This is a genomic window from Myroides sp. TSA_177.3, from assembly GCF_052691955.1.
The window spans coordinates 1-45,562 of record NZ_JBQZGD010000026.1 but is presented as its reverse complement, the minus strand read 5'-3'; the positions used below and the strand labels follow the sequence as shown (position 1 = coordinate 45,562).

The following is a 45,562-nucleotide window of genomic DNA, read 5'->3' as shown; positions in this document are numbered from 1 at the left end:
GTCGTAGGTGGTAAAAGGAAGGCCAAAGCCAACACCAAAACCTTCATTCTCCTGATTTAATGAACTACTGGTTAACAATAAGGAGACCTCAGGACCCATACCGTAATTTGCATTAATACTAGCTAAAGGTAAATTTAGCGTAAAAGCACCCGTTCTTGGATCGATTCCCGTTTGTTGAGAACCAATGAAATTCTGACTTTGTGTAAAAAAATCCTTCATAAGCATTTGGTTTTTAGCATGCTATTAATCAAACAATAAGAGGCAAACTATTAATTTTCTTTTTCCCTCGATAAGACTGTTGGATTAGGTCATTTTATACTTGATAAATTCCTATTATTTACTGTTAGTATTACTTGTATCGTGACATTGGCAAGCTACTATTCGAACACATTTTCACTATTAGCAACTACCGTATTCCCGCCAACGACTGCATGTCCGTATACTCTTGCATTATCTTTTACAAGTGCCTGATCACGTACTATAGCCTCTTCAAAAACTTGTCCATAATTTTGAATAATAGCCTGACCATATACCTGTCCATTACCATATACACTTGCAAAATCATAGATTTTAGCTTGACCATACAGACGCCCATTATTTCTGATAGCAGCAAATACTCCATCTACCTGAGCTTCTTCAAAAACCTTAGCATTATCTACCACAAAAACAACTCCTTCAAGTACTGCATGATCATATACCTCAGCATTATTCAGTAGAGTTATATTTCCCTTTAATTGTGCATTACCGTATACTTGAGCGAAGTCTCCTAGAATAACCCTTCCTTCAAGTAGAGCATGTCCATGTATTTTACAGTTCAAACTCATAATCCCGTAACCGGCAACAAAAGCGTAATCATATATTTCTGTATTTCCAGTTACAAGAACATTTTCACAAACATGAGCCTCATCATATACTTTGGCATTTCCCTGAATAACTGCAGCTCCATATATTTGAGCCTTACCATATACTTCACTAGCGTCCCTAATCATAGCCGTATCAAAAACCCTTGCTTCTCCATATACTTTGCTCACACCACTTATTGTCACATCCCCCTGAATAACAGCATGTTCTTTAATTTCAGCTTCATCACATATTATAATAGCTCCAGCTACCTGAGCAAAACCAGCTACTTGTGCATGGTCAAATATTTTAGTTCTAAGGCCAACCTCAGCATTACCTGAAACCTTAGCATTACCGAATACTTTTGCAGAGTCATATACTTCAGCATAATCTGTAACGATTGCATTACCGGAAACCATGGCATTGCCATATACTTTTGCTTCTCCCCAGATCATACAACCTTCATAGTGACTTAAATTGAGTTCCTTTTCAATCCATCCTCCTTTTAATCCTGTACTATTCTCAACAATACGCCAAAGGGTATATCCATTGTGAATCATTGATTCATCCGTAAGCTTGTATTTACTTGTCATACTTTATTTTCTACTTATTATACTTGTCCTTTATACCACTTCAAATTTCAAAACCGCATCATTCAATGCTATTACTTCTATTTTAACATCATTACCGTATTGATCATATAATTTAAAGAACAAAGGCTCATTCCATTCATAGAAGCTCCATAGTGCTCCATGCCACACACGATAAGTCCAAAGACAAAGTCCTGCTCTATCGTGATTTGTTGAAGTCACCGTAATAGTCCAATTATTAGTGATGCCAAATACTGCAGTAAATAGAGCTCTTGGATCTGCTTCTACCGCACTATCTGTTGTTGTTGCAAAGGCCTTGTAATTTCCTTTTTGTTTATAATGAAACCAGTTATCATCCGAATTTTCTACTTGACTTATTGTAGCACCACTAGCGTCTGAAAAATCGATGTAATATTTCATCAAGAGTGAATTATATGTATCTGGTTTTACCAATTCAATGGTATTGATACGTATGTCTTGTAAAGTAAAAACACGTTTATTCAATACTTTTAACACAACATAATCGGGATCTACATTTCCATTGTTGTTTAACACAGCCGTTGTATATTCCATTTTGGTTGGAACACCTTGAAGAATAGGGTATATCTCACAACTAACACATAGTTTTATTTCCCCCATTTCTTCTTCTGTCGAAAGATAAAAAAGACTACTTGAACTCGTTCCGTCAGCTATAAAGTCAACCTTGTCTTGTCTAGCTGAAATAGCATATTTTCCTGCTTCATCACTGTATTCAAATTGACTGCCAAAGGGAATATTTTCGCTATCAACAAACTGAATATGCTTATAAATTTCTTGTCCATCCAGTTGAAAACTATCTCCATCTTCGTCCATTGCTTCCAATACAACTTCAATTTCAGCTTGTTGTTTTCCGTTGGCATAAATACTCGCTTGTTTAACATGAGTTTGACTATTGGCGTAGATTTTAAGAGATGCGATTGATACGATATCTTGCCAAGTATAATCGTAGTGATCAATATCTGTATCACCGCCAATTATTTCACTTCCCTTAATCACTGCATTACCGTGAATCTGTGCATTCCCCATGATAAAAGCACTTCCTCCTACTTTAGCATCCCCATATACTTGCGCATCTTCAAATACAAATGCTCGTTCTCTAACCCTTGCATTTTCATACACTTTTGCATTCCCTCTTATTGATGCCATATCATTTACTTTGGCATTTCCATATACTTGAGCATTATCCGTAACTAGTGCGGTATTTTCAACTCTTGCATCGTCATATACTTCTGCGTTCCGATCTATTTTTGCGAAATTTTTAACTAGTGCATGACCATACACTTTGGCAGATCCTTGTACTGTACTATCCCCTTCTAACATAGCATAATCAGTTATCATGGCATCCTCATATACCCTTGCATAACCTAAAACAGAAGCATTACCCCCTACTGTTGCATTTCCATATACCTTTGCATTTCCATATACCCTTGCATGACCAGATATCTCTGCATTTCCACTAATTGTAGCTTCGTTATCAATATAAGCATTGCCATATACTTTAGCTTCCTCCCAAACCATACAACCTTCTTCTTGGCTCAAGTTGTTGTAACCTTCAACCCATCCTCCCATTTCACCTGTTATCATATTTTGTATGCGCCAAAGGGTATGCCCTTTGTAATCCATAGATTCCTCTGTAAGTTGATATTTACTTGCCATAATTATATTTTTTTTAATTTGTTATTACTTTACACTATTTTACTATAGTAAACTTTAAAACTGCGTCATCTAATGTTTCTACCCTGATTTTAACGTCATTACCATAGAGATCAAAAAGAGAAAATTGCATCAGTTCATTCCATGCAGTATTTTTCCAAAGCGCACCATGCCATACGCGATAGGTCCACAAACAAAGACCAGGCATATCGTGATTTGTTGAAGTTACTTCTATAGTCCATTTATCTGTAATAACAAAAACTGCAGTATATATAGCGCTAGGATCTGCTTTTATTTTACTATCTGTAGTTGTCGAAAAGGCCTTATAATTACCTTTTTGTTTATAATGAAACCACAAACTTTCTTCACACTCCGCATGATGCATCGTAGCCATCGCTGTATCTTTAAATTTTACATAATGCTTTGTGAGAATTGAGTCATAACCATCTACTTTTTTCAATACAAATGTCTGAATATCAATTTCATGTAAATCAAAAGCACGTGGAAGTAACACCGTTAAAATAATATTATTGGGTGTGACGTTTCCATTGTTATTTTCGTTTGCCGTCGTATATTCAACCTTTTTCTCTACAGGATTTCCGAAAGGGTCTATTTTTTGATTTACTACACATCTCACGCAGACCTTTTCAGACCCTAAATCTTTATCTGTTGAAAAATAAAAAACACCGAGACTAGCAGTAGGTGCTTTCTCTTGTATTTTTTCAATAGGAAGGACATATTCGCCTGGATTAGCACTTACTTTGAGATCATTTCCATACGGTCTATTCAGCATATTGACAAATTCCATATGTTTAAAAACCTCATCTTCAGGAAGTATAATAATATTATTAGCTTTATCTTTTGCTACTAGATTAACATGCACCCCTACTTGGTGTCTTCCATTCGCATAGAGCCTATTTTCTCGTTGTCCTCCACTAAACACAATCTTTAAAGATTGAATAGAATTGACATCTTCCCAGGTATATTCTCTTTCAACTACACGTTGATTCCCAGTTATAATTCGTTCTCCTTTAATACAAGCATCTCCATAAATTGCTGCAGTCTCTTGAATAATTGCTTTACCACAAACTTCTGCTCGATCATATACAAGCGCTACGCCCTCTACAATAGCTTCATCATAAACCTTAGCCTCTCCATAGACTTGGCCTGTTTCTCTAATTTGTGCGCTTCCAAATACTTCTGCATTTCCACTAACACAAGCATCATCTGATACACAAGCTTCCCCATATACTTTTGCCTCTTCAGTAATCCAAGCTCCTCCTTCTTGACTCAAATTTTGTTCACCTTGAATCCATCCTCCTTTTTCTTGTGTTGCTATATATTGTATACGCCACAAAACGCAGCCTTTATGCGTCATTGACTCTTCTGTTATGATGTACTTTTTCATTTTTCTTTATTCTTCTATTATGTAACAATTATTAAATGTGATACTACTTATATCACGTAAGCCTCTAATGTTGTTCTGTCTTCCCGTGAAATTTTAATACCTAATTTTGCTTGATTTCCATAGATATCAAAAAGAGAACAAGACATTGGATAATCATAAAAAACAGTGGGGTCAGATTTTACCTTCGATTGAAAAACCCAAAAACATAATCCTACATATTCATGATTTTTACTAGTAACAGTAAACTTTTCCTCAACACCCATATTAAATGTAGTAGTAAACAGATCATCATTCACTTCAACCAAGCTGTCTGTAGAGCTAGCAGTATAATATGATGCGCTATCAAACTTTTGGACTTTACTATAATAAAAACTTGTATTATCTGTGCATTCTCCATGACGCAGTCGATGTATACCCCATGCTTGGAATCGCACATAGTTAGCTCTCAAGGTATAAGTAGACTCTTCCTTCTTACTTTCAACGACTTCGATATCCCCATCTGCAAAGATGTATTGTGGAACAATTTCTAAAGTCACGAAATCGGGCATAGGTCTTCTACTATTATTTTCTAATGCCGTAGAATATTCTTCTACTGTAACTACCCCATTTTTAACTCTAGTAATCAAACAACTAACACAAACTACAGTTTCTCCCATTGGCTCTACTGTGGATAAATAAACGAATGTAGAAGAGCTTTCTACAATACGTGAACTCGATTCGTCCTGTAGTACTCGACTAGCACAATAATCACCAGGTGAATCACTATATTCAAATCGATTATCAAAAGGATCATTCCTATAATTAACGAACACTATATTTTGGAAAATTTCAGTGGTAGGAATAGAAATATACTGTCCATGTTTATCTTTCGCTTCGAGCAGTACCTCTACTTCTACTTGATGTCTACCATTAGCATAAAGTTTAGCGAATTCCCCCCCTATTCCTCCTAGAATATAAAGTCTTAACTTAGAGAATGAATCTATATCATCCCACGTATATTGCCCATCGAAGAGCTCTTCATTACCTTCAACAATAGTACGTTTATCTACAATGACATGACCGTGAACTAATCCTTTATCTTTTACAACCGCATTATCTAGAATTTGACTATATCCATAAATACAGGCATAATTTTGAATTTCTGCATTTCCACTAATTTTAGCATGCCCATAGACAACTGCATGTCCCATTATTTCAGCGAATCGTTCAACTTTAGCATAACCAAATACTTGAGCCTCATTTTTCACAACAGCATCATTTGTGACTTCCGCATTTCCATAGATTTTAGCCTCATCAAAAACACTTACGTACGCTGAAACAACAGCATTACCAAACACTTCAGCCCCATCATATACATTTGAAAAACCGCTTATTATCGCATTATCATATACTCTGGCATTTCCATATACCTTGGCTTCATCTAAAACCATACATCTTCCTGCGTGACTTAAATTGGATTCACTTTCAACCCACCCCCCTTTTTTACCACTTGCTATATCTTCTATACGCCAGAGGGTACGCCCCCTATAATTCATCGACTCATCCGTAAGCTTGTATTTTTTCATATTCTTATTTTTTTTAAATTTCTTGGATTCTACTTTTTTGAATTTCTTTTTTATTTATTTCCGAATTCATATAATGGAATTTTTTCCTTCTTTTTAAAATTTATATTCTACTCTTTCATTCATTTGATTATTAATCACTTTTTTAAAAAAAACGACTTAGATAAAACTAGCATGATTATCAATCAGAATCTCAACAAAGAAGTTAAATCGCCGATCAAAAACCACATTATGTTAACAAAATCACACTTTTTTAAAAAACAGGATTTATTCCATCAAAATGAAACAAGCTTTTTGTTTCCCTTGATCTCTAAGTATCAGCAGTTAGAAATGGTAAAAAATAAAGAGGATCAGTTGTTGTCTCCCTATTGAGGTTATTAGGAGTTTTTTTTAGACAAGTAGTCTATATTTTCATTTTGGAATTTCTCTTCTACTTGAAGTGTAAGTAGATTCATGCGTATCAAATCAATCGCATTCTATTTTATTGCCTTCTTTAAGATATGGGATAGTTTTTATATCCATTCAGTCCTATTTTGGCTTATTGATTTAAAACGACTTAGGCAATAGCAATACCTTTGGGGAGAATTTCGAATAGCAGATTCCCATGTGAGTCGAATTCAAAGTGAAAAACTTCTTGCTTTACTTCCTTTTGATTATCCTTCCAGGTGATAGTTTTTCGTTTTAACATTTGAAACTCATCCCTTTGTTGAGCAAAAGGCAAACCTACAAGATTATAATATTCTAATTCAGTCTGTATACTTGTTAATCCACCGGGGGAATGGAAAGAAATAATCTCGCTTACAAGAAGATGATAATTATTATATAATCGTTGTGTTTCTATCACACCATGCTCTAATATTTGTGTTTCAACAGATCCGTATCGATAAACCTTCAGCACATCATATAGATTATCTCGATTACATTGAAAATCTACTCCACTAGAGAATCCTAAAAAATTGTTTTTTGTATAAGTAAAGCACGAAACTGAACGAAGTTGATTCCTTTTTGACGTGATTATATGATGAATAGCAACAGGCAAAGCAGTATGCACATCTTGCGGAAAACGGAGGTATTCAGATTGATATTCAATCGTTTCTATGACACCAGTTGGATGTTCTATCTGTTGAAGCAATCCAGCGGTTGTATAGTCAAATTTCCATATACCTTCTGTTGTCCCTTGTTTCATCTCCATTAGATAATCATGAACTAAAGTCAATTCGAACCTGTCTTCTTCTACTGTATTTGGCAATAGGATAATAACAGGATGAAGTACATCCTCATAATCAATTTGAACTAATTTTGTCTGTTCATCTGCTATTTCAACTAAATAATTTATCTCGTTTAACGCCCATTTTACCGTTACATAATATCCTTCTTGATTCTCTATTCGCAAGGTATTTTTAATTTTCTTATTTGAAGAAGGGCTATCTAGTATTTCAATCCATCCAGTTTCATACGTAATTTTATAACAATCGGTTAATCGTTCAAATACAAAATTAGTTTGCTTACTTTGCTTGACTTCAAAAAACGCCTCATGATCCTCCATTTGATATTGCTCTCCTGTCGCTAGTTTCAATATTTTCTTTTCTTGATCATAAGTTGTGAAAGGGAAACTAAATCCAAGGCCTAATCCATACTGTTGTGTATTTCGCGTTTGATGATATAAAGTAAGATTAATAATAGGACCCTTTCCTTGATTACTGTTAATCAAAGCTATCGGAATACGCAAAGCAAATGCCCCAGTTCTAGGATCAATACCCGTATGCATTGTGCTCACCAAGTTCTGGCTTTGTGAATAAAAATGACTCATAGCAAATTTAATTTTAGTTACTCTTGGTTTAATTCTTGCAATCGAACATGAAAATTCAATCGACCATCTTCTGCTACTTGAGCCTTTAAATTGGCTTCATTACCATATTGGTCATACAGTAAAAAATACATTTCACCTCCTCCTTCATAATAGGACCACAGTAAACCTTCCCATAATTGATATACCCAAAAACAAAGGCCATCTGCCTCGTGATTTTTGGAGGTTATTACTTTATATTTACTGGAGGTATATTCAAACTTCATGGTAAATAATGCATTTTCATTTTTCACAAAAGAACTATCTGTAGAAACACTACATCCTTTATAGATTCCCACCTGTCTATAATGAAACCAATTCTTCTCAATACAAGACGCCTGGCGAGTTAGGACACCATCAAGTGGATCAAATTGAACATAGTATTTTGTCAAAATAGAATTCGGTATTCCATTAACATCCACTTCAGTAAAGATTTGGACAGCGAGATTGGATTGAGTAAACTGTCGTTTAGGAACAACTTGCACAGTTAAAAAATCCTCTTGCATTAGGTCGTTATTATTTTCAATTGCAGTGGCATATTCTATTCGTTTTATTTTTTCCATTCCATTAGTTATCGACCATTGTTTTATTTTACATCTCACACATAGTTTAAATACATTAATCACGCGATCAATGGAGAAATAAAACAAGGCTGTTGATTTCGGTTCCTTATTTCTTGTTCTTGTTTTATCTGGTAATGGATAAACATATATACTTGGAGTATCAGTATAGGTTATTCCATTCAACAGGGGGCTATTTTCTTCATCTACGAATTCAATATTTTCAAAAATTTCCTTCTCCGATATCTTAATTACATTCTTATTACGATCTTTTGCTTCAAAGCTAACCTTGATCGCAACTTGATGTCGACCATTCGCATAGAGTTGTGTAGATTTACTGTTATTCACATCACAGATTTGCAAGAAAGACAACTCATTGATATCTTCCCAATTATATAAGTTCTCACTTACTCGATCATTATTCAATACAACTGTATGTCCTTTAATTCGAGCTTCTTTAAAAATATGAGCATAGTCTTTTACTTTGGCGTGACCGTATACTTGTACATTATCATATACCTGTGCACAACCTTCAACTGAAGCATAATCATACACTTGTGCGTAAGCCGCTACAAGAGCATGCCCCGAAACGGTTGCATGTCCATAAATCTGGGCAGAGTCTTCTACTGTGGCATTATCATATACTTGTGCATAAGCCGTTACAACAGCATAATCAGAAACGATGGCATTATCATATACTTGTGCATCTGCTGTAATTTTTGCAGCTCCAAATACTTCGGCATTTCCACTCACTTTTGCATTATCTGAAATGGATGCGTCTCCATACACTTTGGCGTTGTCAGCAATCCACGCTTCACCAGATTGACTCAAATTCGTTTCATTTTGAATCCAACCTCCTTTTTTATGTGTTCGCAAACATTCGATACGCCACAGTTTATGCCCATTATAATCTATGGATTCATCAGTAATTCTATATTTATCCATTGTCCATCACTTTTATCCATTCTTTTTATTATCACCTTGATGTTCTCCTTTTTGTGACTTTCAAAATACGATTGCTTATACGGAAAGATTCTATTAACTGAAGTTATACGCTAATGTTATCAGACCATTAAATACGATAGGAATCAATAGCTAAATCGGCTTATTTTATATGCCCCATACTTAAAGAATATTATAAAACTATCAGAAATTAAATCAACATTTCCATTCATTATGTTAAAAATAATATCACAAAATCAAAACAATTAACAAAAATGAATTATTTCAAAAAAATGAATTTTATAGCAGAAAGAAAACAAGCGGTGTTGTTTTTTACTTCTCTAGGGTAGGACAAAAAAAAGAGCATTGAATCATCAATGCTCTTTTCTATTCTTATATAATTGTGTAATAAAAGTTTTACACTCGTATTAGCAACGGTTTTAAACGGTTTTAAAAAGTCCTGGATAATCTACAACTAAACCATCTTGATCGACTGTAATGGTAGCTTCAAAATCACTCCAAATATTTTTATAATGATAAGTATTGTCAGACAATTTAGTGTACTGTTGTTGTATCATTGTAAAATTTTCCTCTAAAGGATTAATATACAATACAGGAATTGTCTTTGACTCTCCGATATTGAGCTTTAATCGATTAATAGGCAATGTGTTTGTAAAAGGAGTAACTGAAATGTCAATATCTAAGCATTCTTTTAAATGAGGATATTCTTGTTCATCCAACATCCATTGTTCATTTAGTTTATGCCCGCTTAATTGATAGTAGCGATGTCCTTCTTGACAGCGAATATCAAAAAATCGGGTTTCCCAATTGGAGGTAGCTACTATTTGGTATTCCACCCCGTAGATGCGATTATTTTTATTTCCTACAAGCTCTCCTTTGCAATGATAACTGCCTTCTTTTTCAATACAGGTCAGATGCTCAACCGAAATTGTATCTATTCCTAACCACGTACGTTTTTTTTCCATATATTCAAGACTATGAGTTTTATAATTTTACACTTTGTGTTCCAATAAAGGTTGGAATAAAAGGGTCTATGGTGAAACGAGGATTGGGCTGCTCTGCTTCATCGTATGCTGTAATAGCAAAGCCAGCGCGTGTTTGTCCTCCGATTAAATCTTTCAAGCTATGACCAAACACTAAGGCTTCTCCTCTATCCATTTTTTGCTGTAATTCTTCTGGAGTTAAATCCACACGATCCGCATATGGAATGGTGAAACGCGGACGAATTAATCCTTTTTCCTTTAATTCAGCATTTCTATCTTCTACGAAAACAATAGGATTATAAAAACTACTGATGAGCTTTCCACCTACTTTTAGTACCCGATGGCATTCCTTCCAAACTTTGTTGACATCATCGACATATAAATTAGAGATAGGGTGTACAATTAAATCAAAATACGCGTCCTCAAATGAAGATAAATCACACATATCTCCTTGTACAATACGCAGATTTAAGTGATCTCGTTGCGCGACCATTTGATCTTTACTCAGCTGTTCTTCGGATAAGTCATAGACCACAACTTCTGCTCCTAAAGCTGCTAATATGGGACCTTGTTGTCCACCTGCAGAAGCGAGACACAATACTTTTTTTCCTTTTATATCGCCAATCCAATCTTTGTCTATTGGGGTTGGCAATATGTACAACTCCCATATTCCCTTTTTTGCATTTTCTACTTGTTCGCTACTAACTGGTTGTGACCAAGCTACATTAGCCTTCGCTTGATTATCCCAAGCTTTTTGATTATGTATGATAAAATCTTTCAACTTTTTTTGACGTATAAACCTCAGTTAATTCATTTCAACTGAAACTTAAAATTATCCTTTTTTCGTCTATAAATCAAATATTTTTAACATTTGCTTTTTCCTTTAAAGAAACTCCTCCTACACAAAGGCGAATACCATTCGCCCTTACAACACAAAAAAAAGAGGGTGACCGTTTAAGGCACCCTCTTTACTCTATTTTAAAAATGGATTAGGTTAACATTCCTCCATCCACGTTGATTACTTGTCCTGTAATATAAGCTGACATCTCAGAAGCCAAGAATACGCATGCATTTGCAATATCTTCTGGTTTTCCTCCGCGTTTTAATGGAATAGCATCTGTCCATCCTTTCACTACATCTTCTGCTAATTTTCCAGTCATTTCTGTTTCGATAAATCCTGGTGCAATTACGTTACAACGGATATTTCTAGATCCTAATTCTAACGCTACTGATTTAGAGAATCCAATTACCCCTGCTTTAGACGCCGCATAATTCGCTTGACCTGCATTTCCTTTTACTCCCACAACAGAGCTCATATTAATAATAGAACCTTTTCTATTTTTTAACATGGTGCGCTGTACGGCTTTTGTCATATTAAACACCGATTTCAAGTTTACTTCGATAACTGCATCAAAATCTTGTTCCGACATTCTCATTAACAAGTTATCTTTTGTAATACCTGCATTATTAATTAAAATATCAATATTACCAAAGTCTTTCAAAACTTCATCTACCAATTGTTCTGCTGCTGCATATTCAGCTGCATTTGATTGGTATCCTTTTGCTTGAACTCCTAAAGCTACTAATTCGCTTACTAATTCATCTGCTGCTTGTACAGATGAGCTATAAGTAAAAGCTACATTAGCTCCTTGCTCTGCAAACGCTATTGCTACACCTCTCCCAATTCCACGTGTAGCACCAGTAATAATTGCTATCTTTCCTTCTAATAATTTCATGTATATTCAAATTTTGTTTTGACAAAGCGCAAATATAAACATTTTGTAATTCGGTATAACTATTTTAAGTGGTTTGTACCTCTTTTCTAAAGAACACCATGTAAAATATGGTTACTACGAATAGAAAAGCGAAGTAGTATCCTTGAGAAACCAATTCAAGATACCCTAGTTTCTTATCTGTAAAGCTCAGTAAGATAAGGATTTGAGCTCCATAAGGTAGAATTCCCTGTACAATACAAGCAAAAATATCCAACACGGAAGCTACATACGGACGATTTAATTTATATTCAGTTGCAACATCATTTGCTAAATTTCCTGCAACTAAAATAGAAACGGTGTTATTTGCCATACAAACCCCAATCCCTGAAACAAGAGAGGCAATACCAAAAACAGCCCCTTTACTGGTTCGAATTCTCTTTTGCATGCTTCTCAATATCCATACAATTCCTCCCTGTTGTTCAATCATACGCGCTAAACCGCCTGTTAACATAGACAACAAGAAGATTTCTGTCATGGACGTAAATCCATCATACGTATGATTCGCTAGACCTACCAAATCAAAATCCGCTTGTACTAAACCAATAATACCCGCTGATAGAATTCCTATGAATAAAGCAACGAAGACCTGAATGCCCACCAAAGCCAATACAATCGTCAATACATAAGGAATTAACAGTACATAATTGGCGTGCTCATCTAACGTCAAAGCAACATCTACGGCATCATTTTTCATGAATACCAAAACGACAATCGTCAATAGTGCCGCTGGGATAGCGATTTTAAAATTGGCTTTGAATTTATCTTTCATCTCGCATCCCATGGTTTGGGTTGCTGTAATCGTAGTATCTGAGATAATAGAAAGGTTATCTCCAAACATAGCACCTCCTAATAGCGCACCACAAAGCAATCCCATCGAACTGCCTGTTTTTTCAGCTAAACCAACCACGATTGGTCCTAAGGCGACAATCGTTCCGACTGATGTACCGATAGAAAGAGATAAGAAACAAGAAATCACAAAAATTCCCACACCTAAATAAGCCACTGGGATATATTGTAGCCCAATGTTCACCATGGCATCAACCCCACCAATTGCTTTAGTAATGGTTGCAAAAGCACCAGCTAACAAGTAAATCAAACACATGGTGATGATTTTACTATCCCCACAACCTTCAATAAGTGCGGTTATGCGATCGTTAATTGGCGTTTTATAAAAAAGCACAAAAGCCGTGATAATCCCTAAGCTAATGGCTATAGGTGATGGCAATTGATAAAAGTTGTCTAAAGCTATTCCACTACCTAAAAAGACAGCTACAAATACAAAAAACGGAATGAGGGTGTAGAATTTATTGTCTGACATAGTTTATTTTTTTCAATTCTAAAGTCAAGTAACAACGCGTACCGAACGAAAAAAAATACTACATAAATCATACCTAAGCGCGGTATATACAACATTTTTTCCATTACTGGCTTATCGTTTGCAGCACCTTGCTTGTTGTTGCAGGTTGCTATTTTTCTACTTGTTTTTAGAAAAATTCCTGATAATTAAGCGACAAAGATAAATCCTTTATTTAAAATTGACAACAAAAAAATGGATTTTATCACTTTAATTCATTTGCACGCGCCTCTTTTATAATCCTCTTGGATTCCTTATTTTTGCACTCTTAAACTAAAAATTAAATAAGAAAATGAGAAAATTGCTGCTTTCAATTGGATTAGTCGGACTTGCTGCTACGGCATCTTTTGCACAAAAAGGACCTAAAAATGCTATTGGTTTGCGTTTTGGAGCAAATTCAGGACTAGGTACGGAGATTTCTTACCAAAGAGATTTAATGCGCAACAATCGCTTAGAGGTTAACCTTGGTTTTAGAGACAACCATAACTACAATACAGTTAAGGTTACTGGATTGTACGAATGGGTTTGGAATATCGAGGGTAATCTGAATTGGTTTGCTGGTGCTGGTGCAGCTGTAGGAACCTATGACTACAAATACCATGATCATGGATATCGATACAAAGATGATGGAACTTTTGGTCTATTAACAGGAACAGTGGGATTGGAATACAATCTAGATATTCCATTGCAAATTGCCATTGATGCACGCCCAGAATTGTATTTGAACAATTCATACCGAGATGGTTTATACCTAGACTTAGGTATTGCCGTGCGTTACAAATTCTAATGCACAGATCTTTCTCTTTTCTCTTATAACGATATAAAAATAGCGAGTAACCCTCGCTATTTTTTTTTATCTCATTTGGACAAGTAAACGCAACTATTGCTGTTTCTTCTTCGTATTACAGTTGGAACAACTCTTTATTGTTTCTCCTTTACCGTTTTACCATAACGCAACATTTCCCTGTATTTATTCTTTAAAGGAGTAGGTTCTAAGATTAACTCCTTGTCGAATTGAAATCCCATGTTCTCACACAAGGCTATACTTTTGTGATTCTCTTTTTCAACGGTATAAATGATTTCATTCGTCAGAATACTTTCTTCTATAATCGCAATCGCTTGATTGAGTAATTCTTTTCCATACCCTTTTCCTTGTTGATCTTCACGCACCCACAATCCAATTTCGGCAGTTTCTTGATTGATATCATTAAGGGTTAAACACCCAATAAACACCTCCGTTTCTCGCTCAAAAGCCATCAACACTAAACAAGTTCCCTGTTGCATTTCTGCTTGTGACTGTTGAATATAAGCTTGTACCAATACGGGATGATTTAAGGCATCTATACTCAAATACTTCCCTACTGCAGGTGTAAAATGGTTTTGCAATAAGGTCTTATCCTCCTCTTGGATTTTTCTAAACATCAATCGAGAGGTTTCCCATTCTTCATTGGCTGCAAATATTTTTCGCTCTTGCGGAGCTAACATCGCTACAATCATGCAAACCTCTTGTTTTATCCCTGTCTGAATCAAATTGTAGGTTGTCATTTGATTGAGGTCTTTCTGAGCATCTAAAAAGAGTTGCAACAAGTGAAACCAAACTTGCTTGGTTTGTTCCTCTGTTGATCTCTCTTCTGTTGGATTTTCAATCAATTGCTCTATCCAGGCTGCTGTATTCGGTATAGCAACTGAACGATAGTTATTCCAGTGTTTTCCCATCTTTTGCAGCAATACCCCGAGCAATCTTAGCTGTACTTCTCGTTCAATCAACGCCACTTCTTGGGTTATGTTTCCCAATACAATAGAAAGGATACAAGGATGAACCACAGATAACTCCTCTGCTTCTTCTACTTGTAGGAGTACATCTGACCAATTCGTTTCTCCTTGAAGCAAGGCTTGTAACAAGGTTATCAATTCGCGATCTGCTTCCGCTAAAAAAGAAAGTTTAGCAAGATTTTCTGGCGTATAGGAGGATCTTTGTTTCATGATTATTTGAGTTGTTATGCAAAAAAAGTTCAATTTTATTCTTTCGAATCAAACTGAACTTTCTTATCTCTTATTTAGAATTGAATTTATTACTTGGCTACATTAGCCTTGCGGTAATGCAACATATCCAATATTTTTTCTTCACTGATGTTGCGCTTGAAATCACTGTGGTACGCGTAACCTAATTTTTCTGCAATATTAATACTACCAGCATTGTTTCGTTCCACATTGTAAATTAAATAATCAACAGTTAAGTTATCAAAAACAAATTGCTCTAAAGCTTTCACGATTTCTTTTCCGTATCCTTTTCCATTTGCACTTTCTTTAATCCAAAGGCCAATCGAAATAGATTCATCACAAATATCGTGGATTCCACAACATCCAATAAATTCTCCTGTCTGATTATCTATCGCCAGTAAAGTAATGTCTTTTTCCTTTTCTAATTGACCTAAGCTATACGCTACAAAGCCAAAAGTATCCTCTTTTTTTTGGGTAGGGATAAAAGGTAAGAATTTAGCCACTGTTGGGGTTAACTCTCTAAAGATGTCTTCTACGTATTGGTCATTTACAATAATAAATTTCAAGCGATCACTTGAAAAAGTTAGGGTTGTATCAAATTTCATAAATTGCTGCATTGATTTAGGCTAGAAATGCTTTTTTTTCTTCGCTCTATCTATATTTCTGGCACAAAGATACGAGATAATTTAAATCAAACTCCTCTTCTTCCCTTTAAAATAGGGTGGTTTTAGAATAAAATGAATAGACTCCTCTTCTTTTTTTATTTTTTTTTCAATCATATCCATCTCATACTTAATGGAGTAAAAAAAACTGCGTTATTTTCTTCTATTTTTGACTTAAAATTATTTGCATAAAATAAAAAGTAATGGTATGTTTGCTCCAGTAAAAATGAGGGATTTCTCAGTTTTCAGGAGAGGTGCCGGAGTGGTAACGGAGCAGATTGCTAATCTGTCGACTGGTAACGGTCGCCAGGGTTCGAGTCCCTGTCTCTCCGCTTCTTCGGGGTGTAGCGTAGCCCGGTCATCGCGCCTGGTTTGGGACCAGGAGGTCGCAGGTTCGAATCCTGCCACCCCGACAACACTTACATTAGGTGTTATCAGAAACCCGCAAATTCATAGAATTTGCGGGTTTTTTGTTTTATTTCGTATCCTATTCCATTAAAAAAGCATCTCCAGCTATAGATGTTAAAACATATAAATACATACCAAATCACAATTCAAATATGTATTATTGTTATTCAAAACAGTTAACTTTAGCTAAATAATACAATTATGAATAAACCAAAATTTATTTTTTCAATACTAATTCTAGCTACTCTAGTTTCGTGTGGGGAGAATAAAAAAACAATTCAGTACTTAGGTGAAGATATTTCGGATCAAGCAAGTATATGGAGAGATGCCAAAGATAAATCGGTCAGTCTTGAAATCAAACTCAACGAGCCTTGGCAACTCTATGCGGGGCCATCGGTCGATAAAATAAACCTCGATAAACCTGTAGCTAACGACGATAAAGCTGGTGTGTACTCCATCGAATCAGACCCTACTAGACGTACTTATTACTTGCTCGTTACGCCTACCGCTCAGACCATTCTATCGGAGCGCTTGCTTCCACTGGAAGGAGCCTACAATTTTAGAGATTTAGGCGGTATCAAAACTAAAAATGGTAAACATGTGCGTTGGAATAAGGTCTTTCGTGCTGGCGACTTAGCTGGCCTCACACCCGAAGACCTCGGTTATTTGCAGCACTTACCCTTGACTACAGTCGTTGATTTCCGTACTAATGAAGAGGTTGTTAATGCTCCGGATCAGTTACCTTCCCTTACTAAATCGTATCACTATAGTATTGCTCCTGGTAATTTAGGTATAACTTCTATAAGCGATATGGTTGATTTGAATCGTGAAGAAATAAGCAAAAAGATGATCGAAATGAACGAAACACTCGTATCCGACCCAACCATCATCGACCAATATCGCAAGTATTTTGCACTTTTACAAGACGAGAAAAACACACCGCTTATGTTCCATTGTTCAGCGGGTAAGGACCGTACAGGTATGGCAGCCGCCTTATTTCTATCAGCATTAGGTGTTGATGAGGAAACCATCATGAGCAATTACTTACTATCTAACGTATACCTAGGCGATAAGTATGCAGGCTTTCTTGCTGACTATCCCACACTTGAAAGTTTGTTTGTCGTTCGTCCCGAATTCATCCAAGCAGGACTCAACCGCATCAAGGCAGACCACGGATCGATAGATCACTATCTAACCCAAGTATTAAACGTCGATTTAAAGAAAATACAAGCAATATACTTGGAGTAGTATTTTTATACAGCACTGAAAATCAAATGATATACAATAAAAATCCGTAAATAGTTACTATTTACGGATTTTTTGTTTTTAAGCGGATTTCAAAACCAAGCCTAGTTAAGCTTGGTTTTCAATTGAAATCCCCCATCGGTTCATATTTGCATATTCAAAATCTTGTTTATATCGATCGGGAATATTCCCTTCCAATAAAGATCCTACTTTTAGAGAAGGAAAAATCTCTTCATACGTCAACATATCGTTTAATGAAACACGTCTATAAATATGTGAACGTGTAATATTTTTCATATCATCCAATCCAGAAGCCCCTAATAATTCAACGAAGCTCTCCACTGTTCCTTTATGGTAATTGGACATACGTACTTTTTTATCTGCAACATCCAAGCCTATGGTCAATTTAGGATCTTGCGTAGCGATTCCCGTAGGACAACGGTTGGTGTTACACAAAAGTGCTTGGATACAACCTATGGCAATCATCATGGCACGAGCGGCATTACACGTATCTGCACCTAAAGCCATAGCACGCGCAATATGAAACGAAGAAGTTACTTTTCCAGAAGCGATAATCTTAATGTGTTTGCGAATTCCCATTCCCATTAAAATATTATGTACAAACGCCAATCCATCCAACATCGGTGCTCCAATATAGTTCGAGAACTCTTGTGGCGCAGCTCCTGTTCCACCCTCTCCACCATCTACGGTGATAAAGTCAGGATACATATCTAAATGAACCATCGCCTTACAAATAGAGATAAACTCTGCTTTGTGTCCGATACACAGTTTAAACCCAATCGGTTTCCCTTCTGATAGCGTTCGCAATTCCTTAATAAACGAAACTAATTCTAGTGGTGAATTAAAAGCCGAGTGATAAGGCGGTGAAGCCACAACCGTATGCGGTTTCACGTGTCTGATTTCTGCAATTTCCACTGTATTTTTAGATGCGGGAAGTATTCCCCCATGCCCTGGTTTAGCTCCTTGTGAGATTTTTAGCTCAATCATTTTTACGTTGGGTAATTTCGCTTTTTCCGCAAATAAAGTAGGATCAAATTTTCCATGCTCATCTCTACATCCAAAGTATCCCGTACCAATTTGCCAAATTAAGTCTCCACCACCTTTTAAATGATACGGACTTATTCCCCCTTCACCTGTATTATGGGCAAAATTCCCTAATTTTGCACCACCACTCATGGCTTCTATAGCTTGAGCACTTAGTGAACCAAAACTCATGGCTGAAATATTGAGGATACTGGCTGAATACGGCTGTTTACAGTCTTTATTACCAAACAGTACACGAGGGTTGTGATCTAGTTTATCAAAGGCTTTTGGAGCAATTGAGTGACACATCCATTCGTAACCTTCTGCATACACGTCTAATTGCGTTCCAAATGGAATTGTTTCCAATTCTTTTTTAGCACGTTGATAGATGGTTGCACGGTCGATACGACTAATCGGTTTACCATCCGTATCGGATTCAATAAAATATTGATACATTTTAGGTCGAAGTTCTTCCATCACATAGCGAAGTCGACCAAAAATTGGATAAATACGCCTCAGTGTATGTTTCTTTTGATACATATCCTGATATCCCATAATCACAAATACGAGAAGAATTACAAAAAAGATGCCCCAATTCTTATTTAAAAAGAGAGTAAGTAGAAGCATTACAATCAAAAGTAATGTTGAAAAAACGACAAATTGTTTACGCATAGGTTTAACTGGTTTTTTTAATCCTCCTTTCTATTCAGAAAATAGAAAATCCGATTTATTACTAGACTTATCCAAAAAATATAATCAATTATTTAACCATAAATTTACAGATTTAAAATAAATAATAAAATATTAATTACAGTTTGAGTCCCTATTCGTACTGATTTTAATTAAAAAGATAAATTAGAGAAGATAAAATATGAAATCGAATAAGAAAACACTTGGTATTTTGGCTGGTATGGGACCTCGTTCAACGACTCCCTTTTTGGAATTAGTCCTTGATGAATGTCAAAACCAGTATCAAGCCACATTAGATGAAGAGTTTCCTGAAATTATCATCTATTCCTTGCCTACTCCATTTTATTTAGATCGAGAAATTGATCATCGCCTAATGCAAGAAACAATTGTAAAAGGATTAGAAAAGTTAGAGAAAAATGGTGTTCATTCCATAGCTATGCCTTGTAACTCTGCTCATCTCTATATTGATGATTTACAGCGTTCCATCCCTACTAAGCTATTCAATATGGTAGAAGAAACAGTAAAAGAGTTGCCTCTCAAACAAGTCAAGGTTACGTTATTTGCTACTCCAACCACTTATCATTCTTCTATTTATCAAAAAGAAATAAAAGAAAAAGGGCATGAATTTGTTTTTGAATCCAATTGGCAAATTGAATTGAACCAAATAATATCAGGTATAAAAAAAGAGAAGGCTAACCCCCTAAATAAAGTCCTGTGGAACAAATTAATAGCAGAAGTCAAGTCAAAAGTTGAAGTAATTATCATAGCTTGCACGGAACTAAACGCCGTGATGGATGAAATTCCAAACGAAATTCACCTCATCGATTCGTCGAAGAGCTTAGCAAAAGCTTTGATACAAGACTACTTAAAATAGCATTTCTGTGCTTCATAACAATCTAACAAAAAAACAAAACCCTCTATATCAGCTATAGAGGGTCTAAAAATAAAGTAAAAAATAAACGACATGTTACTACTTGGCACCGCCACCTAAAGCTCGATACAGTTTAATCGTCGATTGCCATTTTAATAACCAATCCTTCGTCTGCTGTATTTGAGCGTTTAAATACGCTTGCTCAGAGGTTAAAACATCCGTGTAATTTGTCGAAGAGTGATAAAGCAATAGCTTCTTCGTATAGTCAACAGCCAAGCTTAATTTTTCCACTTGCAGTGCTCGTTTCTCTTCCTGTTCGTTTGCTGTTTGATAGCTGTATAAAGCATCTGACACTTCTTGCCCCGCTACGAGTAAAGCTTTCTCGAAGTGATACACTTTCTCTTGATAGTTTGCCTTTGCTATTTCTAATCTCGTTTTATTTAGCCTTTTATTGAATAATGGTTGTACAAGACCGCCAGCAATATTCGCAAAAAAACCGGTGGTGCTAAACCATTCTTTAAATTCATACGTAGAATAGCCCGTTCCTCCAGTCAAGGTCAGTGCCGGATAAAACGCTCTTCGGGCAACGTGTACTTCTTCAAAATAAGAAGCCACTTCCATTTCAGCTGCTTTTACATCTGGTCGATTGGCTAAGAGTTGAACTGGTAAACCTACTGCTATGGATTGCATCATCCTTTGGCTGTCAAAATTACCGCGTGGGATAACGGCTCCCGAACTATCGATTAAGACCTGCAAAGCATGTTCAATTGTTCTTATTTGTCTTTTGACATTGGGCAAATCAGCTTGAGCGGCATAATAGTTTGCTTCACTTTGCACCACAGCAGCTCCTGTTACTACGCTTGATTCTTTCAAGCGTTGCATTGTTTTTACATCCTCTACTCTATTTCCAATAGTTTGCTCCAATATAACTTGTTGTCGGTCTAAAGCTACCAATTGATAATAGTAATCCGCAATCTGCGAGATCAATTGTGTTTTAACCGCTTGTTGCGTTTCGTTGGTTTGCAATAACTTATAAAATGCCGCACGTTTACTACTCGCTAATTTTCCCCACACATCAACTTCCCATGACATAGTTGCAAATAGGTCATAAGCTGTTGCATTTTTCATCTGCCCAAAGCTCTGATTTTCTGACATTCTCGATTGTTTCATACCAGCGCCTACTGCTACACTAGGCAAGAAGTTGGCTTTTGCTTGTTTGAGTAAGGCAGAAGCGCTATGCATTCGCTCCAGTCCTATTTTTAGATCTAAGTTGCGCGCTAGCCCAAGTTCTAGCAGTTCTTGTAAATGAACATCTGAAAAGAAATCTTGCCACGTTATTTGGGCAATACTCGCGCTATCTAAGGGGATATCACGATATAAGGCATTCGGAACCACTTTCACTGGTTCATATGCTTTACTTGTTCCACAGGAGGTTAAAACTCCTGAGAGAAACAAAGTAAAGACTACTATAGTATGTATTTTCATTATCTTTAAAGGATTGCTTCTACTGAAGCTACATTGAAATAACCGCAGCAGAATTAGTATAATTATTGTATTGAATGCGTTGATGCATCTGCTATAAATGCTGGCTTTCCTCCTATTTTTTCTTGTAGCGATTGGAATACAATAAACAAAGCAGGGATAACCAATACTCCTATAATCGTACCAATCAACATTCCTCCTACCGCTGCTGTACCAATGGATTTATTACTCAAAGCTCCAGCCCCCGTTGCAAGCATCAAGGGAATTAATCCGAAGATAAAAGCAAAAGAAGTCATTAAAATAGGACGCAATCTGAGTTTAGCCCCTTGTATCGCTGCTTCTTGCAAAGAAAATCCTTGTAGCCTTTGTTGGAGCGCAAATTCAATAATTAAAATAGCGTTCTTCGCCAATAGACCAATGAGCATAATCAAGCTAATTTGCAGGAAAATATTGTTGTCAATCCCAAATAATTGCGCAAAGATAAAAGCACCAGCTAACCCTATCGGTAAAGAAAAGAGCACAGCCAAGGGTAAAATATAACTCTTGAATTGGGCACTTAATAAGAAATAAACAAAGACAATGGACAATACAAAAATAAGCACCGTTTGTCCACCGCTTTTACTTTCCTCTCTAGAAAGACCCGAGTAGTCAAATCCATATTCCTTCGGTAGTGTTTTGGCTGCTACTTCTTCAATTGCTTTAATCGCATCACCCGAGCTATAACCTGCATTTGCTGCTCCATTTACCATGGCTGAATTAAATAAATTAAAGCGAGTTAAAAATTCAGGACTGTATACTTTAGTTAGGTGAATAAAGGTAGAGATAGGCGTCATTACGCCTTCACTATTTTTAACGTACAGTCGATTTAGTGCTTCTTTATTCTCTCTGAAGTTTGGAGAAGCTTGAATCATAACTTTGTATTGCTTGCCAAAGCGATTGAAGTTTGTTGCGTAAATTCCGCCTAAATACCCCTGTAACGTCGTTAATACTTCAGTAACACTAACTCCTGCTTGTTTGGCTTTCACCGCGTCCACTGACACTTCATACTGAGGAAAATTAGTATTAAATGAAGTGGTTGCGTACATAATTTCAGGTCTATCATTTAATTCTTTCAGAAAAGTAGCAATAGCTTGCTCAAATTCTTTGTAATCTCCACCTATTTTATCCTGCATTTGCAATTCAAAACCGGAATTATTACCAAACCCTTGTAAAGTAGGAGCTGCAAAGAAAACGATTTGCGCATCTTTAATATGCGCCGTTTTAGCAAAGAGTTCTTGTACAATACTTTCAGCGTCTTCTCCTTTTTCTGTTCGTTCATTCCAATGTTTCAGCTTAATAAATTCACCGGCATAAGAACTTCCTATACCACTAAAGAAATCTCCTCCAACCCAACGGGCACGTAATTCAAGCTTAGGAATTGTAGAGACAATACTATCTACTTCCATGGCAATGCGTTCAGATTCTTCTAAAGAAGTTGAAGGAGCCATAATCATATTTCCATAAATAAACCCACTATCTTCATTGGGTACAAATCCTGTTGGAGTCGTTTGATTTAAATAGATAAATAATCCTCCAAAACCAATAACCGCTGCGAGAACCAGCCACAATCGTTTATTCAGCAATTTCAAAACACCAACATAGCGCATGGTCATTCGATCAAAACTGCTATTGAAGGCCGATTTAAAACGAGGAATAAAACCTTGTTTCTGTTGATGGGTACCTGATTCTGGTTTCAATAAAATGGCGCATAAAGCAGGACTTAATGTCAAGGCATTCACCGCTGAAATTAGAATCGCTACGGCAAGTGTAATTCCAAACTCTTTATAAAAGACACCTACTGTTCCTTCGATAAACGTAACAGGAACAAATACAGCTGACATGACCAATGTAATGGAGATGATTGCGGTCGTTAATTCGTTCATTGCACTAATCGTCGCTTTTTTAGCTGTTTCAGCTCCTTCATAGAGCTTCGCATGCACCGCTTCGACCACAATGATGGCATCATCGACCACAATACCAATGGAAAGAATGAGGGCAAACAACGTCAATAAGTTAATCGTAAAGCCGAATAAATTCAAGAAGAAAAACGTTCCGATGATGGCTACAGGTACAGCTATCGCAGGAATTAGCGTTGAACGCCAATCTTGTAAGAATACCAATACCACAATAAAAACAAGGACAAAAGCTTCAATCAGCGTATAAATCAGCTTGTCAATGGAAGCTAGTAAGAAATCGTTTGAATTGGTATAGACCACAAACTTCACTCCTTGTGGTAGTACTTTTTCTGCATCTTTTAGTATTTGCTCACATTGTTTAATAATATCATAAGCATTTGAACCTGCGGTTTGATTCACGGAAACATAAGTTCCAGCATAACCATAAGCCGTTTGTAAGGTTTCATAAGCAAAAGCCCCTAAATCGATTTCTGCGATATCTCTTAAATACAAGACTTTTCCTTGTCCTGTTGCTCGAATAACGATAGCGCCAAATTCCTCTGGCGTTTCCAATCTTCCTGTGTACTTTAACGTATATTGAAAACTTTGTTTGCTATTTTCTCCTATTTTCCCTGGTGCTGCTTCTACGTTTTGCTCATTTAAAGCCTGAATTACATCTGTTGGAGTCAAACCATAGGCTGCCATTAGGTTTGGTTTTAACCAAATACGCATGCTATATTCACCTTTTCCATTATTTACAGCTTCACCAACGCCATGGACTCTTTTGAGTTGGGGAATCAAATTAATACGAGTATAGTTCTCCAAAAAAATCTCATCAAACTCTGGTGCTTCGCTATATACCATGAAGCTAAACACTTCACTTGCCAACCGCTTGGTTGTAGTAACCCCTTGTTTGATCACTTCTTCTGGCAATTGACTCATGGCTTGACTTACCCTATTCTGCACATTGACTGCTGCCATATCGGGATCTGCACCTTGATTAAAGGTAATGGTAATCTCCGCAGAACCATTATTGCTCGCTTTGGAACTGATATAAGCCATTTCTTCTACCCCATTGATTTGTTCTTCAATTGGGATAATAACACTTTTCATCACTGCCTGGGCATTGGCTCCTTGGTAATTAGCCGTAACTTTTACCGTAGGTGGAGCAATATCAGGATACTGCGTCATAGGTAAACGCATGAGCCCCAAGATTCCTAGTATAACAATAATAATAGAGATGACTGTAGATAGTACAGGATTCTCAATAAATTTCTTTAACATAATCTTGCTCCTTCTTATAATTTAATTTGTACCCCATCTTTAAGGCCTCCTATTCCAGCCGTCACTATTTTTTCTCCTCGTTGCACCCCAGAAGTTAGGATGTAAAATTCACTCGAAGGGGTGCGTTCCATCACCTTAATCTCTCTACTTTTCACTCTTCCATCCTCTCCTACAACATAAACAAAACGCTTTCCTTGTAAATCGTAAGTCGCTCTTTGCGGAACTAAGAGGGCTTCTCCCACTTCTTCATAAACGCGTACTGTTGCGCTATTTCCACTACGCAACACTCCTTCCTGATTATCAAATAATGCTCTAAAATTGATACTGCCCGTTAGGGGGTCTAGTTGTCCACTGACGGTATTAACCTTTCCTCTTTTAGGATAAACTTGTCCATTTGCCAATATCAGTTGAACTTCAGGTAGAAGTGCAATTCGTTCTTTAACACTAGGCGCTTGATTCTCTTGCAGAAAATCAAAAAACTGTTTCTCATTCATGGATAAATAGGCATAAATCGCTGAAATATCAGAAATAACTGTTAGCGGTTCAATGGAATTACTCCCCACTAAAGCGCCTTCTTTGTAAGGGATTAGTCCAATTATACCATCAAATGGCGCTACAATCTGGGTATAGCCAACATTGGCTCCAGCACTACTTACATTGGCTTGAGCTTGCATAACCAAAGCTTCTTTTGTTTTTTCAGTATATTGAGCAGCTTCTAATTCATAAGCACTAACAATATTTTGCTCTACTAATGGTTTGGCTTTAGCCACTCTCATTCGCGCTTCATTTAACTCTGCTTCTGCACGGTTTAAATTGGCTATCGCCGCAGCATTCTCTTCTTTATATTGAGGAGCATAAATGCGAAACAAGAGTTGCCCTTTTTTAACTTCCTGCCCTTCATCTACCAAAATTTGTTCTATAAAACCATCAATTTTTGGCCTTAACTCTACTTCTTTAATCCCTTGAAGCGTAACAGGATAATCATTAAATAGTGTCGTCTTCTCTATCTGAAGCACTTCAACAGGGTATTCTTCTACTGTTTCTTGCTGTTGAACTTCTTGTTTTGTTTGACAAGCCAACAGCATAGCCAAGGTTGACAAGGCTACTATTCTCTTTGTTTTAATCATTTGTAAATTTTTAAGTGATATGCAATTAATCCTGCGTATAAGATTTACGCTAATTATTAATTTCACACTACAAAATTAGAGGGCTAAGGAAAGAACAGAGGTAAACATTATGCTGTATAAACCTCACAAAACAAAGCTTATTTGATAAAAAAAGTTAAATTCTTTATTGTCCAATTCTCCTTGCGTCTTTTAGGATTAAAACTAAAACAGCCCTATTTAATATGCATTAAATAAGGCTGTTTTTCTATTTGATTCAATAAGAAGCGTCCTTTAATTCTTTATGCTTAGCTCCCCATGTTTCCAATGATCTCCAAATCGGAATTAAATCTTTCGAAACATCCGATAATTCATAATCTACTCGAGGTGGAACTTCAGGATATACGGTTCTAATAATTAATCCATCTTGTTCAAGTTCTCTTAGCTTTAGCGTCAGCATTCGCTCTGTGATCTCTCCTATTTTATCGCGCAATTCACTATAACGCATTGTTCCCTTCTCCAAACTACACAAGATGATTAATTTCCAACGTCCTTCGAGTAAATGGATGGAATACGCTAAATCACACTCTATTATATACTTTTGATTCAAACTATTGGTTGAATTTTCCTTTCTTTTTCCCATAACATACAAAATTGTTCGTACCATACATTTAAATGCACAGCGTGCAAAAATAGAGCTTTCAAAGTAGTTTTGCTCCCAACTTTTATATAAACAAAATGAAAAAATACGCCATCATCGGAGCCATTGGGCTTCTAGCTATTATAACAACCGAATTTGGGATTGTCGGAATCCTACCACAAATTGCTACACATTATGCTATTACCATTGATCAAGCAGGTGTTCTACTTAGCGGATTTGCTTTAATTATTGCTTTAGCAGGGCCTGTACTAACTTTATTTACCGCTGGTTTTAATAAAAAGACGCTCATGTTAACGTCAATCTTTATCTTTTTGCTTACAGCTGTGGTCTCTGCCTTTGCTCCTCCTTTTTGGTTGCTTCTTGTTGTGCGGTTATTACCTGCTTTTTTACAACCTGTATTTATTGCGACGGCTTTATCCGTTTCGATTTCTCAAGCCCAAAAAGAAGATCACAATAAATTAATGAGTATTGTATTTAGTGGTATCACCTTAGCCATGATTACGACCATTCCCCTAGCTACCTATATGGCTAGTATCTTTACTTGGACCTACTCTTTTATGATTCAAGCCATAGTCAGTATTATTGCATTACTTCTGATTGTATTTGGCATGCCTTCATTACCCGTACAAGTAAAGCAAACAAGAGGCAGTCAGATTAGTATACTCAAAAAACCGACCTTCATCCTAAGTGCTCTCATGAATTTCTTTATGATTTCGGCGTGGTTTTCCACGTATAGCTATTTTACGGCTTACCTCAATCAGGCCAAGAATATGGATGATACGATGGTTAGTTATATGCTTCTCTTATTCGGATTAGTGGGATTGTTTTCCAATTTCATTGCAGGTAAACTCTTGAGTAGAAGCGTGACAAAAACGACGTTGCTATTTTTAACAGGCACACTTGTTGTTCCTTTTCTCTTATATTTTTCCGATACCCACTTTTGGTTAACGGTATTCGTTTTAATCCTTTGGGCCTTTGCTTATTCACCAAGCTTTTTAAATGCCTCCACCTATATGATTTCAACTGCTCCAGATTCACTGGAATTTGTCAATAGCCTAGCCACTTCTTTTGGAAATTTAGGCGTGGCGATGGGAACAACTTGTGGTGGTTTAGTCATCGCTTATTTTGGTGTTGAACATACAATTTGGCTCACCGTACTCTTTGGTTTTTTGGCTATGCTAATGATCTATATCCGCCAAAAAATAGAACAGAAAACCAATACCTGTGTTGCTTCGTGCCTTCAATAAACACGAAGAGCAACCCTAGAACAGGCTTACTTATCGTTTCGATGCATCCAATTAAAATTTTAAAACAATGATACAAACACAACCTGGTATTGAACTAACAGTAGAATTCACTTTAAAACCAAATGTACTAAAAGCCTTTGAGGCCATTTTACTTCCGCATTTAGAGCGAGTAGCAGCAGAAGAAACCTGTATTACTCTGATTGCAAATCGAGATCCTCAAAATGAAACACGGTATATGCTGTATGAACGATGGGAAAATCAAGAAGAATTCACAACAGTACAAATGAAAAGATCCTACCGAATTCCCTATGAGGAACAAATTAAACCTTTTGAAGCCGCTCCGCGCAAGGTTAGTATCTGGAAAGCTACTTTCGTACAAACGAAATAAAATATGGATTGTATAGCAATAATGTGATTAACCACCTATTTTACTACAGTTTGTCCTTAGTATAAACGAAAGTATTCTTTTACTTTTACTTCCGTTTTATTCGTATAACTATCATTTTAAAAGCCTTGAAATAATCAATACATACTCGTATATTTTCAAGGCTTTTTACTTTGCGTTCTCTTTTCAAGGATTAATGGAACCATTCTCTCCTTTTTCATAATTACTTAGCTCAATTAGATTTCCATCGGGGTCTCGAAAATAAATAGATTGAATTTTACCCAAAGCTCCTGTTCTCTCGACAATTCCTTCGATAATTTCAATCTTTTTTAGTTCTAATTCCGCTACTATATCTTCCATTTTATCTGCTACAATAAAACACAAATCCAAAGCTGCTACTGTTGGATAAAGTGCTTTAGGCTCAAATTCTTTCCCTTTTTGATGTAAGTTTATCTTCTGGTTCCCAAACTTCAGTGCTTTTCTGTTTTCTCCAAAAACGATTAGTTCCATACCCATGATCTCAGTATAAAACGCTACGGTTCTATCTATGTCCAAAACAGTCATAACAAAATGATCTAAATGCTTTACTTTCATAACTTCTCTAATTTAATTAAACGGTTAGGGTAATGTAGAGTGGTACATCAAATTACAATGACAATATCCACTCTTGGTGGAAGTTTAGATTAGCTTACTATCTCATCCTCTTTCCTATCGATATAAGTAATAAAGTTACGGATAAATTGATCCAATATCTGTTTGGTATTCTCTTCAATTTCACCCGTTTCCTTATTTATTTTCCCCTTTGCTCCAGCAATAAGCAAACTCGTCTCTGTCGTAAATTTAGCATCAAGCGTTCGCGTAATTAACTCCAATTCTTCATGTCCTTTTACGCCATTTGCTGCAGCTGTAATTAAACCTATCGGTTTATTGGTAAAAACAGTAGTTGAAACACACCATTCAAATGCGTTTTTCAGTCCGCTGGGAATACTAAAAATATACTCCGGTGTTAAAATTAGAATTCCATCCGCCTCCTGAATTAGCGTTCTAAACTCCAGGATGGCTTTGGGTGTATGTTCACTAGATAATTCAGGTACAAAATGAGGCAACTGCGTAAGTTCATCATAAAAAGTAACCTTAAAACGAGTTGCTATTTTCTCTTTCATATAGGTTGCAAATACATGATTGGCAGACGCATGTCCTGCACTCCCCTTAATAATGACAATATGTTTCATTGGTATTTTACTTTATGCTTTTAATCCTTTCTAATATAAGACTATCCCCCTAATTCTCCCTCCTACATCTTGGAGATTTTAGGCTACTATTCACAGCACTCATTACGTAGATCTAACACGAGTTAAAAAATGAAGCATTCCTTCTACAAAGAGATTATTTGGAACATTAAACGCATCATGCCCAATAAATGGAACAATAAAAAGACTTGAATTAGTTATCTGTTGTGCTAATTTCAACGCACTTTCCGGAAGTAAAGCAGTGTCTTTTTCACCGCACACAATTAAAACAGGGCATTTTAGTTGTTTGGCAAGATCAAGAGGGAGATTTTCATTACTTCCATCACGCCACATCGCCACAACTAATTGAGCAACAAGCGTAAAATTCTGATCTGGATTCACGTCTTGATACAGGTTGTAGAACGCAGGAAAAAGAGCCTGACATTGAGCTGGGGTTAAATGATCTGTACCTTGTGTATCTTGATAACACCAGGTTCCTCCAATACTGATTAACCAATCCATTTTAATTTTTTGGCTATTTCCTAGATGATATCCCACCGTACCTCCATCGCTAAAACCAATAAAACCCGCATGCTCAATTCCGAGTTTGACTAAGATACGTTCCACATCATCCATTAGTAAGGGATACGTAAGACGATCTATAGTACCCAAGGAAGAACGTCCTTGCCCTCTAAAATCAATACCAATCAATTGATAATGCAGCGACAAATAGGGCGTAAAAGTATTAAAGTCACTAACTGTTGCAAGGCCTCCTGGCAAAAGGACAATACAAGGAGCGCCTTTTTTACCAATAACTTCGTAATATAGTTCTGCTTGGTGGAGGCCTAAAATGACCTCCCCTCCGTTAGATGTAAAGGTTCTTTGAATCATAATAATCGTATATTGAATTAAAAAAGACTTAGTAAACTAAGTCTTTTTTGCATCACAAGTGTAAATTTATTTAGTTAAATAGTCATCGGTAAAATGAGTATCTGTATTCGCTTGGTTAAATTTTTCTGTATTGTAAGCCTGAGATTTATTTCTAGGGATAGATAACGATTCCCACTCCGTATTTTTAATTAACTTGCCCAAAAAGACAATCTGTCCTATATGATAAGGATAATGCGCCAATTGTCGGTATAACGCCTCGCCAACTGTGTGATCCTGATTTCTAATCTTTACAACAGCATGGATATTTTCTTCTGTTATACCCTCTAACACTTCAAATAAAACCGTCCAGCCTTTTGTCCAATTTGTGATTATTTCATTTTTATCATAAATACCATCTGCAAATTCATTGTCTCTATCTCTCCATGTTTTCTCTCCATCTTCTGAAAAAAAATTAGTAAAACGAGATAATAAATTACCCGTTATATGGCGCATAATCATTGCTATCGAATTACTTTCTATATTATACTTCCAATTTAATTCTTCTTGAGAAAGTAATCCTACTGTTTTATCTGCAAGCATTTGATAATATTCAAATTGTTTTCGTATGCCTTTGATTTCTTGTAATGTCATACCGTATATTTTGTTTTGAGTTTGATTTGTTTTAATATGTATGATATCATCTTGTCCTTTACAAATATAAAAGGCATCTTCATTACCCAAATAGGACAAACAGCATGGAAACTACACCAAATTGCAGTTTTACAAGATTGCTACGCCTGAAGTTTTTACATCATTTTAGCTAAACGTCCCAATTCTTTTAACTTTACTTCCACCTGATTGGTCCAAGGCAAACCAATACACAAGCGCATGCAATTGTGATATTGATCCTGAAGCGTAAAAATTCGACCAGGAGAAATACTGATTTTCTTTTTTAGCGCCAGATTATACAACTCATTTGTATTAATATCTTTTGGAAACTCTACCCATAACGCGAGGCCTCCTTGTGGTCGACTTACTTTCGTTCCTTCTGGAAAATATTGCACAATACAGTCTACATATCTTTGGTAATTTTCCTGTAGTTTCCTTCTTAACTGACGAAGATGGTATTCATATTTACCCGTCAATAGAAAATTCCCTACTGCCTCATTGATTAAAGCTGTAGAAGATACCGACTGAACAAGTTTTAATTTTAAGATTTTATCTTTGTATTTACCTGGTGCAACCCATCCCACTCGAAAGCCTGGAGCCAAGGTCTTTGATACAGAACCACACCACAGTACATTTCCTTCTGTATCAAATGATTTACATGATTTAGGTCTTTCTAAATCAAAATGCAAATCACCATACGTATCATCTTCAATTAAGGGTATATTGTTTTGAGCTAATAGCGCAACAATTTCTTGTTTGTTTTCATCTGGCATGCAATACCCTAAAGGCGTATTAAAATTGGGAACTAACAGACAAACATCAATTTGAGGGAGCAATTGTTTTAACCCTTCAATATCAATGCCTGTTATCGGATGAGTTGCCACTTCTAAGACCTTTAACCCCAAACTAACAGCTAGCTGAAGAATACCAGGATAACATGGACTTTCTAAAGCGATAGTATCGCCAGGTTTTGTAAGAGCCATTAAACATAGAACCAAGGCATTCATACAACCGTTGGTCGTAATAATATCATCTTCCACTAGATTACCGCCCCAAGCTAAAGAACGAGCAGCCACCATTCTGCGCAATTTTTCATTGCCCTGCAAAGGTTCATATTCTGTACCTCCTTCTTCTAGCGCTCGAGTTGCTAAAACAATTTCATGCTTTAATTTTGCCAAAGGCAGAAGATCTCCAGACGGTACTCCAATAGAAAACAGCGTTAAATCACGGTTTCCCATAGTAGAATACACCCCATTCATTAACTCACTAGGAGCCGCATTATTAGCTATCGGCATGGGTTGACTGATTTCTGGTAAGGGTAGTTTTAAATAATTTAAAGCACTTACATAGTATCCTTTTTTAGGTTTTGATTCGATTAATGACTGTGCTTCCAATTCTAGAAAAACCCTTTTTGCTGTATTTATACTCACACCGTGTTCTTCACTCAACATCCGTACAGAAGGAAGGCGTTCTCCAGTTTTTAGTACTCCCTTTTTTATCTTATTGGCGATATTATCTGCTAATTCATTGTATAAAAAATCCTTTTTCATGTCTAATCTAGAATAAAATCAATGGTATTACAAGGAGGATATGCACTCCCAATCTGTGTCCAATTTAAAACTAAAACTGTGACTGTACTTATTTTATTTTCTGTTTTATCCTTGTATCATCTAATACTTATAGTAAAATGAAAATTCACAATTTTAGCGGTGGTCCCGCAGTTTTACCTGATTTTGTATACAACCAAGCAGCTGATGCTATTAAAAACTATCAAGGTACGGGGCTTTCTTTACTTGAAATTTCCCATCGATCTCCAACTTTTGCAGCCATTTTAGAAGAAACGGAAGAACGTTTACGCAGGTTGCTCTCTATTCCTTCCAACTACGCCGTTTTATTTTTAGCTGGTGGTGCCAGTCAGCACTTTGCTCAAATACCGATGAATTTTTTAACGAATAAGACCGAAGCTGCCTACTTAGATAGTGGCGTTTGGGCTTCTCATGCAATTAATGAAGCCAAATACTATGGAAACGTACAGGTTGTAGCAACGGGTAAAATGCAAGACTATACTGCAATTCCTGTAGATTATATCATTCCTGATGCTAGTGCTTATTTTCATTATACGTCAAACAATACCATCTATGGAACTGCTTTATACGAGGTTCCTAAAACTAATGTTCCTCTAATTTGTGATCGCTCTTCTGATATATTAAGTGCAAAAATAGAGGTCTCTTCCTTTGATATGGTATACGCAAGTGTACAGAAAAATGCTGGTGCAGCAGGGGTTTCCATTGTTGTCATCAAAGAAGACTTATTAGCACGTGTCAATCCTCATATTCCAAATGTATTTAATTACAACGTGTTAGCAACACATAAATCGCTTTACAATACGCCTCCTGTTTTTGCTATCTATTCTACTCTTCTCAATTTACAATGGCTGGAATCGCAAGGTGGTGTTGAAGAAATAGAAAAATTAAATCAGATTAAGAGTGATTTGCTTTATCAAGAGATAGAGCGAAACAGTCTTTTTACAGGTAGAGTACGCAATATCAGTCAACGCAGTAAAATGAATGTAACCTTCTTGGCGAATCACCCCGAACATGAGCAAGAATTTCTAGATTTCGCTGCTCAACGCCAGGTGATTGGAATTAAACAATATGCTAATTATGGTGGATTCAGAGCCTCGCTTTATAATGCATTAGATTTAGAAAGTGTAAAAGCCCTAATTTCCGTTATGCAAGAATTTGAAGTCTTTAAACATATAACTACTAAATAGATGAATTGTATTACACTCGATTTTCATGCGTTTCAAGTCATTTATAAACAACATCTACTAGCGGATTTTCCTCCAGCAGAAGTTAAACCGCTATCGCTTCTAGAGGTCGCCTTTAAAAATAATCAATATGCTGCTTATGCGCTAGTTGAAAATCAACAAATTAAAGCCTATGCTTCTTTTTGCTGGCAAAATAAAGATGTTGTATTGTTGGATTATTTTGCCGTAACCCAAGAAGCTGGACGAGGTAAGGGCATTGGATCTTTATTTATTCAAAAATTGATTCCCTTATTGTCAGCAAAAGTAATAATTCTAGAATGTGAAATTCCAGAAGAAGCAACGGATTCAGAAGAAAAAGAAATACGTCAAAAAAGAATTGCTTTTTACGAAAGAAATGGAGCAATCCTGACTACTGAAAAAATACAAGTTTTTGGTGTCAATTTTCAGTTATTATACCTTCCTATTCAACCTAGTTTTACTACCTTTAATCTCGCAACGGAATTAATTGCTATTTATCAGCATACAATACCAGAACGAGAGGTACAATTACTTTAGAAGTTCACGCTGCTTTAGAAGCTGAGGAATTAATTACTGCTTTTTCAATTGCATGAAGTCAAGCAGGAATTAGTTGTAATGGAGTTGCCGCTTACTTTTATGACCTTGTTTTTGTACCTAAAAATTAGCTTACAAAAGCTATGGAAGTACTACAGAAACTGAGTTACGCTAAACTTTAAAACAAACACATGCACTTATGGTCACGTTACAACCCTATATACCCGAATATTATGATGATTTAACTGCATATTGCTTAGACGAAGAGCAAACGCAATTTTCTATGATTCCACAACAAATATTAAATAACCCGGAGGTTCTGGCTAAAGTTGAACGCACACAATACTGCATTTTATATCATGCTAAACCCGTAGGTTTCTTTTCGTTGGATACCTCAACTGATCGTTTGGTCTATACCTCAAATCAACACGCTATTTTACTACGCGCACTCAGTCTCAATCCTCAATATCAAGGAAAGGGCATTGCCAAACAAGCCATGCTATTATTACCTGATTTTGTAAAAACCCATTATCCATCGATTGATGAAATTGTTTTTGGTGTCAATTTTGAGAATGAACAAGCCTATCAATTGTATCTTAAAACACACTACCGAGATATGCAAAAGGTTTATCAAGGTGTCAAAGGACCTCAACGTGTCATGTCGCAAAAAATAAAATAAAAAAAGAGTGTTGCATGAACAACACTCTTTTTACATTTGAGCAGGCTACTAAAACAAATCTTCTGAAGTAAAACTCTTGTCGTGTTTGGTATAATCCACGGGGCGTTTGGCAAAAAAATCATCTAAAGTATTCGCAAATACCTCTTCCTCAAACCACTTCATTGGGGCATATTCTTCTGCTGTTACATGATATACTTTATCCAAACCAATTTTAAGCATACTTTCATCTACTCTAAACTTCATAAAGTTTAATAAATCTTCTTTTTTAACGGTTTCAATAACTTTCGCATCGAAAATCCAATCTAATATTTTACTTTCAATATCTATAGAATGATGAACCACTTCGTGTATATGATCAATTAATTCTTGGTCAAAGAAATCGGGGAATTCTTTGCGCACAATATTGATGATATAAATCCCTGCATTCGCATGTACTTGTTCATCTACTGAAGTCCAAGCAATAATGTTACTGATGTTTTTCATCAATCCTTTAAAACGAGTAAAAGATAAGATGATAGCAAATTGACTAAACAAGGATACATTTTCTATTAATAATGAAAATAGAATCAAAGAAACCACATACTTTTTACGATCAGTATGATTGGCATTTTCCAGTACTTTACTCAAATACTCAATGCGTTCTTTAATTACTGGAATTTCTAAAAGGGCATCAAATTCATCATTATATCCCAATACGTCCAATAATCTTGAATACGCTTCAGAATGTCTAAATTCGCACTCCGCAAACGTTGTGCCTAAGCCATTGAACTCTGGTTTTGGAAAATGTAGATACAGATTTCCCCAAAAAGTTTTGATGGCCACTTCAATTTGAGCAATAGCTAGCAAGCTATTTTTAATGGCTAATTTTTCATCTGTGGTCAAATGCGAATGAAAATCTTGTGTATCTGCTGTAAAATCAACTTCACTTTGTACCCAAAACGATTTATTAATAGCATCTGTAAATTGATAAACCCCAGGATATTCAAAAGGTTTATAACTCACCCTTTTATCAAAAATAGACATAGTATATAGTTTTAAAATTATGTAGTAAACAAAAAAAGGAGGTGTAGGTTATTTAGCAAATTTCTTGGTTCCTGCTACACAAAGAATAACAAAGAAGGTTACGATAATCATTCCGATACTCACTTCTTCTTTTAGGAGTAAACCTGCTAGGGCTAACCCAAATAAAGGCTGTAGCAATTGCAATTGACCAATCGTAGCAATTCCACCTTGTGCCAATCCTTTATACCAAAAAATAAAACCGATAAACATGCTAAATAAAGATACATAAGCTAGACTCACCCAAGCACTAGTACTAATACCTTCGAGTGTGGAAGGCCAATACACCACAGACAATAGCAACATGAGTGGCAAAGAAAGTACTAAAGCCCAAGAAATAACTTGCCATCCACCTAGTGATTTAGATAATTTAGCGCCTTCTGCATAGCCTAATCCACATAGTAGAACGGCAGCAATCATCAATAGATCTCCAATTGGCGAAGCCGTTAAACCTTGAGCTACCGCATAACCAATAACTAAGAGGCTTCCAAGAATAGAAAAGAGCCAAAAAATAGGTTTTGGACGCTCCCCTCCTCTTATAATTCCAAATACAGCAGTCGCTACAGGCAAGATTCCCAAAAAGACAATAGAATGGGCAGAAGTAATGTATTGCAAAGCCAAAGCCGTTAGCAAAGGAAAACCAACCACTACCCCTAACGAAACGATAAGCAAAGATCCTATTTGGCTTTTACTTGGTTTTTTTTCTTTAAAAATAAATAAGGTTACTACGGCCAAAATACCAGCAATCGTAGCGCGAACTACCGTTAAAAACACCGGATCTAGTTCTAAAACGGCAATCCTTGTAGCTGGTAATGAGCCACTAAACAGAATTACCCCGATTAAGCCATTAATCCAGCCTTGTGTCATATTCTCTTGTATTTTTGTCATACTTTTTTATTTGTAACAAAACTAAGCCGAACAAAAAAATAGATATAGACACAGGTTTTCAGAATTTAATGGACACAGGCTATTTGCCTATAAAAAGCTCCAATAAAAAGAAGAGAAAAAGAAAAAGCATCCTTGTACCTAAGGATGCTTTTTTTTTAATTTATTGATTATTGGAAGTTAAATATACCTCAGCAGGTAGAACATTTGCATAAGCAAACCCCAAGGCAGATAGAAAAGCCGTATGCACATCCAAGGCCTTTACTATTTTTCCTTGCAATTCTAGATCTCTTGATGCACAAGCATCCGAAATAACCGTACAGTCAAAACCAAAATCCTTTGCTGCGCGTGTGGTTGCATCAATACACATATGAGTCATCATCCCCATAATCACTAAAGATGTAATTCCGTTTTCTTGCAAATATTCCAACAACTCCGTCTCTTTAAAGCTATTTGGATAATGCTTTGCAATGACCTTTTCCGATGCTAAAGGTTTCACATTATCGTGTATTTCAACACCCGGTGTATTGGGCTTAAAGAAGGGAAGTCCCTCTCCAACTGCAAAATGTTGAATATGAATAATGGGTAAATGCTCTTTTCTAAAATGGTGGAGTACTTTTTGTGCTTGTAAGCTTGCTGCTGTAGATCCTACTAATTCCCAGGCTCCTTGCTCAAAATAGTCATTTTGAATATCGACGATTAACAATGCTTTTTTCATTTTATTTCGATTTTAAATTGGATGAATACACGTACCAACTATTTTGGAGTATAATTGAAAAAAACCGATTAGTGGACTAATCGGTTTTCTATATACAAGAACAAAAGTTCAAATTTCTCTGCTTGTACTTTCTTTTTAACCAAGAAAATAAACGAATAGATGGATAAACTAAGATACAAAAAATCTAAGTTCTATTTGATTCAATTGCCCAAAAGAACAATCCAACAAGCGGAAAAAAGATTTATCCAGTTTCTTTTTTCTTATTGCACGCCCGACTCTAAAATAGCAAAGCGTTTTGCTTCCATATCCATTTCAGCCAATCGTCCATACGGCAAGGTAAACGTAGGGCAAGTATGACCGAAGTCCATCTGCATAATTACAGGTAAATCCGTCAATCCCTCCTCATCCAATACTTGTAAAATTGCTTGTCTATATTCCGCCGCATGCAGATTATCATACGGGCGTCCAATAATCAAGCCGTTTATTACCTCTAATATTCCCATGGCAGCATACCCGCGTAACCAATGTCTGATATAAAACGGTTCTGGTTTTTCTTCTGAGGTTTCCAAAAATAGAATAGCCCCTTTCCATACCTCCAATTCTGGCCATAATACCGTCCCTTTTATCATTTCCAGGACTTCCATACAACCGCCAATCAGAGGCCCTTGTACCTTCCCTTTGCCCCTTGCGAAATCCCATCCTTCACTCGGAGTAAGTGCTCTTTTTACAGGCTGTAAAGAAGGATCAAACCAATCTAAAAACTCCGTAGTCCACCCTGTGTTGGGTTGTATTTCTCCCCTTGGAGCTGTATCAAAAAAGGTGCGTTTAATATCTTCGATCTGATACGAATGCATGCCTCCATTTTCGGCAAAACCAACTAAAACCGAAGTTCCATAAAAAGAACCTAATCCAGCTTTTAAACACATAAAGTGCGTGATAGTTGTATCAGAAAACCCCAAAAAAATCTTCGGATTTTGACGAATAACATCAAAATCTATATACTTCAGGAGGCGAATACTTTCCTCTCCTCCAATAGTAGAAAAAATAGCTTTAATTGCTGGATTTTTAAATACTTCCATTAAATCATTCGCTCTCGCTTCCGGATGCTCATAAATCCATTGCGCTGGTTGTAACGCATGTGTGGTTTCAACAACCTTCAATCCAAATTGTTCTTCGATCTGTTTTTTACCAGCTTGATAGCGGATAGGTAAATCACCTGCTCCACCCCAAGACAAGGAAATCGTGGCTACGGTATCTCCTTTTTGTAGGCGCTGTGGTTGTATTAATGTTTTCATTTATATTGTTGATTGTAATATTTTGGCTAAAAGTGTTTGAAACACTTCTATTTCTTCTTTGGTTAATACTTCATGTGCTTTTTGAGTAAAGCTCGCTCTGAAACTTTCGGAATGTGTAACAACGTCTTTGCCTTTTTTTGTCAGACTCATATAAAACGTTCGACGATCTGCTGTAGATTGGGTTTGTTGAATAAAATCATGCTCCAATAAAAACTTGATCTGTCGAGAAATTGCAGGTGCACTGATTTGAAAATCCTGGGCGATTTGTTTGCCCGTACTCATGTCATTGTGATACAAGTACTCCAAAATAGTATAATGCGTAGCTGTAATACCATTTACACTACTTTTACTCGCATTGGCTAACACCGAACATTGAAGTTCCGTGAAAAGATTGTAAAACGCTTTCTCTTTGCTTTTCATTTCCTCGTTTCCTTCCTTACTAATTAACAAAGTTAAATATTAATTTGAGACTACCATTTGTTTTTCTATCCAAAACAATGATTAACTTTGTTAAGTATTAACTAAGTTATATACTATGAAACACATTCGAATCACAAACGCAAGACAAAATAACCTCAAGAACCTATCCTTGACGATACCCAAAAACAAAATCACTGTTTTTACGGGTGTTTCTGGATCAGGTAAATCTTCTTTGGTATTTAAAACGATTGGAGCCGAGGCTCAACGTCAATTCAATGAGACGCAAGACAGTTTTACACGCAATCGATTACAGCATTTGGGGATTCCTGATGTGGATAAAATAGAAAACTTAAATGTGCCCCTTTTAATCAACCAAAAGAAACTGGGAGGTAATGCCCGATCGACCGTTGGAACAGCAACAGATATTTACGCTTCTCTTCGTTTGTTATATGCTCGAATGGGAACGCCCTTTGTAGGTTATTCCAACGCTTTTTCTTTTAATAATCCGCTGGGGATGTGTCCTGCCTGTGAAGGACTGGGGTTTACGCAAACAATCAATATCGAAGCTCTGCTAGACAAAAGTAAATCCTTGCTTCAAGGAGCCATCTTATTTCCAACGTTTCAACCTGGAGGATGGAGATTAACCCGTTATACGTTATCGGGCTATTTTGATCCAGATAAGAAACTAGCCGATTACACGCCTGAAGAATGGGAGATGCTGTTGTATGCTCCAGCACACAAACCCTTAAATCCCAGCAAAGAATGGGGAAAAACAGTCCAATACGAAGGACTTATTCCTCGAATTGAACAAACGTTCTTAAAGAAGAACTCCAAGGAAAACAGCAGGCGCAAGAAAGATTTACATCTTGTAACAACTACCGTAACCTGTCCGAGTTGTAACGGACAACGATTAAACGAAACGATTTTATCTTGTACGATAAATCAGTTGAATATTGCTGATGCTACTGCCCTATCCATCGACGAATTACTGGATTTTATCCAATCGCTTCCATCTGATACATTTGAAGTTATACTAGACGATTTAAAAGAAAAGCTTCAAAACTTACTTGCTATTGGATTGCCGTATTTAACGCTGGATCGACGAACAGAAACCCTATCAGGTGGGGAAAGTCAGCGAATTAAGATGGTGCGAAATCTAGGCAACAGCCTCACGGATTTGCTTTATATTTTTGATGAACCCAGTATCGGATTACATCCCAAAGACTTACACAATATTGCAAACATCATCAAGCAAATCCGAGATAAAGGCAATACGGTTCTAGTGGTAGAACACGATCCTGATTTAATCAAAATAGCGGATTGGGTTATTGATATGGGGCCTAAATCAGGTAAAGCTGGCGGAACCATCTGCTATGCGGGACCTTTTGATGCGTTGTCAACCTCTACAGGGGCAACAGGGCGCTATTTTGCTACACCACCTACGAGTAATACAACACCAAGAACAGCCACGGCGTATTTACAGCTTGGTCCGACTACGTTGCACAATTTAAAAAACATAAGCGTAGCAATACCAAAACAGATCCTGACAGTTGTTACAGGAGTCGCTGGTTCAGGGAAGAGTACCCTCATCAACCAGGTGCTTCCTCAATATTACCCCGCAGTTACTGTGATTGATCAATCGCCATTTACAGCGAATGTGCGATCCAATATGCTGACCTTTTTAGGTTTATCGGATGACCTAAGAAAGCGATTTGCAAAAGCCAATGCCGTTTCGGATAAATACTTCAGCCGCAATAGTGAAGGTGCTTGTGAAAATTGCAAAGGATTGGGCACAGAGAAAATCGATTTGGCTTTTTTAGATGATATTGAACAACCCTGTGAAGTTTGTGGAGGATCTGGATTTAAGCCTGCGGTTTTACACTATACCTACCACAACAAGACCATTGTAGACCTTATGAATATGACCGTTGATGATGCTCTTATTTTCTTTAAGAACGCTCCTAGTTACACATCCGTCTTTTCTATTCTCCTTCAATTGGGTTTGGGTTATTTAACCCTTGGACAACGCCTGGATTCTTTTTCTGGTGGGGAAAGACAACGACTAAAACTAGCGAAAGAATTAAAAAAAACTAATCAAATCATTGTGTTAGATGAACCTAGTACCGGACTTCATCCAAATGATACACAAAGACTCCTAGATTACATCCATACGCTTGTAGACAAAGGGAATACCGTTCTTGTGATTGAACACAACTTAGATGTTATTGCTCAAGCAGATTGGGTTATTGACCTCGGCCCTGGAGCTGGAAAAAATGGAGGGACTCTTGTCTTTACAGGTACTGTAACAGATCTAATTCAAGATACGACTTCTGTTACCGGTCAGTACCTAAAAGAACATCTCGCTCGAATGTAAGCAGCAAGCAATGTCATACATTGCGTATACCCAATAAAGCAAACAAAAAGCGCGAACTGTGATTCGCGCTTTTTGTTTGGTATTACACTCTTTTACTGCAATTAGATTTTAGCTAATTCCGCATGAATAAATTGCAAATCTGCATCTGTCAAGTTAATATTCATCGCTTGAGCATTGGCGATGGCTTGTTCTGCATTACGAGAACCTGCTAATACCACTGAAATAGCGGGTTGCAAAGTAGTCCAACGCAATACCAATTGAGAAAGTGTTGCTCCTTTATCTTGTGCCAATGGCGTAATCGCTTGTAGAAACGCTTCTACTTTCGCCAAATCAAACTGTTGGAAATACCCGTTTCTGTGGTCATTGTCTTTTAGTTTTCCATCGTTAAAGTATTTCCCTGTTAATAATCCTCTTTCCATTGGACTATAAACAATAATACCCAAGTTGTGATCCAAGGCATAAGGAACTAAATCTTGTTCTATCCCTCTATTTAACATGCTATATCCTACTTGATTACTCGCGATATTCAACGTTTGACGGGCTTCTTTTACCTGATCTACGCTGTAATTGCTCACCCCTGCAGCGCGTATTTTTCCTTGTTGAAGTAGCAGTTCTAATGCTTCCATGGTTTCTGCAATAGGCGTCGTTTGATCTGGCCAGTGAATCTGCAACAAGTCGATATAATCCGTTTGCAAGCGTTTTAAGCTCTCTTCCACTTCTTTGATTACATTGGCTTTAGAAGCGTATTTATATACCGGAATTTGCTTTCCTCCTTCTCCAGCATCAAAGAAGAATTCTCCTTTGCCTTTATTGCTTCCGTCCCATACTAAACCAAATTTACTAAGCAATTGAATTTTACTTCGGTCATACCCTTTGATGGCTTGACCAATCATTTCTTCGCTTAATCCAAATCCATAGAAAGGTGCTGTATCTAACGTGGTTACCCCGTGATCAATGGATGCTTTAACTGATGCTATAGAATCTTTTTGTTCATTTCCGCCCCACATCGTTCCTCCAATAGCAAATGCACCATAGGTGATTGCCGATAATTCTAAATCTGTATTTCCTAATTTTCTGTATTCCATTGTATTATATTTTTTTTGTGATAAATAATTGTGGTTGTTCTTGTAATTGAGTTCCAATTAAGGCGCCAAATTCTTGGATGTAAGCCTGTTGATTGTGCTGGTCTAATCCTTGTTGATCGCGCCAAATCTCATAAAAAACAAACGTACACGCATCGGATTGGTCTTGGTGTAAATCATATTGCAAACAAGCCGCTTCTTTACGGCTCTGTTCAACCATCTGAAGCAATACAGCCAAAACTCCCGCTCGATATTCAGGTTTGGCTTTAATAATAGCAGTTATACTAATGTTCATGATACTCCTATAAAGTTAGTAAATTGTTTTTTTAGGTGTGCAACATAGTCCTGATGATACGCTTGTAATCTCGCCGCGGTGCAATTTTTTTCTAAATCGTGAAAGTGAAATCCTTCTAACTTGGTTAAACCAATAAATTGATTCATTTTGTGGAAGCCAAACAAAACACCCTCGTCTTCCGAATGTTCATCAAAAAACTCACCTGCTAGTGTAAAGGCCGTTTGAGGCGCATTCCATGAACTCGTCACCATATAGTGTTTCCCCTGCATTAATCCCCCAGTACCATAGTTGATGTCTGGATTTTTTCTACTTCTTCCATCATTGGCGTAAATGCCGTTGTTATGTCCTGCCGTAAATACTTCATCAATGTACTTTTTTAACCCATTCGGCACTTGGAACCACCAGATAGGTGTATGGTAAATGATGACATCCGCCCATTTGTAATTTTCAGCTTCTTCTGCTGGCGTATAAGGATTATTTATATTGGTGATGCGTACTTCATGGTCTAATTCACGAAGCGTATCTGCTGTCCAATTGGTTACGGTATTATTGAATAAACCCCCAGAATGTGCAAACGTCTGCCCCCCATTAATAATAAATATCTTTTTCATAGGTATTATTTTAATTATTGATAGGGCAAAGTTCTATCATTTATATGTATTACAAAAATAACTTATATGATAGCAAACTATTAGAATTATAATACTTAACAATCGATTCTATGCTGCATAATACACGTTCAACCCAATAAAATAAGGTGTTTTCACGTTTTCAGTCAACAATCGCTCAAGGGTATAACTTCCCTCTTTTACAGAACTATCCCCAATTTGCAACAGCTTCAATGTACTATTGTAATGAATTAAATCTTACTTTTGTATTATAAATATTATACCTTATGCGTTGGAATCTAGAATGGATCAGAACCTTTAAAGCGATTTACGAAACGGGCACACTATCTGCTGCTGCTCAAGAATTGTTTATCTCCCAACCTGGGGTAAGTTTACATCTAAACTCCCTAGAGGCTTATACGGGATATAAACTTTTTGATCGTTCTGCTAGGAAAATGGTTCCTACAGAAAAAGGAAAAATACTGTATAACTTTGTATTAGAATCGCTCAATAAATTAGAAGTTGCAGAGCAACATTTTCACAAACGCGCCCAAACAGATCGCACAACAATTAGCGTGGGCATGTGTTTTGAAACCTTTCAATATACCCTAGAAGAACATATTGCTACGCTTCCCTTTAATTTAATTATTAAGTTTGGCGAATATCCACAAATGCAACAGGATCTAGATCATGGATTACTAGACTTAATTATTACCCCACAAAAAGGAAATCAACAAAACCTGGAGTACACCGCTTTCTCTAAAGAGCGATTGGTACTTATTGCGGGTAACCAAACCGATACGACAGAAATCGAACAACACTTAGCCAATCAACAAATCACGGCAGTAAACGAGTTACTTAAACAACAGCTGTGGTACAGTACTGCAGCAGATATGGAGCACTTAAAGAATTTCTGGTTGGCCCATTTTAAACAACACCCTGATTTTAGTCCGAATTACATCGTTCCTAATATCAGTTCTATTATTCGCTGTTTAAGTGATGGTGTTGGATTTGCTATTGTACCCGATTTCCTTTGTCAGGATAGTATCCAATCTGGTAAGATTAAATTGGTATGGGAAGGAATCCAACCGTTAGAAAATACCTTGTACTTCGGCACGAGAAAGAAAACCATGTATGCAGCAGAAATCGGTCAATTGGAAGAACTGCTGAAAGAGAAATGGAGGGTATGAGGGGGTGAGGTTTGTGCTTTGTGAGGTTTGCTCTTTGTGAGATTTATCGATTAAAGAAGAATTTTTCATCATCTCATAATCCACACCCAGTATATCACCCTGAGGCAACGAAGGGTCGCATCTCGCGCTGACACAATACAGAACGGAGTGACTAGACGGATACTAGACAGAGTAACAGATGCGACCCTTCCTTCGTCAGGGTGACATACTAGCCGGGATACTGTATGGAGCGACGATGCAGAATGACGAGTGTTATATTCACCCCCAAGTAACCACC

The 45,562-nt window shown here is 36.6% G+C and carries 40 protein-coding genes, 2 tRNA genes, 1 pseudogene and 1 riboswitch; of the genes and pseudogenes, 12 read left to right on the top strand and 31 right to left on the bottom strand.

From position 1 onward, the window contains the following. From ACUTSE_RS16525 to ACUTSE_RS16475, 11 genes and pseudogenes are all read right to left on the bottom strand, one after another. A pseudogene (locus tag ACUTSE_RS16525) lies at window positions 1-219 on the bottom strand (type IV secretion protein Rhs); the annotation flags it as partial. A 158-nt stretch (window positions 220-377) separates the two neighbouring features. After that, window positions 378-1,433 (bottom strand): hypothetical protein, encoded by a 1,056-nt coding sequence (locus tag ACUTSE_RS16520; RefSeq protein WP_445641030.1) that lies wholly within the window; start codon window positions 1,431-1,433, stop codon window positions 378-380. Between the two features lie 30 nt (window positions 1,434-1,463). After that, on the bottom strand, window positions 1,464-3,125 hold the full coding sequence (locus tag ACUTSE_RS16515; RefSeq protein WP_445641029.1) for a hypothetical protein: 1,662 nt from the start codon (window positions 3,123-3,125) through the stop codon (window positions 1,464-1,466). Between the two features lie 34 nt (window positions 3,126-3,159). Next, a complete protein-coding gene (locus tag ACUTSE_RS16510; RefSeq protein ID WP_445641028.1) occupies window positions 3,160-4,530 on the bottom strand; it encodes a hypothetical protein in 1,371 nt (456 codons plus the stop codon). Between the two features lie 47 nt (window positions 4,531-4,577). Beyond that, window positions 4,578-6,095, bottom strand: coding sequence for a transferase (locus ACUTSE_RS16505; RefSeq protein ID WP_445641027.1), 1,518 nt, complete (start codon window positions 6,093-6,095; stop codon window positions 4,578-4,580). A gap of 553 nt (window positions 6,096-6,648) precedes the next feature. Then, window positions 6,649-7,902, bottom strand: a complete 1,254-nt coding sequence (locus tag ACUTSE_RS16500; protein ID WP_445641026.1) for a type IV secretion protein Rhs — start codon at window positions 7,900-7,902, stop codon at window positions 6,649-6,651. A 17-nt stretch (window positions 7,903-7,919) separates the two neighbouring features. Further along, window positions 7,920-9,443, bottom strand: a complete 1,524-nt coding sequence (locus ACUTSE_RS16495) for a transferase (RefSeq protein ID WP_445641025.1) — start codon at window positions 9,441-9,443, stop codon at window positions 7,920-7,922. 437 nt (window positions 9,444-9,880) lie between these two features. Beyond that, window positions 9,881-10,426: a putative glycolipid-binding domain-containing protein gene (locus ACUTSE_RS16490; RefSeq protein WP_115090248.1), complete on the bottom strand. Its 546-nt coding sequence runs from the start codon at window positions 10,424-10,426 to the stop codon at window positions 9,881-9,883. A gap of 19 nt (window positions 10,427-10,445) precedes the next feature. Beyond that, entirely contained in the window at window positions 10,446-11,225 is a 780-nt protein-coding gene (locus tag ACUTSE_RS16485) for a class I SAM-dependent methyltransferase (protein ID WP_445641024.1), read from the bottom strand. Between the two features lie 208 nt (window positions 11,226-11,433). Next, window positions 11,434-12,180, bottom strand: coding sequence for a 3-oxoacyl-[acyl-carrier-protein] reductase (gene fabG, locus ACUTSE_RS16480; RefSeq protein ID WP_002992235.1), 747 nt, complete (start codon window positions 12,178-12,180; stop codon window positions 11,434-11,436). A gap of 64 nt (window positions 12,181-12,244) precedes the next feature. Then, a complete protein-coding gene (locus tag ACUTSE_RS16475) occupies window positions 12,245-13,537 on the bottom strand; it encodes a Na+/H+ antiporter NhaC family protein (RefSeq protein WP_445641023.1) in 1,293 nt (430 codons plus the stop codon). Window positions 13,538-13,621: 84 nt separating this feature from the next. Next, window positions 13,622-13,727, bottom strand: a riboswitch (SAM-I-IV-variant riboswitch). A 138-nt stretch (window positions 13,728-13,865) separates the two neighbouring features. Between ACUTSE_RS16475 and ACUTSE_RS16470 the strand changes: the two genes are divergently transcribed. Beyond that, window positions 13,866-14,360, top strand: coding sequence for a hypothetical protein (locus ACUTSE_RS16470; RefSeq protein ID WP_353102705.1), 495 nt, complete (start codon window positions 13,866-13,868; stop codon window positions 14,358-14,360). 134 nt (window positions 14,361-14,494) lie between these two features. Here the strand turns inward: ACUTSE_RS16470 and ACUTSE_RS16465 are convergent, their stop codons facing one another. Together ACUTSE_RS16465 and ACUTSE_RS16460 are read right to left on the bottom strand one after the other, a co-directional pair. Continuing rightward, complete coding sequence (locus ACUTSE_RS16465) at window positions 14,495-15,556, bottom strand: GNAT family N-acetyltransferase (protein WP_445641022.1); 1,062 nt, start codon at window positions 15,554-15,556, stop codon at window positions 14,495-14,497. Window positions 15,557-15,645: 89 nt separating this feature from the next. Next, complete coding sequence (locus ACUTSE_RS16460; protein WP_445641021.1) at window positions 15,646-16,179, bottom strand: GNAT family N-acetyltransferase; 534 nt, start codon at window positions 16,177-16,179, stop codon at window positions 15,646-15,648. A gap of 305 nt (window positions 16,180-16,484) precedes the next feature. Between ACUTSE_RS16460 and ACUTSE_RS16455 the strand changes: the two genes are divergently transcribed. The 3 genes from ACUTSE_RS16455 to ACUTSE_RS16445 all read left to right on the top strand — a co-directional run bounded on the left by ACUTSE_RS16455 (window position 16,485) and on the right by ACUTSE_RS16445 (window position 17,892). After that, a tRNA-Ser gene (locus ACUTSE_RS16455) sits at window positions 16,485-16,568 on the top strand. Between the two features lie 6 nt (window positions 16,569-16,574). Further along, a tRNA-Pro gene (locus ACUTSE_RS16450) sits at window positions 16,575-16,649 on the top strand. 196 nt (window positions 16,650-16,845) lie between these two features. Continuing rightward, a complete protein-coding gene (locus tag ACUTSE_RS16445) occupies window positions 16,846-17,892 on the top strand; it encodes a tyrosine-protein phosphatase (RefSeq protein ID WP_445641020.1) in 1,047 nt (348 codons plus the stop codon). A gap of 105 nt (window positions 17,893-17,997) precedes the next feature. Here ACUTSE_RS16445 and ACUTSE_RS16440 read toward each other — a convergent pair whose 3' ends face one another. After that, window positions 17,998-19,605, bottom strand: coding sequence for an FMN-binding glutamate synthase family protein (locus ACUTSE_RS16440; protein WP_445641019.1), 1,608 nt, complete (start codon window positions 19,603-19,605; stop codon window positions 17,998-18,000). A gap of 199 nt (window positions 19,606-19,804) precedes the next feature. Between ACUTSE_RS16440 and ACUTSE_RS16435 the strand changes: the two genes are divergently transcribed. Further along, window positions 19,805-20,497, top strand: coding sequence for an aspartate/glutamate racemase family protein (locus tag ACUTSE_RS16435; RefSeq protein ID WP_445641018.1), 693 nt, complete (start codon window positions 19,805-19,807; stop codon window positions 20,495-20,497). Between the two features lie 96 nt (window positions 20,498-20,593). Here the strand turns inward: ACUTSE_RS16435 and ACUTSE_RS16430 are convergent, their stop codons facing one another. The 4 genes from ACUTSE_RS16430 to ACUTSE_RS16415 all read right to left on the bottom strand — a co-directional run bounded on the left by ACUTSE_RS16430 (window position 20,594) and on the right by ACUTSE_RS16415 (window position 26,940). After that, entirely contained in the window at window positions 20,594-21,979 is a 1,386-nt protein-coding gene (locus ACUTSE_RS16430; RefSeq protein WP_445641017.1) for a TolC family protein, read from the bottom strand. Window positions 21,980-22,041: 62 nt separating this feature from the next. Then, a complete protein-coding gene (locus ACUTSE_RS16425) occupies window positions 22,042-25,194 on the bottom strand; it encodes an efflux RND transporter permease subunit (RefSeq protein ID WP_445641016.1) in 3,153 nt (1,050 codons plus the stop codon). 14 nt (window positions 25,195-25,208) lie between these two features. Next, a complete protein-coding gene (locus tag ACUTSE_RS16420) occupies window positions 25,209-26,321 on the bottom strand; it encodes an efflux RND transporter periplasmic adaptor subunit (protein ID WP_445641015.1) in 1,113 nt (370 codons plus the stop codon). 253 nt (window positions 26,322-26,574) lie between these two features. Beyond that, complete coding sequence (locus tag ACUTSE_RS16415) at window positions 26,575-26,940, bottom strand: winged helix-turn-helix transcriptional regulator (RefSeq protein ID WP_172462242.1); 366 nt, start codon at window positions 26,938-26,940, stop codon at window positions 26,575-26,577. Window positions 26,941-27,035: 95 nt separating this feature from the next. On the opposite strand from ACUTSE_RS16415, the gene ACUTSE_RS16410 reads away from it, so the two are divergent. Together ACUTSE_RS16410 and ACUTSE_RS16405 are read left to right on the top strand one after the other, a co-directional pair. Next, the gene (locus ACUTSE_RS16410) at window positions 27,036-28,205 is read left to right on the top strand and encodes an MFS transporter (RefSeq protein ID WP_445641014.1); all 1,170 of its coding nucleotides are present in this window, start codon (window positions 27,036-27,038) and stop codon (window positions 28,203-28,205) included. 67 nt (window positions 28,206-28,272) lie between these two features. After that, window positions 28,273-28,593, top strand: coding sequence for a putative quinol monooxygenase (locus ACUTSE_RS16405; RefSeq protein ID WP_002992005.1), 321 nt, complete (start codon window positions 28,273-28,275; stop codon window positions 28,591-28,593). A gap of 183 nt (window positions 28,594-28,776) precedes the next feature. Here ACUTSE_RS16405 and ACUTSE_RS16400 read toward each other — a convergent pair whose 3' ends face one another. From ACUTSE_RS16400 to ACUTSE_RS16380, 5 genes are all read right to left on the bottom strand, one after another. Further along, complete coding sequence (locus tag ACUTSE_RS16400) at window positions 28,777-29,184, bottom strand: VOC family protein (protein ID WP_445641013.1); 408 nt, start codon at window positions 29,182-29,184, stop codon at window positions 28,777-28,779. An 89-nt stretch (window positions 29,185-29,273) separates the two neighbouring features. After that, complete coding sequence (locus tag ACUTSE_RS16395) at window positions 29,274-29,822, bottom strand: NADPH-dependent FMN reductase (protein WP_445641012.1); 549 nt, start codon at window positions 29,820-29,822, stop codon at window positions 29,274-29,276. A 102-nt stretch (window positions 29,823-29,924) separates the two neighbouring features. Then, window positions 29,925-30,710 carry an alpha/beta fold hydrolase gene (locus ACUTSE_RS16390; RefSeq protein ID WP_445641011.1) on the bottom strand — a complete coding sequence of 262 codons (786 nt, stop codon included), beginning with the start codon at window positions 30,708-30,710 and terminating at the stop codon, window positions 29,925-29,927. A 66-nt stretch (window positions 30,711-30,776) separates the two neighbouring features. After that, window positions 30,777-31,340: a DUF1572 family protein gene (locus ACUTSE_RS16385; RefSeq protein ID WP_445641010.1), complete on the bottom strand. Its 564-nt coding sequence runs from the start codon at window positions 31,338-31,340 to the stop codon at window positions 30,777-30,779. 155 nt (window positions 31,341-31,495) lie between these two features. Next, window positions 31,496-32,908, bottom strand: a complete 1,413-nt coding sequence (locus tag ACUTSE_RS16380) for an aminotransferase-like domain-containing protein (protein WP_445641009.1) — start codon at window positions 32,906-32,908, stop codon at window positions 31,496-31,498. A 137-nt stretch (window positions 32,909-33,045) separates the two neighbouring features. On the opposite strand from ACUTSE_RS16380, the gene serC reads away from it, so the two are divergent. The 3 genes from serC (at window position 33,046) to ACUTSE_RS16365 (ending at window position 35,359) form a co-directional block, all read left to right on the top strand. Further along, entirely contained in the window at window positions 33,046-34,131 is a 1,086-nt protein-coding gene (serC, locus tag ACUTSE_RS16375) for a 3-phosphoserine/phosphohydroxythreonine transaminase (RefSeq protein ID WP_445641008.1), read from the top strand. After that, a complete protein-coding gene (locus tag ACUTSE_RS16370) occupies window positions 34,132-34,683 on the top strand; it encodes a GNAT family N-acetyltransferase (protein ID WP_445641007.1) in 552 nt (183 codons plus the stop codon). 196 nt (window positions 34,684-34,879) lie between these two features. After that, the gene (locus ACUTSE_RS16365; RefSeq protein WP_445641006.1) at window positions 34,880-35,359 is read left to right on the top strand and encodes a GNAT family N-acetyltransferase; all 480 of its coding nucleotides are present in this window, start codon (window positions 34,880-34,882) and stop codon (window positions 35,357-35,359) included. 48 nt (window positions 35,360-35,407) lie between these two features. On the opposite strand, the gene ACUTSE_RS16360 is transcribed toward ACUTSE_RS16365, so the two are convergent. The 5 genes from ACUTSE_RS16360 to ACUTSE_RS16340 all read right to left on the bottom strand — a co-directional run bounded on the left by ACUTSE_RS16360 (window position 35,408) and on the right by ACUTSE_RS16340 (window position 39,736). Next, complete coding sequence (locus ACUTSE_RS16360; protein WP_115090180.1) at window positions 35,408-36,382, bottom strand: ribonucleotide-diphosphate reductase subunit beta; 975 nt, start codon at window positions 36,380-36,382, stop codon at window positions 35,408-35,410. A gap of 48 nt (window positions 36,383-36,430) precedes the next feature. Next, window positions 36,431-37,306, bottom strand: coding sequence for a DMT family transporter (locus ACUTSE_RS16355; protein WP_445641005.1), 876 nt, complete (start codon window positions 37,304-37,306; stop codon window positions 36,431-36,433). Window positions 37,307-37,466: 160 nt separating this feature from the next. Continuing rightward, complete coding sequence (locus tag ACUTSE_RS16350; RefSeq protein WP_445641004.1) at window positions 37,467-38,021, bottom strand: cysteine hydrolase family protein; 555 nt, start codon at window positions 38,019-38,021, stop codon at window positions 37,467-37,469. 260 nt (window positions 38,022-38,281) lie between these two features. Next, window positions 38,282-39,316 (bottom strand): S66 family peptidase, encoded by a 1,035-nt coding sequence (locus tag ACUTSE_RS16345; RefSeq protein WP_445641003.1) that lies wholly within the window; start codon window positions 39,314-39,316, stop codon window positions 38,282-38,284. Beyond that, a complete protein-coding gene (locus ACUTSE_RS16340) occupies window positions 39,317-39,736 on the bottom strand; it encodes a MarR family winged helix-turn-helix transcriptional regulator (protein ID WP_445641002.1) in 420 nt (139 codons plus the stop codon). A 115-nt stretch (window positions 39,737-39,851) separates the two neighbouring features. Here ACUTSE_RS16340 and ACUTSE_RS16335 point away from each other — a divergent pair, with 115 nt between their 5' ends. Beyond that, window positions 39,852-42,110 (top strand): ATP-binding cassette domain-containing protein, encoded by a 2,259-nt coding sequence (locus ACUTSE_RS16335; RefSeq protein ID WP_445641001.1) that lies wholly within the window; start codon window positions 39,852-39,854, stop codon window positions 42,108-42,110. 101 nt (window positions 42,111-42,211) lie between these two features. Here the strand turns inward: ACUTSE_RS16335 and ACUTSE_RS16330 are convergent, their stop codons facing one another. The 3 genes from ACUTSE_RS16330 to ACUTSE_RS16320 are packed head-to-tail and all read right to left on the bottom strand — an operon-like array spanning window position 42,212 to window position 44,098. Beyond that, window positions 42,212-43,195, bottom strand: coding sequence for an aldo/keto reductase (locus ACUTSE_RS16330; protein ID WP_445641000.1), 984 nt, complete (start codon window positions 43,193-43,195; stop codon window positions 42,212-42,214). 4 nt (window positions 43,196-43,199) lie between these two features. After that, window positions 43,200-43,487 carry a putative quinol monooxygenase gene (locus tag ACUTSE_RS16325; RefSeq protein ID WP_445640999.1) on the bottom strand — a complete coding sequence of 96 codons (288 nt, stop codon included), beginning with the start codon at window positions 43,485-43,487 and terminating at the stop codon, window positions 43,200-43,202. Then, entirely contained in the window at window positions 43,484-44,098 is a 615-nt protein-coding gene (locus ACUTSE_RS16320; protein ID WP_445640998.1) for an NAD(P)H-dependent oxidoreductase, read from the bottom strand. The genes ACUTSE_RS16325 and ACUTSE_RS16320 overlap by 4 nt, the downstream gene beginning before the upstream one ends. Window positions 44,099-44,382: 284 nt before the next feature. Here ACUTSE_RS16320 and ACUTSE_RS16315 point away from each other — a divergent pair, with 284 nt between their 5' ends. After that, the gene (locus tag ACUTSE_RS16315) at window positions 44,383-45,285 is read left to right on the top strand and encodes a LysR family transcriptional regulator (RefSeq protein ID WP_445640997.1); all 903 of its coding nucleotides are present in this window, start codon (window positions 44,383-44,385) and stop codon (window positions 45,283-45,285) included. Window positions 45,286-45,562 lie beyond the last annotated feature (277 nt).

Excerpts from the sequence above, each read along its gene's own strand:
- ACUTSE_RS16520 (WP_445641030.1), bottom strand. The coding sequence starts at position 1,433 with ATGACAAGTAAATACAAGCTTACGGATGAATCAATGATTCACAATGGA.
- ACUTSE_RS16515 (WP_445641029.1), bottom strand. The coding sequence starts at position 3,125 with ATGGCAAGTAAATATCAACTTACAGAGGAATCTATGGATTACAAAGGG.
- ACUTSE_RS16510 (WP_445641028.1), bottom strand. The coding sequence starts at position 4,530 with ATGAAAAAGTACATCATAACAGAAGAGTCAATGACGCATAAAGGCTGC.
- ACUTSE_RS16505 (WP_445641027.1), bottom strand. The coding sequence starts at position 6,095 with ATGAAAAAATACAAGCTTACGGATGAGTCGATGAATTATAGGGGGCGT.
- ACUTSE_RS16500 (WP_445641026.1), bottom strand. The coding sequence starts at position 7,902 with ATGAGTCATTTTTATTCACAAAGCCAGAACTTGGTGAGCACAATGCAT.
- ACUTSE_RS16495 (WP_445641025.1), bottom strand. The coding sequence starts at position 9,443 with ATGGATAAATATAGAATTACTGATGAATCCATAGATTATAATGGGCAT.
- ACUTSE_RS16490 (WP_115090248.1), bottom strand. The coding sequence starts at position 10,426 with ATGGAAAAAAAACGTACGTGGTTAGGAATAGATACAATTTCGGTTGAG.
- fabG (WP_002992235.1), bottom strand. The coding sequence starts at position 12,180 with ATGAAATTATTAGAAGGAAAGATAGCAATTATTACTGGTGCTACACGT.
- ACUTSE_RS16475 (WP_445641023.1), bottom strand. The coding sequence starts at position 13,537 with ATGTCAGACAATAAATTCTACACCCTCATTCCGTTTTTTGTATTTGTA.
- ACUTSE_RS16470 (WP_353102705.1), top strand. The coding sequence starts at position 13,866 with ATGAGAAAATTGCTGCTTTCAATTGGATTAGTCGGACTTGCTGCTACG.
- ACUTSE_RS16465 (WP_445641022.1), bottom strand. The coding sequence starts at position 15,556 with ATGAAACAAAGATCCTCCTATACGCCAGAAAATCTTGCTAAACTTTCT.
- ACUTSE_RS16460 (WP_445641021.1), bottom strand. The coding sequence starts at position 16,179 with ATGAAATTTGATACAACCCTAACTTTTTCAAGTGATCGCTTGAAATTT.
- ACUTSE_RS16445 (WP_445641020.1), top strand. The coding sequence starts at position 16,846 with ATGAATAAACCAAAATTTATTTTTTCAATACTAATTCTAGCTACTCTA.
- ACUTSE_RS16440 (WP_445641019.1), bottom strand. The coding sequence starts at position 19,605 with ATGCGTAAACAATTTGTCGTTTTTTCAACATTACTTTTGATTGTAATG.
- ACUTSE_RS16435 (WP_445641018.1), top strand. The coding sequence starts at position 19,805 with ATGAAATCGAATAAGAAAACACTTGGTATTTTGGCTGGTATGGGACCT.
- ACUTSE_RS16430 (WP_445641017.1), bottom strand. The coding sequence starts at position 21,979 with ATGAAAATACATACTATAGTAGTCTTTACTTTGTTTCTCTCAGGAGTT.
- ACUTSE_RS16425 (WP_445641016.1), bottom strand. The coding sequence starts at position 25,194 with ATGTTAAAGAAATTTATTGAGAATCCTGTACTATCTACAGTCATCTCT.
- ACUTSE_RS16420 (WP_445641015.1), bottom strand. The coding sequence starts at position 26,321 with ATGATTAAAACAAAGAGAATAGTAGCCTTGTCAACCTTGGCTATGCTG.
- ACUTSE_RS16415 (WP_172462242.1), bottom strand. The coding sequence starts at position 26,940 with ATGGGAAAAAGAAAGGAAAATTCAACCAATAGTTTGAATCAAAAGTAT.
- ACUTSE_RS16410 (WP_445641014.1), top strand. The coding sequence starts at position 27,036 with ATGAAAAAATACGCCATCATCGGAGCCATTGGGCTTCTAGCTATTATA.
- ACUTSE_RS16405 (WP_002992005.1), top strand. The coding sequence starts at position 28,273 with ATGATACAAACACAACCTGGTATTGAACTAACAGTAGAATTCACTTTA.
- ACUTSE_RS16400 (WP_445641013.1), bottom strand. The coding sequence starts at position 29,184 with ATGAAAGTAAAGCATTTAGATCATTTTGTTATGACTGTTTTGGACATA.
- ACUTSE_RS16395 (WP_445641012.1), bottom strand. The coding sequence starts at position 29,822 with ATGAAACATATTGTCATTATTAAGGGGAGTGCAGGACATGCGTCTGCC.
- ACUTSE_RS16390 (WP_445641011.1), bottom strand. The coding sequence starts at position 30,710 with ATGATTCAAAGAACCTTTACATCTAACGGAGGGGAGGTCATTTTAGGC.
- ACUTSE_RS16385 (WP_445641010.1), bottom strand. The coding sequence starts at position 31,340 with ATGACATTACAAGAAATCAAAGGCATACGAAAACAATTTGAATATTAT.
- ACUTSE_RS16380 (WP_445641009.1), bottom strand. The coding sequence starts at position 32,908 with ATGAAAAAGGATTTTTTATACAATGAATTAGCAGATAATATCGCCAAT.
- serC (WP_445641008.1), top strand. The coding sequence starts at position 33,046 with ATGAAAATTCACAATTTTAGCGGTGGTCCCGCAGTTTTACCTGATTTT.
- ACUTSE_RS16370 (WP_445641007.1), top strand. The coding sequence starts at position 34,132 with ATGAATTGTATTACACTCGATTTTCATGCGTTTCAAGTCATTTATAAA.
- ACUTSE_RS16365 (WP_445641006.1), top strand. The coding sequence starts at position 34,880 with ATGGTCACGTTACAACCCTATATACCCGAATATTATGATGATTTAACT.
- ACUTSE_RS16360 (WP_115090180.1), bottom strand. The coding sequence starts at position 36,382 with ATGTCTATTTTTGATAAAAGGGTGAGTTATAAACCTTTTGAATATCCT.
- ACUTSE_RS16355 (WP_445641005.1), bottom strand. The coding sequence starts at position 37,306 with ATGACAAAAATACAAGAGAATATGACACAAGGCTGGATTAATGGCTTA.
- ACUTSE_RS16350 (WP_445641004.1), bottom strand. The coding sequence starts at position 38,021 with ATGAAAAAAGCATTGTTAATCGTCGATATTCAAAATGACTATTTTGAG.
- ACUTSE_RS16345 (WP_445641003.1), bottom strand. The coding sequence starts at position 39,316 with ATGAAAACATTAATACAACCACAGCGCCTACAAAAAGGAGATACCGTA.
- ACUTSE_RS16340 (WP_445641002.1), bottom strand. The coding sequence starts at position 39,736 with ATGAAAAGCAAAGAGAAAGCGTTTTACAATCTTTTCACGGAACTTCAA.
- ACUTSE_RS16335 (WP_445641001.1), top strand. The coding sequence starts at position 39,852 with ATGAAACACATTCGAATCACAAACGCAAGACAAAATAACCTCAAGAAC.
- ACUTSE_RS16330 (WP_445641000.1), bottom strand. The coding sequence starts at position 43,195 with ATGGAATACAGAAAATTAGGAAATACAGATTTAGAATTATCGGCAATC.
- ACUTSE_RS16325 (WP_445640999.1), bottom strand. The coding sequence starts at position 43,487 with ATGAACATTAGTATAACTGCTATTATTAAAGCCAAACCTGAATATCGA.
- ACUTSE_RS16320 (WP_445640998.1), bottom strand. The coding sequence starts at position 44,098 with ATGAAAAAGATATTTATTATTAATGGGGGGCAGACGTTTGCACATTCT.
- ACUTSE_RS16315 (WP_445640997.1), top strand. The coding sequence starts at position 44,383 with ATGCGTTGGAATCTAGAATGGATCAGAACCTTTAAAGCGATTTACGAA.